This is a genomic window from Pseudoxanthomonas sp. UTMC 1351 (assembly GCF_040948865.1).
GTDB lineage: Bacteria > Pseudomonadota > Gammaproteobacteria > Xanthomonadales > Xanthomonadaceae > Pseudoxanthomonas_A.
Window position 1 is genome coordinate 113,084 of sequence record NZ_JAVGJT010000002.1, and the last position, 42,768, is coordinate 155,851.

The following is a 42,768-nucleotide window of genomic DNA, read 5'->3' on the forward strand; positions in this document are numbered from 1 at the left end:
GTAGCCGGTTTTCACCGCGTTGACGCCGACCTTCTGGTAGAGATCGAATGCCGCACCCATCTGAGCTTCATAGTGCGCCGCGTTGGCGGAAGTTTCGTGGTGGCCGACCAGCCTGACGTTCTTCGATTTGGCGTAGGCCGCGAGTTTCTCCAGATCGAAATCCGGATACGACCGGGTGAAGCTGAAGTCCTCGCCGTTGCCGAACCAATCGCCGTCCCAGCCGATATTCCAGCCCTCCACCAGCACGCCGCCGAAACCATTCTTGGCCGCGAAATCGATGTGGCGCATGACGTTCTCGTTGGTCGCGCCATGCTTGGGGCCGGAGGCCCAGGTTTTCGCTTCCAGGTGCATTTCCCACCAGACGCCGACGTACTTCATCGGCTGCACCCACGACACGTCGCCCAGCTTGTTGGGTTCGTTGAGGTTGAGGATCAGGCTGGAGGTCACCAGTCCGCCTGCGTCGTCCGCGATCTGCAGTGTGCGCCAGGGTGTGTGGAATGGCGCGTCGCGGATCACCTTGCCGTCGCCGATCCCGGGCGTGAGCAGAGCCTTCAAGCGGCGGCCCTCGACGCGGGTGAGATTCATGCCCGAATAATCGATCAGTGCCGCTTCATGGATCGACAGATGCGTGCCGTCGCCCAGCTTGAAGGTGATGGGCGTTTGCGCGTCGCCGATTTCTTCCACCGGCGTGCGGTGGTACAGATACTCCTCACGGTTCCATTCGCCCGCCGGAATCCACCAGGCGGTCGCCGCATCGGCGAGCGCGAATTCGGTCAGTTCCTCGCCGATCTTGATCTGTTTGAGTTGCGGCTGGTTCGGAAACTCGTAACGGAAACCAAGTCCGTCGTCGTAGACGCGGAACACCACATCAAAGCTGCGCTTGGGCTTGGCGGTTTCGCTCAATGTGACGCGCAACTCGTTGTAGCGATTGCGGATGAAACGGCGCTCGCCCCAGGGCTGTTCCCAGCGTTCGTCGAAGCTGCGGGTGCGCGGGTTGCCGATGACAATGTTGCGTTCGAACTTGGGCGCATCGATCAACATGAAACCCAGCCGCGAGGGCGCGATGATCGGTTTACCGCGCCGCGATACAGCGTAGCTGGGCCGTCCGTCCGGATCGGTGGCGATCTCAACCGTCAGGCTGCCGTCGGGCGACGCGACCATCGCGGGTGCAGCTGATAGAGCCATGGGGAAGAACAGCAAGGGGAAGAGCAGCGTGGTCAGTACGATAAGACGACGGATCATGCGGACCTTCGGGATGCGGAGATAGAGCCCGCATCCTGCGACAGGCGTTTCAACGTAACAAGCGGCGCGGCATGAATACGTATGCGAAAGCGGCATGAATAGGCAGCAAAAGCGCGATCCATGTCTGGTTGTACTGCGGCCGCAACGGCAGCCAATGCAGTATCCACGCGATCACGGCAGCCACCGCAACGATGGTCACGCACACGCCGAACCAGCGTGGCGGTGTGCGGCGGCGCAACACGGAAATCGCGCCCGGCAGCAGCGCCAGACACAAAGGATTGAGCAGCAGCAAATTGCGGTTTGCCCACGCGGCCCAATGGTCGGTAAAGCCCCAGAGGTATGCCAGCAGTAAGCCGGCAATGCCGCAGACCAGCCAGTACGGCAGGGCGATGGTGGCGATCAAGCGCGGGTAGCGGCCCAACAACATGATCGCAACGGCGATCAGCACGCCGGCTCCCAGCCACGGCAGCCAGCGCCGCGGCATCTCCGCTGGCTCTGGTGCGGCTGTGTGCGGTAGCAACTGCATCTCGGATTCCACCAACGGTTGACGGTCGGTGTTCTTCACTTCGCGCAGGCTGTCGGCCAAGCGCATGGGCACATACGCTTCTTCCCAGCGCGACATCGGCTTGTCGGCGGCCGGCCCCAGGCCCAGATCGAAGCCCAGCCACATCCAGGTGGCCGGCGATGCCAAGCGGACTGCTTCGCTGCGGAAGGTGTTGCCGTGCGAGCGCCCGGACAGTTGCGACTTCAGCGCACCGCCGAGTGCGGTATTCAGCGCATCGCGCACCTGGGTCGAACAGTTGTCGGTGAAGTAATCGTAGCGGTAGCGCGCGTTCTCCGGCTTGGAGCGCTCGGCCAGCGCGTCGGCCAATGCTCGCGCCTGTTCCGGGGGCAGCCGCAACCACTGCAGCGTGACGCCGCGGCCGGTTTCGCGGTAATGCAGCAGATCTTCTTCGAAAGGCAGGGCGACCAGGTAGTAGCGCATCTCACCTTCGGCGAAACGGCTGACAAAATCCGGCTCGGTGGGATCGAAGAAACCGAAGTTGTACGAGGTTGCCTGTCCGGTTGCCGGGTCGACGACGACGATCGCGTTGTGGCCGAAGCGCTCGAAGAAGATCTCGCCCGGCTGCATGGTGGCGACACCGATGCGCGGTGCCGCAGCCCACGCGGCCGTGGCCGACAGCCACAGCACGCACAGCAACGCTAGGCGCGCCAGCGCGGTCGTCGACTGAAAAAAAGTCATCCGGCTAGCTTTCCGAAAGAACGCCGACGTGGAAGGCATGGACGCGGCGGGAGTCGGCCTTGGCCACACGGAAGGCGAAGCGGCCAAGGGTGAGTTCTTCGTCGGTTTCCGGCAGGTGGCCGATGGCCGCGGTGACCAGGCCGCCGACAGTGTCGTATTCGTCATCCGAGAAGTCCGCACCGAAACGTTCGTTGAAATCGGAGATGGGCGTCAGCGCATCCACCACGTACTGGCCGTTCGCTTGTGCGGAGATCAGGACGGACTCGTCCTCGGCCACATCGTGCTCGTCGTCGATTTCGCCGACGATCTGCTCCAGTACGTCCTCGATGGTGACCAAGCCGGCGACGCCGCCGTACTCGTCCACCACGATGGCCATATGGTTCCGCGACAGCCGGAATTCCTTCAGCAGCAGGTTGAGCTTCTTCGATTCGGGAATCAGCACCGCCGGCCGGAGCAACTCGCGTACGTTGCCGGGGCCATGATCGGCCACGACGCCACGCAGCAAGTCCTTGGCCAGCAGGATGCCGAGAATCTCGTCCTTGTTTTCGCCGTGCACCGGAAAGCGCGAATGGCCGGATTCCACCACCTGCTTCATCAGCTCGAGGAACTTCTCCTCAATGGGCAGCGAAACCATCTGCGCGCGCGGAATCATCACATCGCCGACGGTAAGGTCCGACACGGCGATCGCGCCTTCCATCATCCGCAAGGTATCGCTGCCGATCAGGCCATCGGCCTGAGCATCGCGCAGCAACGCGACCAGGTCGTCGCGTGTGGAGGGTTCGCCGGAGAACGCCGAACTCAGGCGGTCCAGCCAGGAGCGCCGTTTTTCAGGTTCGGGCGCTTGGGTACTGTCGTCTTCTTCTGACATCGCTTGGAAACGGGCACCCTTGGGACGGGCGACCGGGGGAGTCTAACAGGATGGTGGGATCATTCAGCGCGGGTGGCGCGCTCGGCGGCCGGTTCTTCGGGGTCTTCCTCAAGCGGGTCGATGCTGTAGGTGCAGCCGGCCAGTGTCTTGCCGGGATGCGAAGTGACGTTGGACACGCTGAGCACCGCCGAGCGGATCAGCACCTTGCCGCTGGTCTCGTCCACGGTCTCCTCGCTGAGCACTTCCTTGCCGAACATCGCCTTCTCCGGCGTGTCGACCGCCGCTTCCAGGCTCAGTTGCTTGGCGAGCGGGCGCGGATCGGGCAGGTCCAGGATGGCCATCACGCTGGAACCCGCGAAGGCAATGTGCTGGCTGCCGTGGCCGAATGCCGTCACCGGAGCGTTCAATGCGTACTCGGTCATGAACATGTTGGTCTGCGGCAAAGGCCGCCAGCCCAGCGAGACCGCCTTCAGTGGGTCCTGGATGGCGATGGCCAAGACCATGAACTGCTCCGGCTGGCCTTGGCAGGAAATCAGTGCCGACAAGTCCACTTGTGCGGGATCCCACGCTGGATCGGTGTCTTGCGCCAGGGCAAGAAGTGGAAGCGCCGTCAGCAGCGCCGTGGCGATCAGGCGTCGAAACATCTACTGCTCCGCGTAGGGGTCAGCGATGCCCAGCTCCGCCAGGATCTCGCGTTCCAGCTGTTCCATGCACTCGGCTTCCTTGTCGTCTTCGTGGTCCCAGCCCAGCAGATGCAAAACGCCATGTACGGTGAGATGGGCATAGTGTGCGGCCAGCAGCTTCTTCTGCTCGCGCGCCTCGCGCGCGACGACCGGCGCGCAGATCACCAGATCGCCGAGTAGCGGCATCTTGACGCCCTTGGGCATCTTGACGCCTTCGGCCATCTCCGCGGGAAAGCTGAGCACGTTGGTGGCGTAGTCCTTGCCCCGATAATGACGGTTCAACGCCCGGCCTTCCTTGCTGTCGACGATGCGGATGGCGAGGTCGGCTTCGCGGATGCGGCCGTCCAGCGCTACCGCCACCCAGCGGCGAAAGCTCACCGCCGCAGGCAGGCCCACGCGTGGCAGCGCGTAGCTCACGGAAACATCGAGACGGACCGGGCCTTGGGTCATCTATTCACCATCCAGCCGGGAGCGCCATGGCGGGTCAACGGAAACCCATTTTGCGATTGCTTCTGCATGCGGAGAAACGTTCTGCTCAAAGGCCGATGAGAGGAACCAGCATTCACTGGACGATGGTAGGTGCCTGTGATCACGGACCGGTTGCGACGTCTTTATCGTCGCGCGCGTCGTAGGCTTGCACGATACGCGCTACCAGCGGATGGCGCACTACGTCACGGCTGGTAAAGAAGGTAAAGGAAATGCCTTCGACACCGCGCAGCACCTCCAATGCGTCCTTCAGCCCCGATTTTTGGTGTCGTGGCAGGTCGATCTGGGTCAGGTCGCCGGTGACGACGGCGGTGCTGCCATAACCGATGCGGGTCAGGAACATCTTCATCTGCTCGATGCTGGTGTTCTGCGCCTCGTCCAGAATGACAAAAGCGTCGTTAAGCGTGCGTCCGCGCATATAGGCCAACGGCGCGATCTCGATGACGTTCTTTTCCAGCAGCTTGACGACTTTTTCCACGCCCAGCATCTCGTACAGCGCGTCGTACAGCGGCCGCAGATAGGGGTCGACTTTCTGGGCGAGATCACCAGGCAGAAACCCAAGTTTCTCTCCCGCTTCCACTGCAGGCCGCACCAGCACCAACCGCTGCACGCGAGATTCGTTCAATGCTTCCACCGCGCTGGCGACGGCGAGAAACGTTTTGCCGGTACCCGCCGGGCCGACGCCGAAGTTGACATCATGCGTGGCGATAGCATGCAGGTAGTTGGCCTGGTTTGGCCCGCGACCACGCACCGTGCCGCGCTTGACCTTGATTGCCACGTCCTGGGGCTGGAACCCGCCCGCCGCCAAGTGTTCCACGTTGGCGGCATTCAAGCGCAGGTGGATGGCTTCACTGTCGAAGACTTCCTGCGCGGCTTCCGCATACATGCCGCGGATCAGTTTCTCGGCCGCTGTGGCTGGTTTCTCGGGACCGGTGACGCGGAAGATAGCGCCGCGATTGGCGATTTCCACGCCCAGCCGGAGCTCGATCTGGCGCAGGTGCGCGTCGAACGGGCCGGCCAGGTTCGCCAGCCACTCGGCGTTTTCGGGTTCCAGGGTGAATTCGCGTTTGAAAGGGGCAGTCATCGGGCTAGGGCGTGTCATACATTGGGTAGTCATCCGCGCCGTACCGCCGCGCGTTCGGCGCAAGGAAGAGTGAGGAAGTGTATGCCGATACACGCCCGAGCGATGACACCGCGCCGGACGCGCGGCGGTACGGCCCCCGTATCAAGTACGGGGCAGGCTCTTCGGGTTGAGCCGGTACGGCCCCCCCAGCCGGCGCGGCGCGGCTTGACCCCTGCCTTCGCAGGGGCAGGCTTTGACGGCCAGTCAAGCGCTGCGCCACGCAACACCGGCTGGCGGCCGTATTGACTCAACGCGGGCGGCTACCCAAGGGATGACACGCCCTAATGTCGGGTTTCGTCGTCCATGTCTTCCACCGGCCATTGATGGAAGATGTAGGCCTCGTCGTCGAGCAGCGCCTGATCGAAGTGATCTTCGTCGGGCGCTTCCTCGCGGGTGATCTGCTCGGGCTCTTCTTCGACGCCAATCACCTGCCAGCCCGCCTGACGAAGAAAGTCGCTGGCGTGGCGCATCGGGTCTTCCGACAAGCCCGGCATCTGATAGCAGAGGACATGCGCGCCACCGAACTGCGAAAAATCCGGCGTGTCTGGCAATGGCCGGGCTTCGAGCACGAAGACCCACAAGCTGGGGGAGTCCTGGGGAATGGCAGCTGTCCTGAAGGCGCGAATACAGGGTCACGCAGGGTAACGCGACAGGGCCGAAACGGCCACCGGGCGCCGTTCGTCGGCTGACACTTGCAGTTAATTAATCGATGAATTAAATATGTCGACATGCCCAGGACAACTCCCCCACAAGATCATCCGGCGGCCGCCAAGACGGCTCCCGAAAAGACCAAATCGCCACGGAAGCGCGCGCCGGGGCGTCCCGTCGCGGACACGGCCGATCTGCGTGCGCAAATGCTGGAGGCCGCGCTGGCTTGTTACGTTCGCCAGGGCATCGCTGCCACATCACTGCGTGACATCGCCCGCGAGGCCGACGTGACCCCGGCGCTGGTTCATTACTACTTCGGCGATAAAGCGCAACTACAGGAGGCGGTGGTTACCGAGAAGGTGTTGCCGTTGGTGCTGGGAATACGCGAGCCGGTAGCGCATGCCGGCGGTGACATCGCCTCGATGGTGGCCAGTTTCGTGCAGGGCATCGGCACCATTGTCGCCGAACACCCGTGGTGGCCGGCGCTGTGGGTGCGCGAGGTGCTCTGCGAAGGCGGTGCGCTGCGCGGCATGCTGATCGATCGGGTAGGCCCGCAGTTGCCGCAGATGATGGCCAAGCGTTTCGCAGAGGCGCAAAGCGAGGGGCGCCTCAACCCCGATCTGGACCCGCGATTGCTGATGGTATCGCTTGTGGGCCTGACGATGTTTCCGTTGGCGGGTGCACCTATCTGGCGCGCGATGTTCGGCGCCGAAGAGCTGGACTTCGACGACTTGCGCCGGCACACCCTGGTACTTCTGGATCGCGGATTGGAACTGGAAAATGATAAGTGATCGGAAGCTTTTCCTGCTGCTTGTAGTGCTGCTGCCGTTGGCGGCCTGCAAGCCCGAGGCACCCCAGGCGCTGGGCACGTTGGAATGGGATCGCGTGACGTTGCCCGCGCCGGTAGCTGAAAAAATCGTTCGTATCGATGTGCGCGAAGGCCAGCAAGTGGCCGCGGGCGCTCCGTTGCTGCAGCTGGAACTGACCCGCACCCAATCGCAACTCGCCGCCGTGCAAGCACAGGCGCAGCAAAGCCGCGAAGTGTTGGCCGAACTGGAGGCCGGACCGCGCAGCGAGGCGATCGCGCAGGCACGCGCCTCGCTGGCAGCCGCGCAGGCGCAGGCCACCGATGCGCAGGCGTACTACCGCCGTCTACAGCCGCTGGGCCGGCAGCAATTGGTAGCAGCTTCGGAAGTGGACCGCGCCCGTGCCGCGGCCAACAACGCATCGGCGCAAGTCCGTCTGGCGCAAGCAGCGTTGCTTGAATTGGAGCGCGGCACCCGGCGCGAACAGATCGCTCAAGGCCAGGCCGCACTGACCGCTGCCGAAGCACAGGCGACGACACAATCGGTCACGTTGGATAAGTTGAATGTGGTGGCGCCGCGCGCCGGCCGCGTCGACAGCCTGCCTTACAAGCTGGGCGATCAAGCGCCCGTAGGCGCATCGCTCGCGATCCTGCTGGTAGGTGAGGCACCCTATGCGCGCATCTATGTACCGGAACCGCAACGCGCCAATGTAAAAGTGGGTGACCCGGTGCGGATCCATGTCGACGGACGCGAACAAGCCTATGCCGGCCGCGTCAGAATGATCCGCAGCGAACCCACCTTTACCCCTTATTACGCGTTGATCGGCGCGGATGCGGCGCGTCTCAGCTACCTGGCGGAGGTGAGCCTGGGCAAAGAAGCTGCCGATCTGCCAGCCGGCTTTCCGGTGCGGGCCGAATTCCATGGCAAGCAGTGATTCGCCCGATAACGGGAAGGCATCTGTGCCCACGATGCTTCAGTCCCGGCGCGAACCGCTTCCGCAAGAAGACGTCGCCATCCGAGCACACGGTCTGACCAAGCGCTTCGGCGATCTGGTGGCGGTGAATCAGGTTGACCTGGAAGTGCCGCGCCGTCATGTCTATGGCTTCCTTGGCCCCAACGGCTCAGGGAAATCCACCACCATTCGCATGTTATGCGGGCTTTTGACTCCGACAGCGGGCGAGATCGATGTACTGGGCCTGCGTATTCCCGAACAGGCCGATGAGTTGCGTACCCGCATCGGCTACATGACACAGAAGTTTTCGTTGTTTGAAGATCTCAGTGTGCGTGAAAACCTGGGGTTCCTGGCCGCGGTGCAGAACCTGTCCAAGCGGCAGGCAGCGGAACGGATCGACGACCTGGTGGAGCAGTTCCACTTCAAGGACCGGCAGAAGCAGTTGGCCGGCACCATGAGTGGCGGGCAGAAACAGCGCCTGGCGTTGGCCGGTGCCGTCATTCATCAGCCTGAGTTGTTGTTTCTGGATGAACCGACCAGCGCGGTCGATCCGGAATCGCGCCGCGACTTCTGGGAAAAACTGTTCGAACTGGCCGATGCCGGCACCACTCTCCTGGTGTCCACCCACTACATGGATGAAGCGGAACGTTGCCACCATCTGGCCATTCTCGATCGCGGCGTGCTGGTCGCCGATGGTTCGCCGGATGAGCTGACCGAGCAGCTGGCGGGCCGAACGCTGGCAGTCAGCGCGGAGCAGCCGCGACGGGCGCAGAAAGCATTGGTCGCCGTCGAGGGGGTGATCAGCGTGGCGCAGATAGGCAATACCTTGCGGGTGCTATTGGCGGAAGACGGCAGTGCGCATGATCGAATCGAACATGCGCTACGGAATGCAGGTCTCACCGCGGAAGTCGCGCCTTCGCAGCCGAATCTGGAAGACGTCTTCGTTTCCGCCACGCGCGGACAAGCACCGCGGGAGCAAGCCGCATGAACGGGCGGCGTCTTTACGCGGTCATGCTCAAGGAAATGCGGCAGATGCGCCGCGACCGCATCACGCTGGCGATGATCGTCGCCATCCCTGTGATGCAGTTGCTGCTGTTCGGCTATGCCATCAACACCAACCTGCGAGATTTGAAAGCTGGCGTGGCGGACCAGGCCAACACCGCGGGCTCGCGCGCACTGGTGATGGACGTGGTGGCGACCACGGTAGTAAAGCCAACACTGGCCGCCCGCACGCCCGACGAGCTGATGGAGGCGATGCGCCAAGGCCAGATCAGCATCGGGATAGTGATTCCGCCGGATTTCGAACGCCGGCGCAGCGAAAAGCGCGAGCTGATGCAGGTGCTGGTGGATGGCAGCGACAACGCCGTGCAAAGCGCCGCCGCACAACTGGCGCAGATGCCTGTGGACGGCACCAGCGTGAACGCGTTGTCCGCCGCGCGGCCGATCAGCGTCGTGGCGTTCTACAACCCAGAGCGGCGTTCAGCGGTGAATATCGTGCCGGGACTGATCGGGGTGATCTTGACCATGACCATGGTGCTATTCACCGGCGTGGCCATCGTGCGTGAGCGCGAACGCGGGAATATGGAACTGCTGATCGCCACACCGGTTAGCCGCGGCGAACTGATGGTGGGCAAGGTGCTGCCGTATGTGGGCATCGGCCTGATCCAGACCACGGTTGTCCTTGCGTTGGGATTGTGGCTGTTCAATGTGCCCTTGAATGGCAGCGTGCTGGATGTCTACGTGGCGGCGATGCTGCTGATCATCGCGAATCTGACTTTGGGATTACTGATCTCCACGCGCGCGCAATCGCAGTTCCAGGCGATGCAGATGACGTTCTTCATCTTCCTGCCGTCGATCCTGCTGTCCGGTTTCATGTTTCCCTTTTCGGGCATGCCCAGACCGGTGCAGTGGCTGGCGGAAGTATTGCCGCTGACGCACTTCCTGCGTTTGATCCGCGGGGTGATGTTGCGTGGTGCCAATCTGTGGGAGTTGTGGCCGGATGTGTTGGCGCTGATCGCTTTCACGGCTGTCATGATGACCGCGGCGATATTGCGGTTCCGCAAGCGGTTGGATTGATGGCCGGGCCATTTTTTGCCAACGATATAGGGGTAGGAGCGCCGTCCCGGCGCGAGCTCTTCCCGCCAGATCGCGATAGAAGCGAAGAGCTCGCGCCGGGACGGCGCTCCTACCGACGGGATGGCGCCCACCTCAGGCAGCAGCGCTGTCGTCTACAGCCACCACTCTTCCGCGCAGCGAATTCGACATCGCCTCGGTGATCACCACATCGACGAATTGGCCGACCATCCGCGCATGGCCGGGAAAATTCACCGAGCGCATGTTCTCGGTCTTGCCGGTCAGTTCGTTGGGATCCTTCTTGGAAGGGCCTTCCACCAGCACCGACTGCACGCTGCCCACCATGGATTGCGAAATCGTCGCGGCATGGGCGTTGATGTGCGCTTGCAGGCGTTCCAGTCGTGCATGTTTGACGGCGTCCGGTGTGTGGTCTTCCAGATCGGCGGCCGGCGTGCCGGGACGGCGCGAATAGATGAAGGAGAACGATTGATCGAAGCCCACGTCTTCGATCAGCTTCATCGTCTTGTCGAAATCCGCGTCGGTCTCTCCGGGGAAGCCGACGATGAAGTCCGAAGAGATCGAGATGTCCGGGCGCACCGCGCGCAACTTGCGGATCTTCTGCTTGAACTCCAGCGCCGTGTAGCCGCGTTTCATCGCCGACAAAATGCGGTCGCTGCCGGCTTGCACTGGCAGATGCAGATAATTGGCCAATTGGGGCACATCGCGATAAGCCTCGATCAGTGAGTCGGAGAACTCCAGCGGGTGCGAAGTGGTGAAGCGGATGCGCCCAACGCCTTCGATCTGCGCGATGGCGCGGATCAACAGGCCAAGGTCGGCGACTTCGGCATCTCCATAGGGTCCGCGATAAGCGTTGACGTTCTGGCCCAGCAGATTGATTTCACGCACACCTTGCGCGGCCAACTGCGCGACTTCCACCAGCACGTCTTCGAATGGCCGGCTGACTTCTTCGCCACGGGTGTAAGGCACCACGCAGAAACTGCAGTATTTCGAACAGCCTTCCATGATCGAAACGAACGCGCTGGGCCCTTCGGCACGCGGCTCTGGCAGGCGATCGAATTTCTCGATCTCGGGAAAGCTGATATCGACTTGCGGCTGACCGCTGGCGCGGCGCTCGCGGATCAACTCGGGCAGGCGGTGCAGGGTTTGCGGCCCGAACACCAGGTCCACGTATGGCGCGCGCTTGACGATAGCCTGGCCCTCCTGCGAGGCGACGCAGCCGCCCACGCCGATCAGGACCGGCTTGCCATCCTTCTTCAGCGCTTTCCAACGGCCAAGTTGGCTGAAGACCTTCTCCTGCGCTTTTTCGCGGATCGAGCAGGTGTTGACCAGCACCACGTCGGCTTCTTCGACGTTGTCGGTCAGCTCCAGGCCATCGCTGGCGGCCAGCACGTCGGCCATTTTGGCCGAGTCGTACTCGTTCATCTGGCAGCCGTGGGTCTTGATGAACAGCTTTCCTCGCGCGGGCAAGCCCGTAGCGGGCGTATCGTGCACGACGGGTACGGACAAGGCGCCCTGGGCGGGCATTTCGGAAGCGGGCTTCCCGGGCATGGTGCTTATTCCAGGCGGGTGGCGAGTAGGGTGCGTAGTTTACGCGCAGTCCCGCGGCCGGAATCAGCCGCGGTAGGCGTTGAATCAGGGAAGGCGGACGGAAGTGGTCCGTCGGTTTCGCTGGCTGGATATCAGACGGACCGCACAGATTGGAGGAATCCTTTGTTGGACAAGGACTTGGCAACCCGTCGGGAAGTTGGGACACTGCGCGCCATGAGGGGGATCCTGCTGCTTTGGGGCGTCATTGCCGTGTCGTTCGCGCTGCCGGTCAGTGCGGGCACGCTATACAAGTGCCTGGGCGCCGACGGCGTTCCCAGCTACGTCAGCAAGCGGGTCAGCGGCGCTCAGTGTCAGGTGGTCAGCCACTACACGCCCAGCCGCGCACGTTCTATTCCGGTATCCGCGGCTTCCAGGCCCAGTAGCCCCAAGCTCAGCGGTTCAGAAGCGTCGGTTGCGCCGACCAACCCGTCCACGCCGGCAGTTGCCATGGGCGCGGCGACCACGGCTATGGTCGCGGATTCGTCCAATGCTGTCGTACCCGTTCGGGCAACCGCGGCCGCATCGCTGGGCAGCGGCGGCACTCGTCGCGTAGTCAGCGGGCAGGTTTATTCCTATATCAAGGATGGCGTGCGGCACTACACCAGCAGCAAGCCCAAAGGCGCAGCGAATGTCGCCAGCGTCCGGACGATCAAGTACAGCTTCATCGAAACCTGTTTCGCCTGCGGCAATCCCGGCGTCAATTTCGGCCGTTTGCGGCTCAACACCACCGCCTACCAGAACGAAATCGCCGCCGCCTCGCGCGAATTCGGAGTGGAGGAAGCAGTGCTCCGCGCCATCATGCACGCGGAGTCTTCCTACAACCCGATGGCCCTTTCGCACGCTGGCGCCCAAGGCCTGATGCAACTGATGCCGGGCACGGCACGCCGCTTCGGTGTGACGGATGCTTACAACGCCTCGCAGAACATTCGTGGCGGCGCACAGTACCTGGCTTGGTTGTTGAAGCGCTTCAACGGCAACCTGACCCTGGCTGCCGCCGGCTACAACGCAGGCGAAGGCGCCGTGGACCGGCATGGCGGGGTCCCCCCTTACCGGGAAACCCAGCGTTATGTCGAACGTGTGGCTGTACTGGCCGAGCGTTATCGCGGTGCCGTCGCCGCGCGCTGATCCATGCGAAGGCTGCGCATCTCGAGCCCGCAAGTCATTGATTTTCAGCATGCCGTTGTCGGCGGATTAAGGCTTCCGTTACACTTCCACGTCTTTTGCGGCCCGCGCGAAGTTCGTGTGCGGGTTATGGCAGCCTTTTAGCTACCTGATTGTTTTGCGGAGTGCCGGATGGCCAATGATGGGGTCAATGGGCCTGTTAATACAGGTCGACGCCGGTTCCTGACTGCGACCACGGCTGTGGTCGGTGCAGTGGGTGCCGGTTTTGCAGCAGTACCGTTTATAAAGTCGTGGAACCCAAGTACGCGGGCCAAATTGGCCGGCGCGCCGGTGACGGCCGATATCACTGGTCTGCAGGAAGGTCAGCGCTTGATCATGGAGTGGCGCGGCCAGCCGATCTGGATCGTCAAGCGCTCCAAGGCCATGCTGGATGCTCTGCCGACGCTGGATGCGCGCCTGCGCGATCCGGAATCCACGAACACCGACCAGCAGCCGGAATACATCAAGGGCGAGGCACGCTCCATCAAGCCGGAAATCTCCGTGTTGGTGGGACTGTGCACGCACCTGGGCTGCTCGCCGGAAATGGCGGCCGAGATCAAGCCGGAACCCTACGATCCCGACTGGAAGGGCGGCTACTTCTGCCCTTGCCACAAGTCGCGCTTCGACATGGCCGGCCGCGTATTCCAAGGCGTCCCGGCGCCCACCAACCTGGTGGTGCCGCCGCACCATTACGAGAACGACACGACGATCATCATCGGCGTGGATCCAAAGGGAGCGGCGTAAGTCATGGCGAACATCTTCACCCGCACCGCCAACGGCGTATGGGATTGGGTCAACGCGCGGGCGCCCGGCATGATGCCGGTCTACCGCAAGCACATGACCGAGTACTACGCGCCCAAGAACTTCAACTTCTGGTACTACATGGGCTCGCTGGCCCTGCTGGTGCTGGTCAACCAGATCGTCACCGGCATCTTCCTGACGATGCATTTCAAGCCGAGCGCGGCGGAAGCATTCTCCTCGGTCGAATACATCATGCGCGACGTGGAGTGGGGCTGGCTGATCCGCTACATGCACAGCACCGGCGCCTCGCTGTTCTTCATCGTCGTCTACCTGCACATGTTCCGCGGCCTGATCTACGGCAGCTACCAGAAGCCACGCGAACTGGTGTGGATCCTGGGCATGCTGATCTATCTGGTGCTGATGGCGGAAGCTTTCATGGGTTACGTGCTGCCCTGGGGCCAGATGTCGTTCTGGGGTGCCAAGGTGATCATCTCGCTGTTCGGCGCCATTCCGGTGATCGGCAACGGCCTGACCGAATGGATCATGGGCGACTACCTGCCCGGCGACGCCACACTCAACCGCTTCTTCGCGCTGCACGTCATCGCGTTGCCGTTGGTGCTATTGCTGCTGGTGGTGCTGCACTTGGGCGCACTGCATGAAGTCGGCTCCAACAACCCGGACGGCGTGGACATCAAATACGGGCCAAAGGGCAACCGTTGGGACGCGACCAAGCCGGTCGACGGCATTCCGTTCCACCCGTACTACACGGTCAAGGACCTGGTGGGTGTCGGCTTCCTGCTGATCATCGCGGCCTTCATCATCTTCTTCGCACCGGCCTTCGGGGGCTGGTTCCTTGAGCACGACAACTTCACCGAGGCCAACCGCCTGGTGACGCCGGAGCACATCAAGCCGGTGTGGTACTACACCCCGTACTACGCCATGTTGCGCGTGATTCCCGACAAGCTGGGTGGTGTGATCGTGATGTTCGCAGCGATCGCGATCCTGTTCCTGGTGCCCTGGTTGGACAAGTCAAAGGTCCGGTCGCACAAGTACAAGGGCTGGATCACCAAGGTCATGCTGGGCATGCTGGCAGTGTGCTTCGTATGGCTTGGCAAGATCGGCGCCGGCCCGGGTACCGACCCGGTCGAGACCATCATCGGCCGCGTACTGACTTTCCTGTATTTCGCCTTCTTCATCACCATGCCGCTGTGGACCAAGCTAGACAAGACCAAGCCAGTACCGGAACGGGTGACGACGCATGACTAAGACTTTCGTTTCCCGCTTGGCCGTCTTCGCCAGCGGAATGCTGCTGTCGTTTTCCGTGTACGCCGCTGCCGGCGGCGACCTGATGCAAGCCGGCAACGACCTGAGCGACAAGGTCTCGCTACAGCGTGGCGCCCAGCTATACATGAACAACTGCTCCGGCTGCCATTCGCTGAAGTACCTGCGTTATTCGCGGATGGCCGAAGATTTGGGCCTGACCGAAGAAGAGGTGATGAACAACCTCAACTTCACTGGTGCCAAGTTCGGTGAGCAGATCCAAGTGTCGATGCCACACGCGAATGGTGAAAAGTGGTTCGGCAAGATGCCGCCCGATCTGAGCCTCATTTCGCGTGTGCGCGGCAGCGACTGGATTTATACCTACCTCAAGTCCTTCTACCTGGACGAGTCGCGCCCGCTGGGCTGGAACAACAAGCTGTTCCCCAACGTTTCCATGCCTAATCCGCTATGGGAACAGCAGGGACTGCAGCATGCCGAGTACGGCGAGCCGGACAAAACGACGGGCGAACGCCACGTGGAGAAGCTCCATGTGCCGCAACCCGGGCGCTTGACCGCGACGGAGTTCGATCAGGCCGTGCGTGACGTAACCAACTTCCTCGAGTATGCCGGCGAGCCAGCAGCACTCAAGCGCCAGAGCATCGGTGTGTGGGTGATATTGTTCCTGGCTGCGCTGACATTCCTGGCCTATCTGCTGAAGCAGGAGTACTGGAAAGACGTCCACTAAGGCGTCACGTGGATCTCTGTTGGCAGCCGCGCATGCTCGTTGGATGTGCGCAGGCTGCCAAGAGAAAGCCGGGCAGGGGGCGCTTGGCTTTTCTCTGTAGGGATTGCACACTCAGGGACCGTGACGACCGTTAGCAAGGGGCTGGCGGCGTTGGTGCGATCGGCGGATTCCGGTCGTCGGAGAGCCGTGATGGCTGCGAGTCCACGTATGCGCAATACACTGACTTTGTTTTCCTCCACCGATGATGTGCTCTGCCACCGCGTCCGCCTGGTACTGGCGGCCAAAGGCGTCAGTTACGATCTGGTCCCGGTGGACCCGCAGAACCCGCCTGAAGATCTCATCGATCTGAATCCCTATCACTCCGTTCCCACCTTGGTGGAGCGCGATCTGGTGCTGTACGCCGCTTCGGTGGTCAGCGAATACCTGGACGAACGTTATCCACATCCGCCGTTGATGCCGGTGGATCCGCTTTCGCGCGCCCGCCTGCGTTTGGCCATGCTGCGGATCGAGCACGATTGGGTGCCGCAGGTGCAGGCCATCCAGTTGGGCAACAAGCAGCAGGTCGAAGCCGGGCGCAAGCGTTTGAAGGAACTGCTGACCGCGGCCGTGCCGCTGTTCAAGGCCAGCAAATTCTTCCTCAACCCGGAAATGAGCCTGGCCGATTGCGCCATGGCACCGATCATCTGGCGCCTGCCGGCGTTGGACGTGCCCTTGCCGAAGGACGGCAAGGCTATCGAGGACTACGGCAATCGCATTTTCCGGAATCCTGGGTTTGTGCGCAGCCTGACCGACGCGGAAAAGAAACTGCGCGAGCTGCCCGCCTGAATCAGGATTCTGGCCTGAGCGCGGTTCTGGATCGAAGCGCGGTCGAAGGCCGTGCAGGCTTTGCAGCTCTTGCCAACACAGCGGGTCACGGCAGGTGTATCACCGTGGCGATTTTTCTTTTCTGCCGCATTAGCCATTGGCATGCGCACTTTGTTGCTTGGCTCGCGCCCGCGCCGACTTGCCCCTAAACTGCCCGCATGAGTGAAGACGTGCCGCGTATGACCAGCCATCGCCCGTACCTGCTACGGGCGCTGGCCGAGTGGATCGCCGACAACGGAATGACGCCTCACCTGCTGGTCGATGCGACCCAGGCGGGAGTGCAGGTGCCAGCCAGTGCGGTCAAGGAAGGCAAGGTGGTGCTGAACATCGCAGAGCGCGCGGTGGTGCGCCTGCAGATCGACAATGAAGCCGTCAGTTTCACCGCACGTTTCGGCGGGGTCAGCTACCCGGTTTCAGTGCCGATTTCCGCGGTGTTGGCCATCTATTCGCGCGAAACCGGGCAGGGCATGGCACTGCCGGACGACGTCAGCCATGGCCCCGGACCGGAAGGTGGCGACGATGACGAACCGCCGACCCCTGACGCTCCGTCGCCCGACGACGTGCCGACCGCCGGCAAACGTCCGCACTTGAGGGTGGTCAAGTAACGCGGATCGAGATCGGTAGGAGCGCCGTCTCGGCGCGAGCTTTTTCTATCGGTTCGCGATAGCAGCGAAGAGCTCGCGCCGAGACGGCGCTCCTACCCGTCAGAGGTCGTTAAACACTCAATGCAATTCGAACGGCGCGGCCGAAGGCCTGGCAGGTCCGACGAACGAGACCAGCTTTTCGCCGCGTAGCACCAGCTTGCCGATGTGGCGATCAAGGCCGTCGTAGGAATATTCGAAGCGGAACGAGCGCTCGAAACCGAGTCTCCCGTCTTCGCCGCGGCGAAGACGGAGACCGCTAGCATGCACGGTCTGATCCAGCCACAACACATCGGCCGCGGCGCAGGCGTTGCGGCCTAGCTGTTCCGCGCGCTCCGCGGCAGCTCGCGCGGCATTCCAGTACGCGAAGAGGGCGGCGCCGGCGATCATCAGCAGGATCAGGCTAGGCATGAGCAGAAAAGGCCGTGGTGGGGTTGGAAGACAGCCGGTCTGTACTGGCCAGCGGAATCGGTGCCGGTCAGGATGCCGTCAACATTAATGGGAAAATAGGTTTGGCGGCGGGCCAAGCTTCATCGACAGATCGATAGCCCGGACGTGTTTAGTGAGTGCGCCGATCGAAATGTAGTCAACGCCGTCCTCGGCGATGGCGCGTAGCGTGGCGAGATCGACACCGCCGGAAACTTCCAGTGAAATCGCGCTGTTGAATGGTGGGCCGGCGGCGATGCGCACCGCTTCGCGTCGCGCCGACGCATCGAAGTCGTCGATGAGAACGCGGTCGCACCCTTCTTTCAAGGCTTCTTCCAGTTGCGCCAGGGTTTCCACTTCGACCACCAGTGGTAGCGAGGGCTGCATCGCACGTGCGACGCGTATCGCGGCGGTGAGCGATCCTGCGGCGCGAACATGGTTTTCCTTCAGCATGACCGTATCGAACAGGCCGATGCGGTGGTTGTTGCCGCCACCGCAGCGCACGGCGTACTTCTGCGCCTGCCGCAGTCCGGGAATCGTCTTGCGGGTATCCAGAATCTTTGCCTTTGTGCCACGCACCGCGTCCACATAAATTGCCGTGGTGGTGGCGGTGCCAGAAAGGGTCTGCAGGAAGTTCAACGCACTTCGTTCGGCGGTAACCAACGCGCGCGCGCGTCCCGCGAGTATGGCTAACACCGTTCCGGCCTTTACTCGGTCACCTTCTTGCACTCGCCAGTCGATCCGTACTTGGGGGTCGAGCGCGCGATGGCAGGCGTCGAACCATGGCCGCCCCGCGATCACGGCATCTTCCTTGCACAACAGATAGGCGGAATCGGCGGTGTCCGGCAGCAAGGCAGCCGTGACATCCCCACTGCCGACATCTTCGGCTAGCGCGCGGGCGACGTCAGCGTCAACGACTTCCCTCGACGGAGGCGCGAAATCGCCGCTCATCGTGCGGGGAAATCGTCGACCTGAGCGGTGGCGATACCTTCTTCGGCCAACAGCACCGGGATGCCGTCGTCGATGCGATAGACCGTTTTACGGTCACGCGTGATCAGGGCTTGGCGCAGCGCTTCGCTCTGCGCACTGTCATCGGCGCGGCGCACCTCGCCAGTGCCGATGGCCCGGTTAAGCGCTTCCAGCCCGCGCGCATCCAGCAGCGCCAGCGGTTGCCGGGTAGTAGGGCAGCACAACAAGTCCAACAGTTTGCGATCCATGGATTAAAGCCGGAAATGGAGAGTCGGGAATCGAGAATGGTGAAAGCGTAACATCCGGGCCGTTTCCAGGGCCTGATTCGTTTGGCGAGCATGGTTTTTCCGATTGCCCTTTCCCCACTCCCGATCCGCAGCCGGCTAAAATGCTCCTTTAGTGACTGAGGACGGCCATGACCGCCAATTCGTCCAGCCCCTTGGTGGGTATCGTGATGGGTTCCCGCTCCGACTGGGAAACCATGCAGCACGCCGCGCAGAAGCTCGATGCGCTGGGGGTTCCCTACGAAGTGAAAGTGGTGTCGGCGCACCGTACGCCGGACGTGTTGTTCTCGTATGCCGAATCGGCAGCGAAGCGCGGATTGCACGCGATCATCGCTGGTGCCGGTGGCGCGGCTCATCTGCCGGGCATGCTGGCTGCGAAGACCGCCGTGCCGGTCCTGGGCGTGCCGGTGCAGTCCAAGGCACTGAACGGCATGGATTCGCTGCTATCCATCGTGCAGATGCCCGCTGGCATTCCTGTCGCCACGTTCGCCATCGGCAACGCAGGCGCGGCGAACGCGGCGCTGTTCGCCGCCGCCATGCTGGCGACGGCACATCCGGCTATCGGGGCTGCGCTGGAAACCTTCCGCACACGTCAGACTGACGACGTCACCGCCAACGACGATCCTCGCCAGCCAGCTGGCTTGCCGGCATGACCACCGTCGGCATTCTGGGCGGCGGGCAGCTGGCCCGCATGCTCGCGCTTTCCGGCGCACCGTTGGGCCTGCGCTTTCTGGTCATGGATACCGAGCCGGACGCCTGCGCTGGCCAGTTTGCTCCACTGCTGGTGGGTGACTACCGCGACGAAGCCGCGCTGGCGGAATTCGCATCGAAGATCGATGTCGCCACCTTCGATTTCGAGAACGTACCGGCCGAGAGTGCCGAGTGGCTGGCGGAGCGTGTTCCCGTTTTTCCCAACCCGCGCGCCCTGGCCGTCGCACAGGACCGGATGGTCGAGAAAAGCCTGTTTCGCCGTCTGGGTATTCCAGTGGGCGAATTCGCTGCAGTCGCCACACGCTTGGAACTGGAAGCAGAAGTCAGCCGCATCGGTGGCCCCTGCATTCTCAAGACGCGCCGGCTGGGCTATGACGGCAAAGGGCAGTTCCGCATCAAGACGCCCGATGATGTCGACGCGGCGTGGGAAGCGCTGGGTGCACAGGCGCAGACGGTGGGATTGATCGTGGAAGCGTTCATTCCTTTTGAACGCGAGTTATCGGTGGTCGCTGTGCGCGGTCGTGATGGCGAATTCCGCACTTGGCCGCTGACCGAAAACTGGCACGTAGACGGTGTGCTGTCGGCCAGTCTGGCACCAGCGACGGTCGATGCCACGTTGGCGACGACAGCTTACGAATACGCGAAGAATCTGGCCGAATCGCTGGATTACGTGGGCGTGTTCGCGCTGGAGCTGTTCTATCGTGACGGCCAGCTGCTGGCCAACGAAATGGCGCCACGCGTGCACAACTCCGGCCATTGGACCATTGAAGGCGCGGAGACTTCGCAGTTCCAGAATCATCTGCGTGCCGTGCTGGGGTTGCCGTTGGGTTCGACCCAGGCGCTGGGCCATGCGTGCATGCTCAACTGGATCGGTCAGATGCCTGTATCCACGGCGGTGCTCAACGAGACTGGCGGTCATTGGCACGACTATGGCAAGCAACCGCGCGCTGGCCGAAAAGTGGGACATGCAACGCTGCGGACGGACGCCGCCGCCGATCTTGCAAACACACTTCGACGCATCGGTGCTGCCTTGGGGCGCGAATCGCAGGTAATCCCGGTAGTGGAGCGCCTGTCGTAGCGTGCGCTGTGCGCTTTCCCTGTAGGGGTGGCGCCAGCATGCCGACACCACTCCCACCAGATTTCGATGACCAAAAAAAACGGCCGGGGATTCCCGGCCGTTTTTTTGATCCGCTGCGAACCAGTACCGCTTAGCGCAGATTGGACGTCACGAAATCCCAGTTGACCAGCGCCCAGAACGACTCCACGTACTTCGGACGCGCGTTGCGATAATCGATGTAGTAAGCGTGTTCCCACACGTCGATGGTCAATAGCGGCTTGTCTTCGCCTGTCAGCGGCGTGACGGCATTGGAGGTGCTGGCCAGCGCCAGTGAACCATCCGGACGCTGCACCAGCCAGCCCCAGCCAGAGCCGAAGGTGCCGATGGCGGTCTTGGTGAATTCTTCCTTGAACTTGGCGAAATCGCCGAACGCCTTGTTGATCATCTCGGCCAACTTGCCGGTCGGCTCGCCGCCACCGTTGGGTTTCATGCAGTGCCAATAGAAGGTGTGGTTCCAGACCTGGGCTGCGTTGTTGAACATGCCGCCCTGCGACTTGCGCACGATCTCTTCCAGCGGCATTTCGGCGAACTCGGTGCCCTCGATCAGCTTGTTGAGGTTATCCACGTAGGTCTTGTGGTGCTTGCCGTAGTGAAAATCGAGAGTTTCGCCGGAGATGTGCGGCTCAAGCGCGGTGCGGTCGTAGGGCAGGGGGGGGAGTTCGATGGCCATGGCTGGGATTTCCTTACGCTAGGCGGTTTCAAGGATGGGCGTCGGCGTGGCGACGCGCAGGGCTTACAATACGGCCCCCGCCGAACTCGCTTGGCGGGGCAGGCCGAAAGTGTACCCGACGACGGTTGGCAATCCGTCAAGGTAGGAGAAAACAGCATGCCGGTGATGGAACGCATCCAGGCCGAAGTAGAAGGCCATCCCATCGTCCTTTTCATGAAGGGCACACCGCAATTCCCGATGTGCGGATTCTCCAGCCGTGCCGTGCAGGCACTGAAAGCCGCTGGCGCGAACGAGCTTTACACCATCAACGTGCTGGAAGAGCCGGAGATTCGCGCCAATCTGCCGCGCTTCTCCAACTGGCCCACGTTCCCGCAGCTTTTCATCCAGGGCGAACTGATCGGCGGCTGCGATATCACGCTGGAATTGTTCGAATCGGGCGAGCTGCAGCGCATCGTGTTGGAAGCGTTGCCGCAGTGAGCCTGATCGGATTGCCGACGCGGGCAACGCGTGCGCTGGACAACCGCGTGGTGCTGATCAGCGGCGCGCATGGCGGTCTGGGTGCAGCGGCCGCGCGCGCATGCGCGCAAGCCGGCGCCACCGTCGTGCTGTTGGGGCGCAAAGTGCCCAAGTTGAACCGCGTTTACGATGCCTTGGCGCAGGTCGGCAGCGAACCGCTGATCTATCCCTTGGATATGGAAGGCGCTTCGCCCGATGATTACGCCGAATTGGCTAACCGTCTGCATTTGGAATTGGGTCGCTTGGATGGCCTGTTGCACTGTGCTGCCGAATTTCGTGGACTGACGCCGCTGGAGCACACCGACCCGGCCGCTTTCGCCCGCGCGATCCATGTCAACCTGACCGCGCCTTACTGGCTTTCCCAAGCCTGCCTGCCGCTGCTCAAGCAATCCACTGATGCCGCCTTGGTGTTCACCTTGGACGATAGCGCTCGTGTGAGCCAAGCCTATTGGGGTGGATACGGAGTGGCGCAACACGGCTTGGCGGCTTTGATGGGCATGCTGCACGCCGAACTCGCCAATTCGCCGGTTCGCGTCTCAGCGCTGCAACCAGGACCTATGCGGACCCCGTTGCGTGCCCGAGCCTATGCCGACGATCAGGATATCCAGACCCGCGATCCGGCCGATTACGCCGACGCCTGTGTCACTTTGCTGTCATCTGCCGGCCGCGGACATCGGGGCCAGATCTGGACGGTTCGGGCGTGACCATCCTGTCGGCAGCGCTGCTGCTGTTCCTGATCCTGGACCCGCTGGGCAACATCCCGGTTTTCCTGAGCGTGCTGAAACCGCTGGCGCCTGTCCGCCAACGCATCGTGCTGGCGCGCGAGCTGCTGATCGCATTGATTGTGCTGATGGGATTCCTCTGGGGCGGCAAATACGCGCTGGACATGATGCATCTGCGCCAGGAATCGGTGGCCATCGCCGGCGGCATCGTGCTGTTCCTGATCGGTATCCGGATGATCTTCCCGCGTCCGGAAGGCCTGATGGGCGAGATCCCAGACGGCGAACCTTTTATCGTGCCCCTGGCAATCCCGCTGGTGGCGGGGCCTTCGGGCATGGCGGCCGTCATGCTGATGGGCAGCAATGAACCGACCCGCCTGGGTGACTGGAGCCTGGCCCTGGTGATCGCCTGGTGTGGCACCGCCGCCATCCTGTTCTCCGCCACATTGCTGTACCGGTGGCTGGGCATGCGGGTACTGACCGCATTGGAGCGGCTGATGGGCATGCTGCTGGTCGCCATTTCCGTGCAGATGGTGCTGGACGGCGTCGGGACCTACCTCAAGCTGTCCCCGCCCAATATCTAGCCTTGCAATTGCCCCGGCTTAGTCCGGGCCGGCGTGGAGCATGGAACTGGTGGCCGGTGCTCATTTGGACCTTGCTGCAGTGCGAGATTTTCGTCACATGGCGGTCACAAAATGGTCCTATCGTGTTAACCTGTTATTAACCTTACGCGGCGGTCCGCGTGGGCTAAGGGAACCCGGAAATACCCAGAGCCAGCAGACCCTCAAGGGTCCGCGACACGCGTTTGTCTTGTCCGCCTGTCTTCGCCACGCCAACTCGTACTGAGGTTTACTCAATGAACCAATCCCGCCGTCTCCGGATGTCCAAGCTCAGCCTTGGCCTCATCGCTGCGCTTGCCGCCGCTCCCGTGTTCGCACAGAGCACCTCCGCCGGTGTCGGCGGTCTGGTGACCAGCAACCAAGGGCAGCCCGTCGTCGGCGCCGAGGTCGTCATTACCCATACCGAATCCGGCACTGTCAGCCGCGCCACCACCGATGCCAGCGGTCGCTACAACGCCCGCGGTCTGCGCGTCGGCGGCCCGTACAGCATCACGGTGACCAAGCCCGGCGAAGGCACCAAGACCGAAGAAAACATCTACTTGAGCGTCAATCAGGTCGGCACCGTCAATGCCGCGTTGACGGGCGACATGACCACGCTGGAAACCGTCACCGCCGTGGGTTTCACCGGCGGCTCGGAAGTGTTCAGCGCAACCAAGATGGGTACCGGCACCAACATCACTCGTCAGACGATCGAAGCGCTGCCGTCCATCAACGGCAATGTCCAGGACTACATGCGCCTGGATCCGCGCGTGGCCTATGTCAACCGCGCCGAAGGCGGCATCAGTGCCGGCGGCCAGAACCCGCGTTACAACGCCATTCGCATCGACGGCGTATCCGCCAGCGATACTTTCGGTTTGGAAGGCAACAACATGCCGACACGCCGCCAGCCGGTGGCGATGGACGCTATCGAAGCCATCAACATCGACCTGGCCAGCTATGACGTCACCATCACCGGTGCCACCGGCGCGGTGGTCGACGCGGTGACCAAGTCGGGTACCAACGAATTCCATGGTTCCGTCTATGGCACTTACCGGGACGGTGAGTGGTTCGGCGATGACCCGACCGGTGCTGCGTTCAACGGCTTCACCAAGGAAGAGACCTACGGCGTCACCTTCGGTGGTCCGTTGGTCAAGGACAAGCTGTTTTTCTTCGCCAATTACGAAAAGTTCAAGCAGGCCGCACCCGGTGCGAATATCGCCGGTAGTGCGCTGGACCTGGGCGCTGCGGCCAACCCTGCCGATGAAGTGATCGACATGGGAGATATCACCCGCGCTCAGGAGATCGCCAACGGTTACGGGTTCAATGCGGGCGGATTGGAGAGTTCGGGCGACACTGATCTGGAAGAGTACGCGCTGAAGATCGACTGGAACATCAACGACAACCACCGCGCCAGCCTGCGCTACAGCAATCTGGAACAAAGCAAGTTACGCGTCAACGGCGTCAATAGCAGCCAGATCTCGTTGAGCTCGTACTGGTACCAGCACGTGAAGTCGGTCGAAAGCTATGTCGGCCAGTTGTTCAGCGACTGGACCGACAATTTCTCCACCGAATTCAAGGTGTCGTACCGCGACTACTCTGCGGTTCGTGAGACCCCGACCAATGCCCCCAGCGTGCGTGTCTACTTCGAAGGCGCCCAAGACGACCTGTCGGGTGACTCGCTGTGGCTGGGTACCGAGGTCAACTCGCACCAGAACGAGCTGTATACGGAAACCTGGAACGCCTTCGGTTCGGGTACGCTGACGTTCGGCGATCACGACATCAAGTTCGGTGCCGATTACAGCACCAACGACATCTACAACATCTACGGCCCGCAGCTGTATGGCGTGTACGAGTTCTACGGCCTGGATAACTTCGCCGCCGGCCGCTGGAGCACCTACAATCTGCGCACCCCGCAGGCGGGCGAAGGCTTCGATTCGATCGCCGCGGCCTACAAGTACAAGTCGTATGGCTTGTTCGTGCAGGACCAGTGGTACGTCAACAGCAATCTGACCCTGACGTTCGGCCTGCGCGCGGACAAGCCGGACGTCAACGTCAATCCGACCTATAACGCTGGCGCGGAAGCGGCATTCGGCTACGACAACAGCCGGGTGCTGAGCGGCGACTGGCTGGTGCAGCCCCGTTTCGGCTTCAATTACACCTTCGACAGCGAGCGTCCCACCCAGTTGCGGGGCGGGTTCGGTTTGTTCCAGGGCGAATCGCCGCAGGTATGGCTCAGCAACGCCTACAACACCACTGGCCTGAACTACATCCAGTACACGGAAGAGTACGACCCGGTCGACAATCCCACCCCGTGGACCGATCTGCCTTTCAATGGAAATGGCTTGAACCAGCCGGTGCCCGCCAATCCGACCGCGGCACGGCAAAACGTCAACTTCGTCAGCCCGGATTTCGAGCAGCCGTCGGTGTGGAAGGCCAACTTGGCGTTCGAGCATGAACTGCCGTGGCAGGGCATCGTCGCCTCCGCCGAAATCCTGGTGACCAAAGTCAAGAGCGCGCTGTTGTATCGCAATCTGAACCTGGGCGATCCGACCATGGAAGGCCAGGACGGCCGCGATATCTTCTATGGCACCTCCGGCTTGAACAGATCGTGGAGTTCGTCCAACAACCGCGCCAATCGCAACCGCAGCTTCGACTCCGTACTGTTGCTGGATACCACCGACAAGGGCCACAGCCAGCAGTTCACCGTTGGCCTGGACAAGCCGTGGACCAGCGAGAGCGATTGGTCGTGGAGCCTGGATTACACCTACACCAACGCCAAGGAAGTCGCCGGCCTGACCAGTTCCACCGCGACCTCGGGCTGGAACTACACCTACCTGTTCGACGCCAACGAAGAAAACCTGGCGACCTCGCGCTACGAGATTCGCGACCGCATCCTTGGTACCTTGAATTGGCAGCATAGCTTCTTCGGCGATTACAAGACCCAGATCGGCCTGGTGTATGAAGGCCGTAGCGGCCGTCCCTTCAGTTACGTCTACTTCAACGACGTGAACGGCGACAACCGCAGCGCCAACGACCTGTTCTACGTGCCGTCTGGCCCGGGCGATGTGTTGTTCGGCACGCTGAGCAGCACCGGTGTGTTCACGGCCAATCCGGCCATGGAAACCGCGTTCTTCGAGTGGCTGAACGATAAGCCGGAACTGTCGCGTTACAAAGGCGGCACCACGCCGCAGAACGCCGGCCGTGCGGATTGGATCAATACCTTCGACGTGCGCTTCTCGCAGGAGTTGCCGGGCTTCTTCAAAGGCCACAAGTCCGAAATCTGGCTCGACATCCAGAACGTGGGCAACCTGATCAACAAGGATTGGGGCCACATCTACGACTACGGCTTCTTCGCCAACCAGCGCGTGCTGTCCTCGCCGGGCATCTATAACGGCCAGTATGTGTACACGTTCACCAACCCGGACGCGCCAACGGTAGCCAACGGCGACGCCGACGGTTTCAACACCGGCGTGTCGCAGTGGTCGGTGCAATTGGGCTTCCGCTACAAGTTCTGATCTTCGCGTCGGAATGCTGCAATCGAACGGCCGGGGCAACCCGGCCGTTTTTTTGCCTGATTCTCTTGTCCCCGGGACTGCGCTAAAGTCGCTGATCTAAGTGATGAAAAGACAGGAAAAGCATATGAATGACGCGGCATCGAGGGCGTTGCCGGTGCAGAACGCGCGGATTTACCCGCGCGGGGGACTGGATGTGTTGTCGCGCACGGAAGTGGCGCGTTTGCGTGATGCGTCGGCGGGCGGCATGCACGAGTTGTTGCGCCGATGCGCGTTGGCGGTACTGACCAGCGGCAGCGCCTCGGACGATCCGCGCGCGGCGCGTGAGCATTACCCGGATTTTGATATCCAGGTACTGCAGCAGGATCGTGGCGTCCGAATCGACCTGCTCAATGCGCCGGCGATGGCTTTCGTCGATGGCGAGATCATCCGCGGCATCGCCGAACTGTTGTTCGCGGTGGTACGTGACCTGGCCTATACCGCCATCGAACTGGGCCCCGAATACGCGGACGACCTGGAATCTTCCGCAGGCATCACCAACGCGGTGTTCGGCTTGCTTCGCAATGCCCGCATCCTGAAGCCGGCCGATCCGAATCTTGTCGTTTGCTGGGGCGGCCATTCGATCTCGCGGGACGAATATCTCTACACCAAGCAGGTCGGCTATGAGTTAGGCCTGCGCGGCCTGGACATCTGCACCGGCTGCGGCCCGGGTGCGATGAAGGGACCGATGAAAGGCGCCACGATTGCCCATGCCAAGCAGCGTCGCCGTAATACGCGTTATATCGGCGTCACCGAGCCGGGCATCATCGCCGCCGAATCGCCGAATCCCATCGTCAACCATCTGGTGATCATGCCGGACATCGAAAAGCGCCTGGAGGCGTTTGTTCGTATCGGCCACGGCATCATCGTGTTTCCGGGCGGCGTCGGAACGGCCGAGGAAATCCTGTATCTGCTGGGCATCCTGTTGCGGGAAGAAAATGCACCGCTTCCGTTCCCGCTGATCCTGACCGGGCCAGCGATCGCCGCGCCGTATTTCGAACAGATCGACAAGTTCATTCGCCTGACCCTGGGCGACGCTGCGGCGTCGCGTTACGAGATCATCGTCGGCGACCCGGCGACGGTAGCGAAGAAGATGACCGCTGGCATCCATCGCGTGCGCGAATACCGCATCGAGCAGAAGGATTCCTTCTTCTTCAACTGGGCCATCGAAATTCCTGAGGAATACCAGCAGCCCTTCCTGCCGACCCACGAAGCGATGGCCGCACTGGACCTCCACCAAGGACGCCCAGCGCATGCACTGGCCGCGGACCTGCGCCGGGCTTTCTCCGGCATAGTCGCCGGCAACGTCAAGGAAGACGGCATGCGCCGCATCGAAGAATTCGGCCCCTTCGAGATCCACGGCGACCCAGAAATGATGCAGGCACTGGATGCGCTGCTACGTGCCTTTGTGCAGCAGCGACGCATGAAGATCGCGGGCGAGTACAAGCCTTGTTACCGAGTGCTGGCCTGATCGAAGCCCCGCAGTAGTATGTGAGACTGGAACGGCGCCGATGATTGGCGCCGTTCTGCTATCGACTCAGAGGCAGCGTAATGGTCGCAACATAACGGCCATCGATAACAGCGGTTTCCAACTGTCCCAATCCTTGAGTCATAGCCTGCACCCGTGCGCGCACCGAACTGAGTCCGACCTGGTGGCCACGTCCATTGAGAATGGGGGCGGTAGGCAGCGGATTGCTCACCGACACACTGACGGCAGTAGCCGTAGTCGCCACTTCGATCATGATTTCTCCACCAGTAACGGTGGATTCCACGCCGTGACGGATCGCGTTTTCCACTAAGGGCTGGATGGACAGAGTAGGGACGAGAACCGACGGCAGCGGCTCCGGAAGCCGCCATTCCACCCGCAGTCGATCCTCAAAGCGCAGCGCCTCGATTTCGAGATAGCGCTGCGCCAAGGCCAACTCATCGGCCAGTTCGATCTCCGTAGGGCCGGCCAAGGCAGCACGGAAAAGATCCGCCAAATCCAGCAACAATCGTTCCGCCTCGCCAGGGCGTTGATGCACCAGTGCAGCACAAGTGTTGAGTGTGTTGAACAGAAAATGCGGCCGGATACGCGCCTGCAGCGACTCGAGTTCCGATTGTTTGGCCCGAACCGCAAGCTGTCGCGCCCGCCAATGGTTTTGGAAGGCGGCCAGACCTAGTAAGCCGACTGTCACGGCGATGCCGGTGACTAGAAGAAACAGTTGCCGGACTTGCTCCGGTGTCATCGGCCATATGTCTCCCAGGAACAGCCTGCCGAGCCCAAAAATCAACCACGCGGCCAACAACAAAATTATCAGTGCTAGATACGCAATGTAGGAGGGGCGCGCTTGGGCCAGCCATCGGCGGCCGATATACAAAACGCCCAAGGTCACTAGTCCGACCCATTGGACGACCAGCGAAATGATTCCAAATGAGATCCAGCGATTACCCGAAACCCCCGGCGCCAGCGCCAGTATCGCGGCCACTCCTTCGCCGGCCAGCATCGTCCAAATGATGACGGGAGCCTGCCAGAGAGACTCTAGTGGAGACGATGACTCGCTTGGCTTCATTGCTGACCGGTGGCCGTATTGGAGGCTGCATCATGCCTTGGCGCATGGCCGGATGGCAGCCCCGCAGCCGTTGACGCTTTCCGCTGGGCCGCCCATCGGCTCCTGACTGGCGGAGCCGTGGAGGCCAGCCTAAGGTGGCCTGACGCTCAATTGGGGAAGCGGCGTATGCCTACGCAGGTTCGTTCCGTATGCCATCAGACCGGCAATGGAACTTCGTTTCGGTCTGCCACGACTGCAGGCTTCACATTGTTGGAGTTGCTGGTCACAGTCGCCATTCTGGCGATTCTGGCCACGCTCGCCACGCCCAGTTTCACCTCGCTCATCAATAGCAACCGCCTGACAGCCCAAGCGAATGAGGTGGTCGCCTCGCTGCAGCTGGCGCGAACGGAAGCCATCAAACAGAACCGCCGCACTATCATCTGTCGGAGTACCAATGGCACTTCGTGTGCAGCGGCAGGGCAATGGACCCAATGGATTACCTATGTGGACATCAACAGTAGCGGTACGCCCCAGGCGGCCGAAATCGTCCGCGTCAACCGGGTCAAGGCGCCGTTGAGGGTCACCAGCGGGGTCGCCAGCATCACCTTCCGCGCCGACGGCATGGCCCGCACGGCTGCCGGCGCCCTCCAGGACAACGCTGTGACGGTTTGCATCCCGACAACTCGACCCGCCGAGAATCAACGCATTGTCAATCTCGCGACTGGCAGCCGAATCAGCAGTAGTCCGGCCAATGGCGCTGGCGCCTGTCCGTAGGTAAGGAGTTCACTATGCCCCGCGTTTCCAGATTGCATTCCTGCCCACGGCGCCAGCGCGGCGCCGGCCTCATCGAAGTACTCATGGCGGTGCTGGTGATGGGTATTGGCCTATTAGGCATCGCTGCAATGCAGGCGACCGCATTGCGCAACAACCAAAGTTCGTTGGAGCGTACGCAGGCGACCATCCAGACATATTCCATCCTGGATGCCATGCGTGCCAATCGCGAACGGGCATTGGCTGGCGATTACGACATGGGGCTCACCTGCGCCACACCCACGGTGCCGCCGAGTGGCGCCACATTGGCGCAGAGCGACAAGCGCCAATGGTTTTTGGATATGCAAAGAAGCATGGGCAACGATGCCGGCACCTGCGGCACCATCGTCCGCAATGGCGAAAATTTCGAGATCACCGTCCAGTGGGACGACAGTCGTGCTGCCAACGGCCAAAACACCAATGCAGACCGCAATCAGGTCATAACGCGAGTCCGTCTATGAAGTGGAATGCATCGATGCGTGTTCCGTCGCGCGGCAAGATTACCGGCGTCAGTTTGATCGAACTGATGATTTCCGTGGTGTTGGGGTTGCTGGTGGTCGGCGCCGCGATCGGAATTTTCATCTCCAACAAGCAGGCTTTCAGGGTTGCGGACAACCTGAGCCGCGTGCAGGAAAACGCTCGAGTCGGCTACGAGCTGATGGCGCGGGAACTGCGCCAAGCTGGCGGCAGCCCGTGTTCCCGCAATGTACCCATCGTCAATGTGCTTCAAGCCAACAGCTTTTGGGGCACGGGATGGGGAGAGGGCGTCCATGGCTACACCGACACTGAGGCTTTCGGCGGTGCCACGTTCGGGACCGCCGCAGCCAGTCGCGTGAATGGCACCGAAGCAATCGAGCTGAGATCTGGCGCGCCAGGCGAAGTCACGGTGGTCGATCACAAGCCGGCTTCGGCGCAGTTCAAGGTCAGTACTGTGAACCATGGTCTGCAAGATGGCGATATCGCGATCGTCTGCGATTTCGTGCAGGCATCGATCTTCCAGATTACCGGCGCACAGAACGGTATCAATGTGACGGTAGTGCACAATTCGGGTGGCTCAACAAACCCTGGCAACTGCAGCAAGGGGCTCGGCTGGGCGGACCCGCCGGTGTGCGGCCCTCTCGGTACTCCTTATGCCTACGGCCCCAATTCGGTAATCGCACGTCTGCGTGCTTCTGCCTGGTATATCGGCGTGAGCGGCAGTAATCCGCAGCGGCGCTCGCTTTATCAGGTGCAACTGATCAATTCCGGCGGTGTGCCGGATAGGCAGGCGCAAGAAATCGCCGAAGGTGTGCACAACATGCAGTTGGAATATCTGGTCCCCGGGGCTGCTGATTACGTACCCGCCAGTGCCATTACCAATTGGAACCAGGTTTCGGCAGTGCGAGTAGTGTTGACGCTGCAAAGCACAGAGAACGTCAACGTGGATGGCACGGCCCTGACGCGTGAAGTTGCCCACGTGGTGACCTTGAGGAATCGCAATCTATGAATCCGGCCGCTTCTCGCTTAGGTGCAGGCACTCAACGGGGCGTATCGCTCGTCATCGTGATGATACTGCTGCTGATAATGACGTTGTTGGGCCTGGCGTTGATCCGTACGACGTTGTTGGAAGAGCGGATGACGGCGAACCTGTTCGATCGCAGCCTGTCATTCCAGGCCGCTGAATCCGCGCTGCGCGATGCGGAGGCGCAGATACAAACCGCGGCTCTGGGCGGGGCCATCATCGGGTTCAACTGTTCCACCACTGGCACTATCTGCCCTTCGATTCCCATCAATGCAACCACCGGCACCACCGGGTGCACCGGAGCAGGCCAGTACTGCTGGACGAACGCCGCTACCAACATCCAAATGCTGACTGCGGGAGCCCCTCAGTACTACATCGAGTACATGGGCCAGTACACCAACGAGGACGACCTGAAACTCGGTAGCAGCGCTAATGCGGCTCAGTACGGCGGCGGCGGCGGTGTGCCTCTACAACATTTCTACCGCATCACTGCGCGTAGCCAGAACCCTTCCGGTAGCGATCGTTCCGTGGTCGTCCTGCAATCGAATGTCGTCGTCAAATAAGGAGCGTAGATCATGAATGCGATTCATCGTTCTACCGTCTCTGGAGCAACTTCCATGGATATGCCGCAGCGCCGCCCCTCATTCATGCAACGTCATCTGTCCAAGCTGGGTGCCATGGTGATAGGTGCGTTCTCGGTGCTCAGTTCGCTGCCGGCGGATTCGGCCGTGGCGATTTCCCAGGCGCCTTTGTACGTAGGCAACGATGTGCCAGGAAACCTGGCGCTGGTGCCGTCGGTGGAATACCCCACGATCCATAGCCAGGCGAACATCGGCGCCTACGACCTCGGTCGCTCGTACATGGGCTATTTCGATCCTGGCAAGTGCTACGAATACGTCTGGTCAGCTACCGAGTCGGAGCGTCATTTCACGCCTATCGCGCTGACGAACAACAGGACCTGCGTCGGTGCCAACCGCTGGAGCGGCAACTTTCTCAGCTGGGCCGCCACGCAGACCATCGATCCTTTCCGGCTTGCGCTGACCGGCGGCTATCGTGTCAAGGACACGTCGACGACGACTTGGCTGGAAAAGGCGCGCCATGCACCTGGGTTCGGTCTGTATCCGAATCGCACCATTCCCGAGACAGGTGACAACAGCACGCTGGTCGATGGCGCCACGCCAGCAGCATGGTCCATTTTCAAGGTCCGCATTGCCGGCCTGAACAACAAGATGTACTTCACTCGCGATGGCAATCTGGATACTCCCGCCACTGCTGTGGTTGCCTATAACCCGGCTGACCACGCCTTGACCGACACCATTGTGAACGGAGTCCGCCCTGATGGGCTGCCGGTATATGAAGTCAGCATGCGGGTGGAGGTTTGCAATGCTTCGGTGGGTCTGGAAAGTAACTGCAAGCGTTATTCGCAGGGTTACAAGCCCGAAGGGCTTATCCAGGAATATTCGGATCGTCTGCGCTACAGCATTTTCGGCTATCTCAATGACTCGTCGTGGAATCGCGATGGCGGCGTTATGCGCGCACGCCAGAAATTCGTTGGCCCGTTGTTGAATTATCCGGATGAAGATCCGGTGGCAAACAACAATGCAGAATGGGACCCGGCGACAGGGGTGTTATATGAGAACCCTGATGCCACAGATGCGAGTAATACCGGAGGTGGAGTCCGCAACAGTGGCGTGATCAATTATCTGAACCGCTTCGGTCAGATGACCAACAACAATCCCAAGTCGTTGGACCCGGTTAGTGAGCTGTACTACACCGCCGTGCGTTATTTCAAGAACCAGGGCAATGTCTCGGCCTATTCCGATATGGTGGGCGACATATACGGTTTGGCGGACGGGTTTCCGGTGATTACCACCTGGGACGACCCGATCAAATACAGCTGCCAAGCCAACGTGATCCTGGGTATTGGCGACGTCTATACCCACCGCGACAAGAATCTTCCCGGCGCAGATACTCCGACCGACGGCGAGCCGGGCAAACCGACGGCAGTGACGGACGATACGACGGTCGATGTAGTTCGAGCCACCCAAAAGGTGTTTGATCTTGAGGGCCTGGGTACATTGACGAATCCCTTCACCGGACGCCAGAATTCCGCCTACATCGCCGGCTTGGCATACGACTCGCACACCCGCGATATCCGTCCGGACGACGCTGAGTTGCCGCAAACCGAAGGCATGCAGACCATATCAACGCACTGGGTGGACGTGCGCGAAAATCAGGTGCTTGAGCCGCGGGCACGCAATCAGTACTGGCTGGCTGCCAAGTACGGCGGATTTCGCGTGCCCAACGGGTTCGATCCATATACCCGTACGGAAGCGCTGGACAATGCTTGGTGGCACAACACCACCGATTATCTGACCAGCGGCGCCAATGGCGGTGTGACCACAACACCGAACACCTACCGCCGGGCCGACAACTTCTATGTCGCCAGCGAAGCGGACAAGATGGTCTCCAGCCTGCGCAAGGCTTTTGAGAACATCATGGATGAGATCCGTGGTTCCGGTGGCTCGTTTGCGTCGAACACCACCAAGCTGGAAACCGGCGCCATGACCTACCAGGCGCAATTCTATTCGCAGTCCTGGCGCGGTGAACTGGTGGCCTATGCCGTCAATTCCACGACTGGTGCACTGACTCAGAGCTGGGTGGCTAGTGCACAGTTCCCGAAAGACGCCAACGGGAACATCGACTGGGCCGCGCGTGACATTCATGTCAATAGTGGCGGCACGATGAGGCAGTTCCGCCATAGCAACCTGACCGGCAGCCAATCGACTGCGTTGGGTTCGCAACAGGTGGTGGATTACCTGCGAGGCCAACGCAGCAACGAACAGCCTGCGGGCAGCTTGCGCACGCGCCAGAGCATTCTGGGTGACATCGTCAACTCGCAGCCCGTTTATGTGGGCGCGCCCAATGGCCGGCTGTTCTACGGTACTGAATTCACTGGCTCCAGTACTTACGGTGCATTCGTCACGGCGCAGGTATCGCGGAAGCCGGTGATCTATGTAGGCGCCAACGACGGCATGTTGCATGGTTTCGATGCGCGAACCGGTGAGGAAACTTTCGCCTTCATTCCGTCGGCTGCGGTTACTAATCTGCGTGAGTACACCAGTCCAGATTATGTGCATCGCTATTATGTGGATGGCGATATCACCGTCGCCGACGCATACATCAATAATGCTTGGAGGTCGATCCTGGTCGGTACGATGGGGCGCGGGGGGCGTGCCGTGTATGCGCTCGATGTGACGGATCCTGACAACATCACGTTCCTGTGGGAGAAGAGCGCCACCGATATTCCCGCCTTGGGCAATGTGTTGGGCAAGCCCATCATCGCGCAAGTAGCCAATGGCGATTGGCGGGTGTTCATCGGAAACGGACCGAACGGCACTGGTGATTCCGCTCAGCTGATCATGGTTGGCCTTGGAAATGGCACAGTCACCACGGTAAATACCGGCGCAGGAACCAATAACGGTATGACCGCGGTGAACGTATGGAATACCGGCGTTTCCGACTTCGCCGATACCGTTTATGCAGGCGATCTGCGCGGTAATCTCTGGAAGATCACTAATCTGGCTTCAACGCCCACTGCAACGGCGTTGTTCCAAGCTCAATACAGTGGCATTGAGCAACCTATTTCCGCCACGCCGATGGTATCCAAACATCCGAGCAGCGGACAGACTTGGGTATTCTTCGGTACCGGCCAATATCTCAGCCGTGACGACCTTTCCAGTAAAGCGGTACAGACTTGGTACGGCATCATTGATCGCGGATCGCCGATTAGCGGGCGGACCGGCTTGAAGCAGATCGCTATCACGGCAGAAGCTGATCTGGGCAATGGCTTCAGGGCGCGCGTCATCGACGAAAGCTCGGCGCCCGGCGTCAATGGCTGGTACATGGATCTGCTTACCGGGGGCAGTACCGCGGAAGGCGAACGAATGGTGGTGCCCAACATCTTCCAAGGGCTGACCTTGATCGGCACCACCCGCATTCCGGATACCGAGGATGTTTGCGATCCCAGCGGACGGGGCTTTGTCATGGCCATCAATCCGTTCACAGGAGGCCGGCTGCCGCAATCTTTCTTCGACACCAACGGTGATGGCGCGTTTAATAGCAGCGATCTGATCAACGGAAACGCGGCGTCGGGACTGGGACTGCCGAGTGGTCCGAACAATCCGATCTTCATCGGAGACGTGATGTTGACCAACATGGACAACGCGCAGGGCCACGTTATCAAGACAAACTCTTCCGTACTCCTGCCTACCCGTGTGTCATGGCGGGAAGTGGTAGCGGACTAACGGACCGGAACAACAGGGGACACGATGAGCACCGCACCCAATATGGCGAGCAGAAACCGTAGCGTGGCAGGTTTTACCCTGCTGGAACTGATGATCGTGGTGGCCATCGTGGCGATCCTCTCCACGATTGCCTACGCCAGCTACCAGGATCAGATCATCAAGTCACGGCGGGCCGCAGGAGCGGCCTGCTTGCAGGAGCGCGCACAGTATATGGAGCGCTACTACACGACTTATCTGAGCTACAACGCAGTTCCCGCTCCAGCGATTGCTGAGTGTGATAATGAGGTTCGCCCGCACTATCAAGTGGTGCCGCTAGCTAGCGCGGCAGGAGCCCGAACTTTCACCTTGCAGGCGATCCCACAGGGAGTACAGGCCACCAAAGACACCCTTTGCGGTACCCTCACGATCAACCAGCAAGGCGTGCGCGGTGAGAGCGGTACCGCTGCCACTGCGGACGAATGCTGGTGATAAGTTAGTGATCGCAGATAACAAAAAGCCCGCATTGCTGCGGGCTTTTTGTTCAATCAAATCTGGCGCCCGAAGTTGGACTCGAACCAACGACCCCCTGATTAACAGTCAAGTGCTCTAACCGGCTGAGCTATTCGGGCGGGGCGCGTATTGTAGCGGGAGGCGAAGCGGAGGGGCAAGATGTTCCTGAATCTGGCCTCAAGCTGATCCGGGTCGACTGCAAAACTGGTGCGGCGGTCAGGATTCGCAGGGAACGACGCCCTTGGGGCGGGCGCTGCGAACGCGGCCAGCATTGTTAACCACGATCTCGCCTTTCAACTGGTCGTCATAGCACAACCGCACCCTGAGATTGCTACCCGTACTCCTGCCGTCCGGCAAGTAGCGCAATCGCTTGCGGCCGCTGGTGGATAAGATGCGCATGGCCGGATCGCTCGGGGCGCGTTCGTCCCGCAAGATGTCGAGCGGGTCGTCTGGCTTGCCGTTGCCGTCGCGGTCCAGGAACATCAGCCAGCCATGGGTCCAGTCACTATCCTGCCGACAGGTGCCGCGGCCATCGGACGGGCATATCACCGTGGGGCTGCGGCGGGTAATGGCAGTCATCCGAGCCGACGCCATATGCGCTGTCAGCAAATGCATGGTGGCATCGACCCGCTGTCGCTGGATAAGCGCGCGGTAGGAGGGAATAGCGATAGCCGTGCAGATGGCCAGCACGGTCATGGTCACTATCGCTTCAATCAGCGTCAGGCCACGCTGACTTCGGTGGGGTGATCTGGTCGAACAGGCATAAGAAAAGCGCTTGGGCGTCCTGCCCATGGACTAGTCCTAAGAGGAGGGGAACGAGGGCGTTCAGGGTCCACGGTCGGAGCCGCGCAGGACATAAGCACGCCCCGCACACGCCCGTAGGAAATCTACGCACGTCGTTGTCATCCTTCCGGAAGCTATACTCACAGGTCGCATTCGGGATGCCCCCATGACCGACCGCTTCCAGCTTGTTTCCCCGTATTCCCCCGCCGGCGATCAGCCCCAGGCCATCGAAAAACTGGTGCAGGGTTTCGAGGCCGGATTAGCCAAGCAGACTTTGCTGGGCGTCACCGGTTCCGGCAAAACCTACACCATTGCCAATGTCGTGCAGGCGGTGCAGAAACCCACGCTGGTGATGGCGCACAACAAGACGCTGGCCGCGCAGCTGTACGGTGAATTCAAGGGGTTTTTCCCGCACAACGCGGTGGAATACTTCGTCAGCTACTACGACTACTACCAGCCTGAAGCCTACGTGCCTTCATCGGACACGTTCATCGAAAAAGACAGCTCCATCAATGAGCACATCGAGCAGATGCGCTTGTCCGCGACCAAAGCCCTGCTGTCGCGTCCGGACGCACTGGTGGTGGCCACGGTATCGGCGATCTACGGCCTGGGTGCGCCGGAAGATTACCTGTCCTTGCGCTTGATTCTGTCGCGTGGCGAACGCATCGATCAGCGCGATCTGATCCGCCACCTGACGCAGTTGCAGTACACTCGCAACGAATACGAACTGCAGCGCGGCACGTTCCGCGTGCGCGGCGAGGTGATCGATGTGCATCCGGCGGAAAGCGACATGGAGGCATTGCGGATCGAGCTGTTCGACGGTGAAGTCGAAGGCCTGACCATGTTCGATCCCTTGACCGGCGAAACGCTGCGCAAGCTGCCGCGTTACACCGTATACCCCAAGACGCACTACGCCACCACGCGCGAGCGTGTGTTGACGGCCGTCGAGACCATAAAGATCGAGCTGAAGGAAAGGCTGGAACAGCTTTATTCTCAGAACAAACTGGTAGAAGCGCAGCGCTTGGCCCAGCGCACTCAGTTCGATCTCGAAATGATGGCCGAGGTGGGCTACTGCTCGGGCATCGAGAACTATTCGCGGCACCTGACCGGCAAGGCGCCGGGCGAGCCGCCGCCGACGCTGTTCGACTACCTGCCGGCCGACGCACTGCTGGTGGTCGACGAATCCCACGTGACCGTGCCGCAGATCGGTGCCATGTACAAAGGCGACCGTTCGCGCAAGGAAACGCTGGTGGAGTTCGGCTTTCGCCTGCCATCCGCGCTGGACAACCGGCCGCTGCGGTTCGAGGAATGGGAAGGGCGTTCGCCACGCAGCATCTTTGTGTCCGCCACCCCGGGCCCGTACGAGTTGCGCGAGTCCAACGGCGAGATCGTCGAACTGGTGGTCCGGCCGACCGGGTTGATCGATCCGGAAGTGGAAATCCGCCCGGTGGGCACCCAGGTGGACGACGTGCTGTCGGAGATCAACGCGCGCGTCGCCATGGGCGACCGTGTGCTGATCACCACCTTGACCAAGCGCATGGCGGAAAACCTGACCGAATACCTCAGCGAACACGGCATCAAGGTGCGCTACCTGCACTCGGACGTGGACACGGTGGAACGGGTGGAGATCATCCGCGACCTGCGCCTGGGTAAATTCGACGTACTGGTTGGCATCAATTTGCTCCGCGAAGGCCTGGATATGCCGGAGGTTTCGCTGGTCGCCATTCTGGATGCGGACAAGGAAGGCTTCCTGCGCTCCAGCGGTTCGCTCATCCAGACAATCGGCCGTGCGGCGCGCAACCTGCGCGGCAAGGCCATTCTGTATGCCGACAAGATCACACGTTCCATGCAGGCGGCCATCGATGAAACCGGCCGCCGCCGGGAAAAGCAGGTCGAGTACAACATTGAGCACGGCATCACGCCCAAATCAGTGCACAAACCCATCGTGGACATCATGGAGGGCGCCCGCAGCGAGGCGCCGGGCGAGGCCAAGGGCCGCGGCAAAAGCCGCCGGGCGGCGGAAGAGTCGGCCGAATACAAGGTCATGGATCCCGCACAGGCCGTGGCCCGCATCAAGGCACTGGAGCAGCAGATGTACCAGCACGCCCGCGACCTGGAGTTCGAGGACGCGGCCCGCCTCCGGGATCAGATCCAGCGCTTGAAGGAAGCCAGCTTGGCGGGTTGATAGACGGGAGCCGGGAATTGGGAGTCGAGAATAGGACCGAGCCGAGCTTGTTGCTGTTGCCCCTTTTGGCCAGCCATTCGGCTGTTAAAAGCGAAAAAGGGGGATATGGGGAGTTGCTCTCCGCCGACTACACAAAGCAAAAGCAAATCCCCCTCGATCCCCCTTTACAAGGGGGAGATCCAATGACAGGACCTAAGGGCGATGTTTCCGGCGTCCTACAGGCGCGAGCCGCGGTCAAGCGCGCCCGAAAGTCCGCGGTCCAGGGCCGCCGTCGCTGCCTTTCGCTGATCCTGGTTGTTTGCCGGCGCCTGCCAAGGTAGAATTCGCGCCCCTGCAAAGGGCAAACCGGGCGGTTAGCTCAGCGGTAGAGCACTACCTTGACATGGTAGGGGTCACAGGTTCGAACCCTGTACCGCCCACCACGCTTTCACAGCGTGGCACGGTTGTCCGGCAACCATCTTCATCTCACCAGGTGGCCCGCGGAAACGCCGGCCGAGCGTGCGACATGAGCACTACCATCGCCTAAATCAGGTATTGCCCGAGGCACTGCAACGCCAGGCGCCCTCGTGGCGTTTTTTTGTGCCCGTTGCTCGCCGCGGGAATCGGGAATAGGGAGTCGGAAATCGTAAGAGCTTCTTGTGCCGGATGCGGCGCGTGCCCTTCGATTTCTTGATTGCTCTGCTCTACCGATTCCCCATTCTCCATTCCCCCTTCCCGGTTTTAGCCCATGATCACCATCACGCTTCCCGACGGCAGCCGCCGAGAATTCGAAAACCCCGTTTCCGTCATGCAGGTGGCGCAGTCTATTGGCGCCGGTCTTGCCAAGGCGACCTTGGCTGGCGAAGTGGACGGCAAGCTCGTGGACGCCAGCGACGTCATCGATCACGACGCGCGGTTGCGCATCATCACGCCCAAGGATGAGGAAGGTCTGGAGATCATCCGCCATTCCAGCGCTCATCTGGTCGGCCACGCGGTCAAGCAGCTATACCCGGACGTGAAGATGGTGATCGGTCCGGTCATCGCCGAAGGCTTCTACTACGACATCCACAGCGAACGCCCGTTTACCCCGGACGACCTGGCCGCCATCGAGCAGCGCATGCAGGCGCTGATCGCCCAGGACTACGACGTCATCAAGAAAGTGACGCCGCGCGCCGAGGTCATCGAGGTCTTCAAATCCCGCGGCGAGGACTACAAGCTTCGCCTGATCGAAGACATGCCCGATGAGCAGGCGATGGGCCTGTACTACCATCAGGAATATGTGGACATGTGCCGCGGTCCGCACGTGCCCAACACGCGTTTCCTGAAGGCTTTCAAGCTGACCCGCATTTCCGGCGCCTACTGGCGTGGCGATGCCAAGAACGAGCAGCTGCAGCGTATCTACGGCACCGCGTGGGCGGACAAGAAGCAGCTGGATGCCTATATCCAGCGCATCGAGGAAGCCGAGAAGCGCGACCACCGCAAGATCGGCAAGCAACAGGAGCTTTTCCACCTGCAGGAAGAGGCCCCCGGCCTGGTGTTCTGGCATCCCAAGGGCTGGGCGATCTGGCAGGTGGTCGAGCAGTACATGCGCAAGGTGTACCGCGAAAGCGGCTACCAGGAAGTGCGGTGCCCACAGATCCTGGACGTGTCGCTGTGGAAGAAGTCCGGCCACTGGGACAACTACAAGGAAAACATGTTCTTCAGCGAGTCGGAGAACCGCACCTACGCGGTCAAGCCGATGAATTGCCCCGGCCATGTGCAGGTGTTCAACCAGGGCCTGCACAGCTACCGCGACCTGCCGATCCGTTACGGCGAGTTCGGCGCCTGCCACCGCAACGAGCCCTCCGGCGCGCTGCACGGCATCCTGCGCGTGCGCGGTTTCACCCAGGACGACGGCCATATCTTCTGCACGGAAGACCAGATCGAGGCCGAAGTGACCGCGTTCCACCAGCAGGCGCTGAAGGTCTATGCCGACTTCGGTTTCTCCGATATCCAGATCAAAATAGCCCTGCGCCCGGAACCGCGGCTGGGCGATGACGCTACCTGGGACAAGGCCGAAGCGGCCCTGCGCGCCGCGCTGCGCAGTTGCGGGGTGGAATGGCAGGAGTTACCGGGCGAGGGTGCCTTTTACGGCCCCAAGATCGAATACCACCTCAAGGACGCCATCGGCCGTACCTGGCAGCTGGGCACCATGCAAGTCGATTTCATGATGCCGGGCCGCCTGGGCGCCGAATACGTGGACGAACACAGCCAGCGCCAGCACCCGGTCATGCTGCACCGTGCCATTGTGGGCTCGATGGAACGGTTCATCGGCATCCTGATTGAGCACCATGCTGGTGCATTCCCGGCCTGGCTGGCTCCCCAGCAGGCGGTGGTCATGAACATCACCGATGCCCAGGGCGATTACGTGGAGCAGGTGCGGAAAACCCTTTCAAATCAAGGTTTCCGGGTTGCCGCCGATTTGCGGAACGAGAAGATCGGCTATAAGATTCGCGAGCATACGCTGCAGCGAGTCCCCTACTTGCTGGTCATCGGCGACCGTGAAAAGGAAAACGGCGCTGTCGCCGTCCGTACCCGCTCCGGTGAAGATTTAGGCACAATGTCCGTCGCCGCCTTCGCCGAACGTTTGCGTAGTGAGCAGGCCGTGTAAACGCACGCCGCGTAGGACAGTCCCGGTCTAGAAGGGCCGGATCGATTCTCTTTGGAGACTGCAACATCAGCATCCCTGACAACAAGCAAAACCGTAAGAACAACGAAATCCGCGTGCCGCGTGTGCGCGTGATCGGCGCCGACGGCGAAATGGTCGGCGTGCTGTCGCGCGACGAAGCACTGGCACTGGCGGAGGAGTCGGGCATGGACCTCGTCGAAATCCAACCGCAGGCGGACCCGCCCGTCTGCCGCATCATGGATTTCGGCAAGTACAAGTTCGAACTGCAGAAAAAGGCCAACGCGGCCAAGAAGAAGCAGAAGCAGGTCGAGATCAAGGAACTCAAGTTCCGGCCGGTCACCGATGAGGGCGACTACCAGATCAAGATGCGCAATATCCGGCGCTTCCTTGAGGAAGGCGACAAGGTCAAGGTCAACATCCGCTTCCGTGGCCGCGAAATGAGCCACCAGGAGCTGGGCCGCGAAATGGCGGCACGCATCGAGGCCGAGCTGGGCGACGAGATCGTCATCGAGTCCCGCCCGCGTCTGGAAGGGCGCCAGATGGTCATGATGATCGCCCCCAAAAAGAAATGATGTCAGCGGCCGCTGGCCGCTGACGCCGACCGTTCCCCTCCCCTGCTAGCGGGGGAGGGTAAAGGGTGGGGGAGCGCCGTAAGGCGCTCTTTCAGTTTCAGCGCTGGAGCTGATCGGTAGCATGGGAGCCGCTGGCCGCTGACGCCGACCGTTAGGGGTAAGGGGAGCGCCGCAAGGCGCTCTTTGCCGTTGAGGGCTCTTCGCATTGTAGGAGCGGGGGGGGGCCCCCCCCCCTAT

At 61.4% G+C, this 42,768-nt stretch carries 40 protein-coding genes and 2 tRNA genes (1 of these 42 running past the window's edge); 27 read left to right on the top strand and 15 right to left on the bottom strand.

Annotated elements, in window-relative coordinates:
* The 7 genes from AB6O04_RS01515 to AB6O04_RS01545 form a co-directional block, all read right to left on the bottom strand.
* On the bottom strand, nt 1–1,161 hold the 5' portion of the coding sequence (locus AB6O04_RS01515; RefSeq protein WP_368561907.1) for a glycoside hydrolase family 97 protein. 792 nt of this gene lie to the left of the window's left edge; 1,161 of the gene's 1,953 nt are visible here — the first part of the coding sequence; its start codon is at nt 1,159–1,161; its stop codon lies beyond the left edge, outside the window.
* Between the two features lie 130 nt (nt 1,162–1,291).
* Nucleotides 1,292–2,485: a DUF4105 domain-containing protein gene (locus AB6O04_RS01520; RefSeq protein WP_368561861.1), complete on the bottom strand. Its 1,194-nt coding sequence runs from the start codon at nt 2,483–2,485 to the stop codon at nt 1,292–1,294.
* Nucleotides 2,486–2,489: 4 nt separating this feature from the next.
* On the bottom strand, nt 2,490–3,353 hold the full coding sequence (locus AB6O04_RS01525) for an HlyC/CorC family transporter (protein WP_368561862.1): 864 nt from the start codon (nt 3,351–3,353) through the stop codon (nt 2,490–2,492).
* A gap of 59 nt (nt 3,354–3,412) precedes the next feature.
* A complete protein-coding gene (locus AB6O04_RS01530) occupies nt 3,413–3,997 on the bottom strand; it encodes a hypothetical protein (RefSeq protein ID WP_368561863.1) in 585 nt (194 codons plus the stop codon).
* Nucleotides 3,998–4,486, bottom strand: coding sequence for an rRNA maturation RNase YbeY (gene ybeY, locus AB6O04_RS01535; protein WP_368561864.1), 489 nt, complete (start codon nt 4,484–4,486; stop codon nt 3,998–4,000).
* Nucleotides 4,487–4,625: 139 nt separating this feature from the next.
* Nucleotides 4,626–5,606 carry a PhoH family protein gene (locus tag AB6O04_RS01540; RefSeq protein ID WP_368561866.1) on the bottom strand — a complete coding sequence of 327 codons (981 nt, stop codon included), beginning with the start codon at nt 5,604–5,606 and terminating at the stop codon, nt 4,626–4,628.
* Between the two features lie 320 nt (nt 5,607–5,926).
* The gene (locus AB6O04_RS01545; RefSeq protein WP_368561867.1) at nt 5,927–6,226 is read right to left on the bottom strand and encodes a hypothetical protein; all 300 of its coding nucleotides are present in this window, start codon (nt 6,224–6,226) and stop codon (nt 5,927–5,929) included.
* Between the two features lie 147 nt (nt 6,227–6,373).
* On the opposite strand from AB6O04_RS01545, the gene AB6O04_RS01550 reads away from it, so the two are divergent.
* The 4 genes from AB6O04_RS01550 to AB6O04_RS01565 all read left to right on the top strand — a co-directional run bounded on the left by AB6O04_RS01550 (nt 6,374) and on the right by AB6O04_RS01565 (nt 10,127).
* Nucleotides 6,374–7,084, top strand: coding sequence for a TetR/AcrR family transcriptional regulator (locus AB6O04_RS01550; RefSeq protein WP_368561868.1), 711 nt, complete (start codon nt 6,374–6,376; stop codon nt 7,082–7,084).
* Nucleotides 7,074–8,033, top strand: coding sequence for an HlyD family secretion protein (locus AB6O04_RS01555; RefSeq protein WP_368561869.1), 960 nt, complete (start codon nt 7,074–7,076; stop codon nt 8,031–8,033). The genes AB6O04_RS01550 and AB6O04_RS01555 overlap by 11 nt, the downstream gene beginning before the upstream one ends.
* A gap of 79 nt (nt 8,034–8,112) precedes the next feature.
* On the top strand, nt 8,113–9,039 hold the full coding sequence (locus tag AB6O04_RS01560) for an ATP-binding cassette domain-containing protein (protein ID WP_368561908.1): 927 nt from the start codon (nt 8,113–8,115) through the stop codon (nt 9,037–9,039).
* Nucleotides 9,036–10,127 (top strand): ABC transporter permease, encoded by a 1,092-nt coding sequence (locus tag AB6O04_RS01565; RefSeq protein ID WP_368561871.1) that lies wholly within the window; start codon nt 9,036–9,038, stop codon nt 10,125–10,127. The genes AB6O04_RS01560 and AB6O04_RS01565 overlap by 4 nt, the downstream gene beginning before the upstream one ends.
* Nucleotides 10,128–10,259: 132 nt before the next feature.
* Here the strand turns inward: AB6O04_RS01565 and miaB are convergent, their stop codons facing one another.
* Nucleotides 10,260–11,669, bottom strand: coding sequence for a tRNA (N6-isopentenyl adenosine(37)-C2)-methylthiotransferase MiaB (miaB, locus tag AB6O04_RS01570; protein ID WP_368561909.1), 1,410 nt, complete (start codon nt 11,667–11,669; stop codon nt 10,260–10,262).
* A gap of 237 nt (nt 11,670–11,906) precedes the next feature.
* On the opposite strand from miaB, the gene AB6O04_RS01575 reads away from it, so the two are divergent.
* The 6 genes from AB6O04_RS01575 (at nt 11,907) to AB6O04_RS01600 (ending at nt 17,108) form a co-directional block, all read left to right on the top strand.
* Entirely contained in the window at nt 11,907–12,857 is a 951-nt protein-coding gene (locus AB6O04_RS01575) for a transglycosylase SLT domain-containing protein (RefSeq protein ID WP_368561872.1), read from the top strand.
* Nucleotides 12,858–13,025: 168 nt separating this feature from the next.
* Nucleotides 13,026–13,637: a ubiquinol-cytochrome c reductase iron-sulfur subunit gene (gene petA, locus AB6O04_RS01580; protein ID WP_368561873.1), complete on the top strand. Its 612-nt coding sequence runs from the start codon at nt 13,026–13,028 to the stop codon at nt 13,635–13,637.
* 3 nt (nt 13,638–13,640) lie between these two features.
* Nucleotides 13,641–14,900: a cytochrome bc complex cytochrome b subunit gene (locus tag AB6O04_RS01585; protein ID WP_337342376.1), complete on the top strand. Its 1,260-nt coding sequence runs from the start codon at nt 13,641–13,643 to the stop codon at nt 14,898–14,900.
* A complete protein-coding gene (locus AB6O04_RS01590; RefSeq protein ID WP_368561876.1) occupies nt 14,893–15,639 on the top strand; it encodes a cytochrome c1 in 747 nt (248 codons plus the stop codon). The genes AB6O04_RS01585 and AB6O04_RS01590 overlap by 8 nt, the downstream gene beginning before the upstream one ends.
* 189 nt (nt 15,640–15,828) lie before the next feature.
* Nucleotides 15,829–16,464, top strand: a complete 636-nt coding sequence (locus AB6O04_RS01595; RefSeq protein WP_337342374.1) for a glutathione S-transferase N-terminal domain-containing protein — start codon at nt 15,829–15,831, stop codon at nt 16,462–16,464.
* 197 nt (nt 16,465–16,661) lie between these two features.
* Entirely contained in the window at nt 16,662–17,108 is a 447-nt protein-coding gene (locus AB6O04_RS01600; protein WP_368561877.1) for a ClpXP protease specificity-enhancing factor, read from the top strand.
* 117 nt (nt 17,109–17,225) lie between these two features.
* Here AB6O04_RS01600 and AB6O04_RS01605 read toward each other — a convergent pair whose 3' ends face one another.
* The 3 genes from AB6O04_RS01605 to AB6O04_RS01615 all read right to left on the bottom strand — a co-directional run bounded on the left by AB6O04_RS01605 (nt 17,226) and on the right by AB6O04_RS01615 (nt 18,787).
* The gene (locus AB6O04_RS01605) at nt 17,226–17,555 is read right to left on the bottom strand and encodes a DUF3301 domain-containing protein (protein WP_368561878.1); all 330 of its coding nucleotides are present in this window, start codon (nt 17,553–17,555) and stop codon (nt 17,226–17,228) included.
* Between the two features lie 84 nt (nt 17,556–17,639).
* Nucleotides 17,640–18,521: a carboxylating nicotinate-nucleotide diphosphorylase gene (gene nadC, locus AB6O04_RS01610; RefSeq protein ID WP_368561880.1), complete on the bottom strand. Its 882-nt coding sequence runs from the start codon at nt 18,519–18,521 to the stop codon at nt 17,640–17,642.
* Entirely contained in the window at nt 18,518–18,787 is a 270-nt protein-coding gene (locus AB6O04_RS01615) for a Trm112 family protein (RefSeq protein ID WP_368561882.1), read from the bottom strand. The genes nadC and AB6O04_RS01615 overlap by 4 nt, the downstream gene beginning before the upstream one ends.
* Nucleotides 18,788–18,954: 167 nt before the next feature.
* On the opposite strand from AB6O04_RS01615, the gene purE reads away from it, so the two are divergent.
* Together purE and AB6O04_RS01625 are read left to right on the top strand one after the other, a co-directional pair.
* Nucleotides 18,955–19,476, top strand: coding sequence for a 5-(carboxyamino)imidazole ribonucleotide mutase (purE, locus tag AB6O04_RS01620; protein WP_368561883.1), 522 nt, complete (start codon nt 18,955–18,957; stop codon nt 19,474–19,476).
* Nucleotides 19,473–20,612, top strand: coding sequence for a 5-(carboxyamino)imidazole ribonucleotide synthase (locus tag AB6O04_RS01625; protein WP_368561884.1), 1,140 nt, complete (start codon nt 19,473–19,475; stop codon nt 20,610–20,612). The genes purE and AB6O04_RS01625 overlap by 4 nt, the downstream gene beginning before the upstream one ends.
* A 130-nt stretch (nt 20,613–20,742) precedes the next feature.
* On the opposite strand, the gene AB6O04_RS01630 is transcribed toward AB6O04_RS01625, so the two are convergent.
* Entirely contained in the window at nt 20,743–21,321 is a 579-nt protein-coding gene (locus tag AB6O04_RS01630) for a Fe-Mn family superoxide dismutase (RefSeq protein ID WP_337342367.1), read from the bottom strand.
* Between the two features lie 156 nt (nt 21,322–21,477).
* Between AB6O04_RS01630 and grxD the strand changes: the two genes are divergently transcribed.
* The 5 genes from grxD (at nt 21,478) to ppnN (ending at nt 28,177) form a co-directional block, all read left to right on the top strand.
* On the top strand, nt 21,478–21,798 hold the full coding sequence (grxD, locus tag AB6O04_RS01635) for a Grx4 family monothiol glutaredoxin (protein ID WP_337342366.1): 321 nt from the start codon (nt 21,478–21,480) through the stop codon (nt 21,796–21,798).
* A complete protein-coding gene (locus AB6O04_RS01640; protein WP_368561885.1) occupies nt 21,795–22,541 on the top strand; it encodes an SDR family NAD(P)-dependent oxidoreductase in 747 nt (248 codons plus the stop codon). The genes grxD and AB6O04_RS01640 overlap by 4 nt, the downstream gene beginning before the upstream one ends.
* Nucleotides 22,538–23,140 (top strand): YhgN family NAAT transporter, encoded by a 603-nt coding sequence (locus AB6O04_RS01645; RefSeq protein ID WP_368561886.1) that lies wholly within the window; start codon nt 22,538–22,540, stop codon nt 23,138–23,140. The genes AB6O04_RS01640 and AB6O04_RS01645 overlap by 4 nt, the downstream gene beginning before the upstream one ends.
* 272 nt (nt 23,141–23,412) lie before the next feature.
* The gene (locus AB6O04_RS01650) at nt 23,413–26,670 is read left to right on the top strand and encodes a carboxypeptidase regulatory-like domain-containing protein (RefSeq protein WP_368561887.1); all 3,258 of its coding nucleotides are present in this window, start codon (nt 23,413–23,415) and stop codon (nt 26,668–26,670) included.
* Nucleotides 26,671–26,794: 124 nt separating this feature from the next.
* The gene (gene ppnN / locus AB6O04_RS01655) at nt 26,795–28,177 is read left to right on the top strand and encodes a nucleotide 5'-monophosphate nucleosidase PpnN (protein ID WP_368561888.1); all 1,383 of its coding nucleotides are present in this window, start codon (nt 26,795–26,797) and stop codon (nt 28,175–28,177) included.
* A gap of 58 nt (nt 28,178–28,235) precedes the next feature.
* Here ppnN and AB6O04_RS01660 read toward each other — a convergent pair whose 3' ends face one another.
* Complete coding sequence (locus AB6O04_RS01660) at nt 28,236–29,258, bottom strand: sensor histidine kinase (protein ID WP_368561889.1); 1,023 nt, start codon at nt 29,256–29,258, stop codon at nt 28,236–28,238.
* Nucleotides 29,259–29,423: 165 nt separating this feature from the next.
* Here AB6O04_RS01660 and AB6O04_RS01665 point away from each other — a divergent pair, with 165 nt between their 5' ends.
* From AB6O04_RS01665 to AB6O04_RS01690, 6 genes are read left to right on the top strand one after another with little or no spacing between them, the layout of a single operon-like run.
* Nucleotides 29,424–30,011 (top strand): GspH/FimT family pseudopilin, encoded by a 588-nt coding sequence (locus AB6O04_RS01665; RefSeq protein WP_368561890.1) that lies wholly within the window; start codon nt 29,424–29,426, stop codon nt 30,009–30,011.
* 14 nt (nt 30,012–30,025) lie between these two features.
* Complete coding sequence (gene pilV, locus AB6O04_RS01670) at nt 30,026–30,508, top strand: type IV pilus modification protein PilV (RefSeq protein WP_368561891.1); 483 nt, start codon at nt 30,026–30,028, stop codon at nt 30,506–30,508.
* Nucleotides 30,509–30,522: 14 nt separating this feature from the next.
* Nucleotides 30,523–31,533 (top strand): PilW family protein, encoded by a 1,011-nt coding sequence (locus AB6O04_RS01675; RefSeq protein ID WP_368561892.1) that lies wholly within the window; start codon nt 30,523–30,525, stop codon nt 31,531–31,533.
* Nucleotides 31,530–32,111 carry a PilX N-terminal domain-containing pilus assembly protein gene (locus AB6O04_RS01680; RefSeq protein WP_368561894.1) on the top strand — a complete coding sequence of 194 codons (582 nt, stop codon included), beginning with the start codon at nt 31,530–31,532 and terminating at the stop codon, nt 32,109–32,111. Before AB6O04_RS01675 ends, AB6O04_RS01680 begins: the two co-directional genes overlap by 4 nt.
* A 12-nt stretch (nt 32,112–32,123) precedes the next feature.
* Nucleotides 32,124–35,855, top strand: a complete 3,732-nt coding sequence (locus AB6O04_RS01685; protein ID WP_368561895.1) for a pilus assembly protein — start codon at nt 32,124–32,126, stop codon at nt 35,853–35,855.
* Between the two features lie 24 nt (nt 35,856–35,879).
* The gene (locus AB6O04_RS01690) at nt 35,880–36,323 is read left to right on the top strand and encodes a type IV pilin protein (protein WP_368561896.1); all 444 of its coding nucleotides are present in this window, start codon (nt 35,880–35,882) and stop codon (nt 36,321–36,323) included.
* Between the two features lie 63 nt (nt 36,324–36,386).
* Here the strand turns inward: AB6O04_RS01690 and AB6O04_RS01695 are convergent.
* Nucleotides 36,387–36,463: transfer RNA gene (locus tag AB6O04_RS01695), tRNA-Asn, on the bottom strand.
* Between the two features lie 97 nt (nt 36,464–36,560).
* The gene (locus tag AB6O04_RS01700; protein WP_368561897.1) at nt 36,561–37,136 is read right to left on the bottom strand and encodes a GspH/FimT family pseudopilin; all 576 of its coding nucleotides are present in this window, start codon (nt 37,134–37,136) and stop codon (nt 36,561–36,563) included.
* A gap of 157 nt (nt 37,137–37,293) precedes the next feature.
* Here AB6O04_RS01700 and uvrB point away from each other — a divergent pair, with 157 nt between their 5' ends.
* The 4 genes from uvrB (at nt 37,294) to infC (ending at nt 42,531) form a co-directional block, all read left to right on the top strand.
* Nucleotides 37,294–39,312, top strand: a complete 2,019-nt coding sequence (gene uvrB / locus AB6O04_RS01705) for an excinuclease ABC subunit UvrB (protein ID WP_368561898.1) — start codon at nt 37,294–37,296, stop codon at nt 39,310–39,312.
* Between the two features lie 347 nt (nt 39,313–39,659).
* Nucleotides 39,660–39,734, top strand: a tRNA-Val gene (locus AB6O04_RS01710).
* A 305-nt stretch (nt 39,735–40,039) separates the two neighbouring features.
* Nucleotides 40,040–41,941: a threonine--tRNA ligase gene (gene thrS, locus AB6O04_RS01715; protein ID WP_368561899.1), complete on the top strand. Its 1,902-nt coding sequence runs from the start codon at nt 40,040–40,042 to the stop codon at nt 41,939–41,941.
* Between the two features lie 65 nt (nt 41,942–42,006).
* The gene (gene infC, locus AB6O04_RS01720) at nt 42,007–42,531 is read left to right on the top strand and encodes a translation initiation factor IF-3 (RefSeq protein WP_337342730.1); all 525 of its coding nucleotides are present in this window, start codon (nt 42,007–42,009) and stop codon (nt 42,529–42,531) included.
* Nucleotides 42,532–42,768 lie beyond the last annotated feature (237 nt).

Excerpts from the sequence above, each read along its gene's own strand:
- thrS (WP_368561899.1), top strand. The coding sequence starts at position 40,040 with ATGATCACCATCACGCTTCCCGACGGCAGCCGCCGAGAATTCGAAAAC.
- AB6O04_RS01660 (WP_368561889.1), bottom strand. The coding sequence starts at position 29,258 with ATGAAGCCAAGCGAGTCATCGTCTCCACTAGAGTCTCTCTGGCAGGCT.
- pilV (WP_368561891.1), top strand. The coding sequence starts at position 30,026 with ATGCCCCGCGTTTCCAGATTGCATTCCTGCCCACGGCGCCAGCGCGGC.
- AB6O04_RS01700 (WP_368561897.1), bottom strand. The coding sequence starts at position 37,136 with ATGGGCAGGACGCCCAAGCGCTTTTCTTATGCCTGTTCGACCAGATCA.
- AB6O04_RS01550 (WP_368561868.1), top strand. The coding sequence starts at position 6,374 with ATGCCCAGGACAACTCCCCCACAAGATCATCCGGCGGCCGCCAAGACG.
- nadC (WP_368561880.1), bottom strand. The coding sequence starts at position 18,521 with ATGAGCGGCGATTTCGCGCCTCCGTCGAGGGAAGTCGTTGACGCTGAC.
- uvrB (WP_368561898.1), top strand. The coding sequence starts at position 37,294 with ATGACCGACCGCTTCCAGCTTGTTTCCCCGTATTCCCCCGCCGGCGAT.
- AB6O04_RS01685 (WP_368561895.1), top strand. The coding sequence starts at position 32,124 with ATGAATGCGATTCATCGTTCTACCGTCTCTGGAGCAACTTCCATGGAT.
- AB6O04_RS01555 (WP_368561869.1), top strand. The coding sequence starts at position 7,074 with ATGATAAGTGATCGGAAGCTTTTCCTGCTGCTTGTAGTGCTGCTGCCG.
- AB6O04_RS01530 (WP_368561863.1), bottom strand. The coding sequence starts at position 3,997 with ATGTTTCGACGCCTGATCGCCACGGCGCTGCTGACGGCGCTTCCACTT.
- purE (WP_368561883.1), top strand. The coding sequence starts at position 18,955 with ATGACCGCCAATTCGTCCAGCCCCTTGGTGGGTATCGTGATGGGTTCC.
- AB6O04_RS01630 (WP_337342367.1), bottom strand. The coding sequence starts at position 21,321 with ATGGCCATCGAACTCCCCCCCCTGCCCTACGACCGCACCGCGCTTGAG.
- petA (WP_368561873.1), top strand. The coding sequence starts at position 13,026 with ATGGCCAATGATGGGGTCAATGGGCCTGTTAATACAGGTCGACGCCGG.
- AB6O04_RS01595 (WP_337342374.1), top strand. The coding sequence starts at position 15,829 with ATGGCTGCGAGTCCACGTATGCGCAATACACTGACTTTGTTTTCCTCC.
- AB6O04_RS01605 (WP_368561878.1), bottom strand. The coding sequence starts at position 17,555 with ATGCCTAGCCTGATCCTGCTGATGATCGCCGGCGCCGCCCTCTTCGCG.
- AB6O04_RS01600 (WP_368561877.1), top strand. The coding sequence starts at position 16,662 with ATGAGTGAAGACGTGCCGCGTATGACCAGCCATCGCCCGTACCTGCTA.
- AB6O04_RS01675 (WP_368561892.1), top strand. The coding sequence starts at position 30,523 with ATGCGTGTTCCGTCGCGCGGCAAGATTACCGGCGTCAGTTTGATCGAA.
- AB6O04_RS01585 (WP_337342376.1), top strand. The coding sequence starts at position 13,641 with ATGGCGAACATCTTCACCCGCACCGCCAACGGCGTATGGGATTGGGTC.
- AB6O04_RS01525 (WP_368561862.1), bottom strand. The coding sequence starts at position 3,353 with ATGTCAGAAGAAGACGACAGTACCCAAGCGCCCGAACCTGAAAAACGG.
- ppnN (WP_368561888.1), top strand. The coding sequence starts at position 26,795 with ATGAATGACGCGGCATCGAGGGCGTTGCCGGTGCAGAACGCGCGGATT.
- AB6O04_RS01665 (WP_368561890.1), top strand. The coding sequence starts at position 29,424 with ATGCCTACGCAGGTTCGTTCCGTATGCCATCAGACCGGCAATGGAACT.
- AB6O04_RS01625 (WP_368561884.1), top strand. The coding sequence starts at position 19,473 with ATGACCACCGTCGGCATTCTGGGCGGCGGGCAGCTGGCCCGCATGCTC.
- ybeY (WP_368561864.1), bottom strand. The coding sequence starts at position 4,486 with ATGACCCAAGGCCCGGTCCGTCTCGATGTTTCCGTGAGCTACGCGCTG.
- AB6O04_RS01520 (WP_368561861.1), bottom strand. The coding sequence starts at position 2,485 with ATGACTTTTTTTCAGTCGACGACCGCGCTGGCGCGCCTAGCGTTGCTG.
- AB6O04_RS01540 (WP_368561866.1), bottom strand. The coding sequence starts at position 5,606 with ATGACTGCCCCTTTCAAACGCGAATTCACCCTGGAACCCGAAAACGCC.
- AB6O04_RS01565 (WP_368561871.1), top strand. The coding sequence starts at position 9,036 with ATGAACGGGCGGCGTCTTTACGCGGTCATGCTCAAGGAAATGCGGCAG.
- miaB (WP_368561909.1), bottom strand. The coding sequence starts at position 11,669 with ATGCCCGCCCAGGGCGCCTTGTCCGTACCCGTCGTGCACGATACGCCC.
- grxD (WP_337342366.1), top strand. The coding sequence starts at position 21,478 with ATGCCGGTGATGGAACGCATCCAGGCCGAAGTAGAAGGCCATCCCATC.
- AB6O04_RS01615 (WP_368561882.1), bottom strand. The coding sequence starts at position 18,787 with ATGGATCGCAAACTGTTGGACTTGTTGTGCTGCCCTACTACCCGGCAA.
- AB6O04_RS01650 (WP_368561887.1), top strand. The coding sequence starts at position 23,413 with ATGAACCAATCCCGCCGTCTCCGGATGTCCAAGCTCAGCCTTGGCCTC.
- AB6O04_RS01680 (WP_368561894.1), top strand. The coding sequence starts at position 31,530 with ATGAATCCGGCCGCTTCTCGCTTAGGTGCAGGCACTCAACGGGGCGTA.
- AB6O04_RS01590 (WP_368561876.1), top strand. The coding sequence starts at position 14,893 with ATGACTAAGACTTTCGTTTCCCGCTTGGCCGTCTTCGCCAGCGGAATG.
- AB6O04_RS01690 (WP_368561896.1), top strand. The coding sequence starts at position 35,880 with ATGAGCACCGCACCCAATATGGCGAGCAGAAACCGTAGCGTGGCAGGT.
- AB6O04_RS01575 (WP_368561872.1), top strand. The coding sequence starts at position 11,907 with ATGAGGGGGATCCTGCTGCTTTGGGGCGTCATTGCCGTGTCGTTCGCG.